Annotated in this window: 53 protein-coding genes (1 of these 53 only partly in view); 15 read left to right on the top strand and 38 right to left on the bottom strand. The window is 35.9% G+C overall.

Annotated elements, in window-relative coordinates; translation table 11 throughout:
- Positions 1-414, bottom strand: partial view of a D-alanyl-D-alanine carboxypeptidase/D-alanyl-D-alanine endopeptidase gene (gene dacB / locus KQI49_RS11810; RefSeq protein ID WP_216489330.1) — the start only. 1,089 nt of this gene lie to the left of the window's left edge; 414 of the gene's 1,503 nt are visible here — the first part of the coding sequence; the start codon lies at positions 412-414; its stop codon lies off the left edge, out of view.
- A 304-nt stretch (positions 415-718) separates the two neighbouring features.
- Here dacB and KQI49_RS11805 point away from each other — a divergent pair, with 304 nt between their 5' ends.
- Together KQI49_RS11805 and KQI49_RS11800 are read left to right on the top strand one after the other, a co-directional pair.
- Positions 719-1,273, top strand: coding sequence for a GNAT family N-acetyltransferase (locus tag KQI49_RS11805; RefSeq protein ID WP_216489283.1), 555 nt, complete (start codon positions 719-721; stop codon positions 1,271-1,273).
- 39 nt (positions 1,274-1,312) lie between these two features.
- Positions 1,313-1,918 (top strand): YdcF family protein, encoded by a 606-nt coding sequence (locus KQI49_RS11800; RefSeq protein WP_216489281.1) that lies wholly within the window; start codon positions 1,313-1,315, stop codon positions 1,916-1,918.
- A gap of 48 nt (positions 1,919-1,966) precedes the next feature.
- On the opposite strand, the gene KQI49_RS11795 is transcribed toward KQI49_RS11800, so the two are convergent.
- From KQI49_RS11795 to KQI49_RS11710, 18 genes are all read right to left on the bottom strand, one after another.
- Entirely contained in the window at positions 1,967-2,419 is a 453-nt protein-coding gene (locus KQI49_RS11795) for a hypothetical protein (RefSeq protein WP_216489279.1), read from the bottom strand.
- A gap of 262 nt (positions 2,420-2,681) precedes the next feature.
- Positions 2,682-2,849: a hypothetical protein gene (locus KQI49_RS11790; RefSeq protein WP_216489277.1), complete on the bottom strand. Its 168-nt coding sequence runs from the start codon at positions 2,847-2,849 to the stop codon at positions 2,682-2,684.
- On the bottom strand, positions 2,846-3,025 hold the full coding sequence (locus KQI49_RS11785) for a hypothetical protein (RefSeq protein ID WP_216489275.1): 180 nt from the start codon (positions 3,023-3,025) through the stop codon (positions 2,846-2,848). The genes KQI49_RS11790 and KQI49_RS11785 overlap by 4 nt, the downstream gene beginning before the upstream one ends.
- Before the next feature lie 133 nt (positions 3,026-3,158).
- A complete protein-coding gene (locus KQI49_RS11780; RefSeq protein ID WP_216489273.1) occupies positions 3,159-3,833 on the bottom strand; it encodes a PadR family transcriptional regulator in 675 nt (224 codons plus the stop codon).
- 15 nt (positions 3,834-3,848) lie between these two features.
- The gene (locus KQI49_RS11775) at positions 3,849-5,075 is read right to left on the bottom strand and encodes an MFS transporter (RefSeq protein ID WP_216489271.1); all 1,227 of its coding nucleotides are present in this window, start codon (positions 5,073-5,075) and stop codon (positions 3,849-3,851) included.
- 310 nt (positions 5,076-5,385) lie between these two features.
- Positions 5,386-6,468 carry an NAD(P)H-dependent flavin oxidoreductase gene (locus KQI49_RS11770; RefSeq protein WP_216489269.1) on the bottom strand — a complete coding sequence of 361 codons (1,083 nt, stop codon included), beginning with the start codon at positions 6,466-6,468 and terminating at the stop codon, positions 5,386-5,388.
- Between the two features lie 867 nt (positions 6,469-7,335).
- On the bottom strand, positions 7,336-9,051 hold the full coding sequence (locus KQI49_RS11765) for an ABC transporter ATP-binding protein (protein ID WP_216489267.1): 1,716 nt from the start codon (positions 9,049-9,051) through the stop codon (positions 7,336-7,338).
- 586 nt (positions 9,052-9,637) lie between these two features.
- The gene (locus KQI49_RS11760) at positions 9,638-10,858 is read right to left on the bottom strand and encodes a S1C family serine protease (protein WP_216489266.1); all 1,221 of its coding nucleotides are present in this window, start codon (positions 10,856-10,858) and stop codon (positions 9,638-9,640) included.
- A 218-nt stretch (positions 10,859-11,076) separates the two neighbouring features.
- Positions 11,077-11,862 carry an MBL fold metallo-hydrolase gene (locus KQI49_RS11755; RefSeq protein WP_216489264.1) on the bottom strand — a complete coding sequence of 262 codons (786 nt, stop codon included), beginning with the start codon at positions 11,860-11,862 and terminating at the stop codon, positions 11,077-11,079.
- 1 nt (position 11,863) lies between these two features.
- Positions 11,864-12,787: a two-component system regulatory protein YycI gene (locus tag KQI49_RS11750; RefSeq protein ID WP_216489262.1), complete on the bottom strand. Its 924-nt coding sequence runs from the start codon at positions 12,785-12,787 to the stop codon at positions 11,864-11,866.
- A 2-nt stretch (positions 12,788-12,789) separates the two neighbouring features.
- Entirely contained in the window at positions 12,790-14,088 is a 1,299-nt protein-coding gene (locus tag KQI49_RS11745) for a YycH family regulatory protein (protein ID WP_216489260.1), read from the bottom strand.
- Positions 14,085-15,926: a cell wall metabolism sensor histidine kinase WalK gene (gene walK, locus KQI49_RS11740; protein WP_216489258.1), complete on the bottom strand. Its 1,842-nt coding sequence runs from the start codon at positions 15,924-15,926 to the stop codon at positions 14,085-14,087. The genes KQI49_RS11745 and walK overlap by 4 nt, the downstream gene beginning before the upstream one ends.
- A 5-nt stretch (positions 15,927-15,931) precedes the next feature.
- The gene (gene yycF, locus KQI49_RS11735) at positions 15,932-16,636 is read right to left on the bottom strand and encodes a response regulator YycF (RefSeq protein ID WP_216489248.1); all 705 of its coding nucleotides are present in this window, start codon (positions 16,634-16,636) and stop codon (positions 15,932-15,934) included.
- 760 nt (positions 16,637-17,396) lie between these two features.
- Positions 17,397-18,686, bottom strand: coding sequence for an adenylosuccinate synthase (locus KQI49_RS11730; RefSeq protein ID WP_216489247.1), 1,290 nt, complete (start codon positions 18,684-18,686; stop codon positions 17,397-17,399).
- 422 nt (positions 18,687-19,108) lie between these two features.
- A complete protein-coding gene (gene dnaB / locus KQI49_RS11725) occupies positions 19,109-20,482 on the bottom strand; it encodes a replicative DNA helicase (protein WP_216489329.1) in 1,374 nt (457 codons plus the stop codon).
- A 53-nt stretch (positions 20,483-20,535) separates the two neighbouring features.
- Positions 20,536-20,982, bottom strand: coding sequence for a 50S ribosomal protein L9 (rplI, locus tag KQI49_RS11720; protein WP_216489245.1), 447 nt, complete (start codon positions 20,980-20,982; stop codon positions 20,536-20,538).
- A 2-nt stretch (positions 20,983-20,984) separates the two neighbouring features.
- Positions 20,985-22,952: a DHH family phosphoesterase gene (locus tag KQI49_RS11715; protein ID WP_216489243.1), complete on the bottom strand. Its 1,968-nt coding sequence runs from the start codon at positions 22,950-22,952 to the stop codon at positions 20,985-20,987.
- Positions 22,953-23,058: 106 nt separating this feature from the next.
- On the bottom strand, positions 23,059-24,006 hold the full coding sequence (locus tag KQI49_RS11710) for a YybS family protein (RefSeq protein ID WP_216489241.1): 948 nt from the start codon (positions 24,004-24,006) through the stop codon (positions 23,059-23,061).
- 429 nt (positions 24,007-24,435) lie between these two features.
- On the opposite strand from KQI49_RS11710, the gene KQI49_RS11705 reads away from it, so the two are divergent.
- Positions 24,436-24,930 (top strand): DUF1189 family protein, encoded by a 495-nt coding sequence (locus KQI49_RS11705; protein WP_216489239.1) that lies wholly within the window; start codon positions 24,436-24,438, stop codon positions 24,928-24,930.
- 62 nt (positions 24,931-24,992) lie between these two features.
- Here KQI49_RS11705 and rpsR read toward each other — a convergent pair whose 3' ends face one another.
- The 7 genes from rpsR to KQI49_RS11670 all read right to left on the bottom strand — a co-directional run bounded on the left by rpsR (position 24,993) and on the right by KQI49_RS11670 (position 30,022).
- On the bottom strand, positions 24,993-25,223 hold the full coding sequence (gene rpsR, locus KQI49_RS11700; RefSeq protein WP_216489237.1) for a 30S ribosomal protein S18: 231 nt from the start codon (positions 25,221-25,223) through the stop codon (positions 24,993-24,995).
- Between the two features lie 71 nt (positions 25,224-25,294).
- Entirely contained in the window at positions 25,295-25,792 is a 498-nt protein-coding gene (ssb, locus tag KQI49_RS11695) for a single-stranded DNA-binding protein (RefSeq protein ID WP_216489230.1), read from the bottom strand.
- 15 nt (positions 25,793-25,807) lie between these two features.
- Entirely contained in the window at positions 25,808-26,098 is a 291-nt protein-coding gene (rpsF, locus tag KQI49_RS11690; protein ID WP_216489228.1) for a 30S ribosomal protein S6, read from the bottom strand.
- Between the two features lie 404 nt (positions 26,099-26,502).
- Positions 26,503-27,606 carry a redox-regulated ATPase YchF gene (ychF, locus tag KQI49_RS11685; protein WP_216489226.1) on the bottom strand — a complete coding sequence of 368 codons (1,104 nt, stop codon included), beginning with the start codon at positions 27,604-27,606 and terminating at the stop codon, positions 26,503-26,505.
- Between the two features lie 208 nt (positions 27,607-27,814).
- Positions 27,815-28,012 (bottom strand): DUF951 domain-containing protein, encoded by a 198-nt coding sequence (locus tag KQI49_RS11680; protein WP_216489219.1) that lies wholly within the window; start codon positions 28,010-28,012, stop codon positions 27,815-27,817.
- An 18-nt stretch (positions 28,013-28,030) separates the two neighbouring features.
- Positions 28,031-28,942 carry a mechanosensitive ion channel family protein gene (locus KQI49_RS11675; protein WP_253286809.1) on the bottom strand — a complete coding sequence of 304 codons (912 nt, stop codon included), beginning with the start codon at positions 28,940-28,942 and terminating at the stop codon, positions 28,031-28,033.
- Positions 28,943-28,996: 54 nt separating this feature from the next.
- The gene (locus KQI49_RS11670; protein WP_216489215.1) at positions 28,997-30,022 is read right to left on the bottom strand and encodes a YkvI family membrane protein; all 1,026 of its coding nucleotides are present in this window, start codon (positions 30,020-30,022) and stop codon (positions 28,997-28,999) included.
- A 106-nt stretch (positions 30,023-30,128) separates the two neighbouring features.
- Here KQI49_RS11670 and yyaC point away from each other — a divergent pair, with 106 nt between their 5' ends.
- A complete protein-coding gene (gene yyaC / locus KQI49_RS11665) occupies positions 30,129-30,749 on the top strand; it encodes a spore protease YyaC (RefSeq protein ID WP_216489213.1) in 621 nt (206 codons plus the stop codon).
- 64 nt (positions 30,750-30,813) lie between these two features.
- Here yyaC and KQI49_RS11660 read toward each other — a convergent pair whose 3' ends face one another.
- The 8 genes from KQI49_RS11660 to mnmE form a co-directional block, all read right to left on the bottom strand.
- Positions 30,814-31,518 (bottom strand): DUF554 domain-containing protein, encoded by a 705-nt coding sequence (locus KQI49_RS11660; RefSeq protein ID WP_216489211.1) that lies wholly within the window; start codon positions 31,516-31,518, stop codon positions 30,814-30,816.
- Between the two features lie 21 nt (positions 31,519-31,539).
- The gene (locus KQI49_RS11655; protein WP_216489209.1) at positions 31,540-32,694 is read right to left on the bottom strand and encodes an aminotransferase class V-fold PLP-dependent enzyme; all 1,155 of its coding nucleotides are present in this window, start codon (positions 32,692-32,694) and stop codon (positions 31,540-31,542) included.
- 149 nt (positions 32,695-32,843) lie between these two features.
- The gene (locus KQI49_RS11650) at positions 32,844-33,680 is read right to left on the bottom strand and encodes a ParB/RepB/Spo0J family partition protein (RefSeq protein ID WP_216489207.1); all 837 of its coding nucleotides are present in this window, start codon (positions 33,678-33,680) and stop codon (positions 32,844-32,846) included.
- Positions 33,661-34,434: a ParA family protein gene (locus tag KQI49_RS11645; RefSeq protein ID WP_216489205.1), complete on the bottom strand. Its 774-nt coding sequence runs from the start codon at positions 34,432-34,434 to the stop codon at positions 33,661-33,663. The genes KQI49_RS11650 and KQI49_RS11645 overlap by 20 nt, the downstream gene beginning before the upstream one ends.
- A gap of 242 nt (positions 34,435-34,676) precedes the next feature.
- Positions 34,677-35,528, bottom strand: coding sequence for a nucleoid occlusion protein (gene noc / locus KQI49_RS11640; protein ID WP_216489203.1), 852 nt, complete (start codon positions 35,526-35,528; stop codon positions 34,677-34,679).
- Positions 35,529-36,038: 510 nt separating this feature from the next.
- Positions 36,039-36,755 (bottom strand): 16S rRNA (guanine(527)-N(7))-methyltransferase RsmG, encoded by a 717-nt coding sequence (rsmG, locus tag KQI49_RS11635; RefSeq protein WP_216489201.1) that lies wholly within the window; start codon positions 36,753-36,755, stop codon positions 36,039-36,041.
- A 104-nt stretch (positions 36,756-36,859) separates the two neighbouring features.
- The gene (gene mnmG, locus KQI49_RS11630) at positions 36,860-38,746 is read right to left on the bottom strand and encodes a tRNA uridine-5-carboxymethylaminomethyl(34) synthesis enzyme MnmG (RefSeq protein ID WP_216489199.1); all 1,887 of its coding nucleotides are present in this window, start codon (positions 38,744-38,746) and stop codon (positions 36,860-36,862) included.
- A 48-nt stretch (positions 38,747-38,794) separates the two neighbouring features.
- Entirely contained in the window at positions 38,795-40,171 is a 1,377-nt protein-coding gene (gene mnmE / locus KQI49_RS11625) for a tRNA uridine-5-carboxymethylaminomethyl(34) synthesis GTPase MnmE (protein WP_216489198.1), read from the bottom strand.
- 369 nt (positions 40,172-40,540) lie between these two features.
- Here mnmE and KQI49_RS11620 point away from each other — a divergent pair, with 369 nt between their 5' ends.
- The 3 genes from KQI49_RS11620 to KQI49_RS11610 all read left to right on the top strand — a co-directional run bounded on the left by KQI49_RS11620 (position 40,541) and on the right by KQI49_RS11610 (position 43,809).
- Entirely contained in the window at positions 40,541-41,152 is a 612-nt protein-coding gene (locus KQI49_RS11620; RefSeq protein ID WP_216489196.1) for an NADPH-dependent FMN reductase, read from the top strand.
- A gap of 12 nt (positions 41,153-41,164) precedes the next feature.
- The gene (locus tag KQI49_RS11615; protein WP_216489194.1) at positions 41,165-42,361 is read left to right on the top strand and encodes an NAD(P)H-dependent oxidoreductase; all 1,197 of its coding nucleotides are present in this window, start codon (positions 41,165-41,167) and stop codon (positions 42,359-42,361) included.
- Between the two features lie 506 nt (positions 42,362-42,867).
- Positions 42,868-43,809, top strand: coding sequence for an FAD:protein FMN transferase (locus tag KQI49_RS11610; RefSeq protein WP_216489192.1), 942 nt, complete (start codon positions 42,868-42,870; stop codon positions 43,807-43,809).
- A 59-nt stretch (positions 43,810-43,868) separates the two neighbouring features.
- Here KQI49_RS11610 and jag read toward each other — a convergent pair whose 3' ends face one another.
- The 4 genes from jag to rpmH form a co-directional block, all read right to left on the bottom strand.
- Entirely contained in the window at positions 43,869-44,498 is a 630-nt protein-coding gene (gene jag, locus KQI49_RS11605; protein WP_216489190.1) for an RNA-binding cell elongation regulator Jag/EloR, read from the bottom strand.
- Positions 44,495-45,274, bottom strand: a complete 780-nt coding sequence (gene spoIIIJ / locus KQI49_RS11600; protein ID WP_216489188.1) for a YidC family membrane integrase SpoIIIJ — start codon at positions 45,272-45,274, stop codon at positions 44,495-44,497. The genes jag and spoIIIJ overlap by 4 nt, the downstream gene beginning before the upstream one ends.
- A 189-nt stretch (positions 45,275-45,463) precedes the next feature.
- The gene (rnpA, locus tag KQI49_RS11595) at positions 45,464-45,826 is read right to left on the bottom strand and encodes a ribonuclease P protein component (RefSeq protein ID WP_216489186.1); all 363 of its coding nucleotides are present in this window, start codon (positions 45,824-45,826) and stop codon (positions 45,464-45,466) included.
- Between the two features lie 121 nt (positions 45,827-45,947).
- Complete coding sequence (gene rpmH, locus KQI49_RS11590) at positions 45,948-46,082, bottom strand: 50S ribosomal protein L34 (protein ID WP_069717992.1); 135 nt, start codon at positions 46,080-46,082, stop codon at positions 45,948-45,950.
- Positions 46,083-46,775: 693 nt separating this feature from the next.
- On the opposite strand from rpmH, the gene dnaA reads away from it, so the two are divergent.
- From dnaA to KQI49_RS11550, 8 genes are all read left to right on the top strand, one after another.
- On the top strand, positions 46,776-48,119 hold the full coding sequence (dnaA, locus tag KQI49_RS11585) for a chromosomal replication initiator protein DnaA (RefSeq protein WP_216489184.1): 1,344 nt from the start codon (positions 46,776-46,778) through the stop codon (positions 48,117-48,119).
- Positions 48,120-48,306: 187 nt separating this feature from the next.
- On the top strand, positions 48,307-49,443 hold the full coding sequence (gene dnaN / locus KQI49_RS11580; RefSeq protein WP_216489182.1) for a DNA polymerase III subunit beta: 1,137 nt from the start codon (positions 48,307-48,309) through the stop codon (positions 49,441-49,443).
- Positions 49,444-49,863: 420 nt separating this feature from the next.
- A complete protein-coding gene (gene yaaA, locus KQI49_RS11575; protein WP_216489328.1) occupies positions 49,864-50,088 on the top strand; it encodes a S4 domain-containing protein YaaA in 225 nt (74 codons plus the stop codon).
- Between the two features lie 29 nt (positions 50,089-50,117).
- Positions 50,118-51,236, top strand: coding sequence for a DNA replication/repair protein RecF (gene recF, locus KQI49_RS11570; RefSeq protein WP_216489180.1), 1,119 nt, complete (start codon positions 50,118-50,120; stop codon positions 51,234-51,236).
- 32 nt (positions 51,237-51,268) lie between these two features.
- Positions 51,269-51,544: an extracellular matrix regulator RemB gene (gene remB / locus KQI49_RS11565; protein ID WP_216489178.1), complete on the top strand. Its 276-nt coding sequence runs from the start codon at positions 51,269-51,271 to the stop codon at positions 51,542-51,544.
- A gap of 40 nt (positions 51,545-51,584) precedes the next feature.
- On the top strand, positions 51,585-53,489 hold the full coding sequence (gyrB, locus tag KQI49_RS11560) for a DNA topoisomerase (ATP-hydrolyzing) subunit B (RefSeq protein ID WP_371817565.1): 1,905 nt from the start codon (positions 51,585-51,587) through the stop codon (positions 53,487-53,489).
- Between the two features lie 293 nt (positions 53,490-53,782).
- On the top strand, positions 53,783-56,362 hold the full coding sequence (gyrA, locus tag KQI49_RS11555) for a DNA gyrase subunit A (RefSeq protein WP_216489174.1): 2,580 nt from the start codon (positions 53,783-53,785) through the stop codon (positions 56,360-56,362).
- A gap of 123 nt (positions 56,363-56,485) precedes the next feature.
- Positions 56,486-57,583: an HD-GYP domain-containing protein gene (locus tag KQI49_RS11550; RefSeq protein WP_216489172.1), complete on the top strand. Its 1,098-nt coding sequence runs from the start codon at positions 56,486-56,488 to the stop codon at positions 57,581-57,583.
- Positions 57,584-57,671: the final 88 nt, after the last annotated feature.

Genomic DNA, 57,671 nt, shown 5'->3' with positions numbered 1-57,671 from the left:
TTCTTTTAAAAGGGTAGGGTCACCTTTGCCCCGCAGATAAAGGTTGCCATGTAAAACAATACCTCTTAATGACCCATCAGTTAAGACCTCTGTTTCAAATTGGTAATCTGGACCGAGTACATCAAGTGCAGCTGCCGCTGTCAACAGTTTCATATTCGACGCTGGACGGAGGCGTTTATCACCAAATTGTGAATATAAAACCTCTGCTGTATCTGCGTGGCGCACCGTCACACCTGTAACTGTTCCACGTAATTTCTCATCTTGGAGTACTTTATCAATTTTTTCGGCTAGCGGAAGATCTTGCCGAACCGTTTCTTCCGTCTTTTCTTTGGATGCTGATACAAAAGTTGTCTGTTTCATCTCTGGTTGTGGCATAAATAAGACCATTACAATGGCTAAACTTAAGAAGTACATCTTCAACTGCCTAAACTGAAACACAACAATCACATCCCTATATAAATTATAGTTTATTCACAATTAATTATACGTTAAATATTATTTTGAAGTTATGGTTTCCGGGCAAAATAAGGCTAATTGACTGGTTGGGAAAGTTTTATGGGGACAAGTGTTGAATTCATTTCTCCTAGTATGGATGTAAGAATTAGAAAGGGCGGTCGTGATAAAAAGCCTTTTAGAAGCAGTTACATATGATATAATAATCGGAAGGATAGGATTCTGACCGTTTAGTTACTTTATTATATGATTAGGGGCGCGAACTATGTTTTTTTATGAGGTGGACAAAGACATTTCGTTAAGATTATTATCCGGACTAGATGCTGATGAATTATTTATACTAACCGATGAATCAAGAAATCATTTACGGGAATGGTTACCGTGGCTTGATGATACGCAAACTGTTAATGATTCTAGAAAATTTATCGAGCATTCAATGACTTTGTTTAACAATCGGCAAGGGTTGACTGTTGGTATTTTTTATAAAGGTGAACTTGCCGGTGTGGGGGGCTTCAACGAATATGACTGGAAAAATCGCATCGGCTATATCGGTTACTGGCTAGGTGACCGTTATGTTGGAAAGGGGATTATGACCAAAGTTGTTTATGCTTTAACAGGTTATGGTTTTCGTGATTTGAAATTAAACCGGATTGACATTCGTGCAGCCACTGGAAATTTGAAAAGCCGAGCTATACCTGAGCGACTCGGTTATACATTTGAAGGGCAACTTCGAGAGGCCGAGTGGTTGTATGATCGTTATGTCGACCACGCTATTTATGGAATGCTTACGCGTGAGTGGAACGTCTTACGTAAAACTTAATACAGTGTGTCTATCATGATCAAAAAAGGGTGTAATTCTATGTATATATCCAATATAGAAGTTGAAAAACTCTCAGATACGCAGCTGACAAAGTTGCTGTTTTCGGATATCGAGGATGATAAAAAACAAGGGGATTGCATTTTTGTTGTCGGGAGCAGTAAGGCAACACAGTATCGCCTGCCAAAAGCCGTGGAATTATATAAAAAAGGGCGAGCTAGTAAAATATTATTTTCTGGTGGTGTGACGTGGAATAATAATGATGCCCCGGAAGCCATCAATTTAAAAAATCAAGCAATGATTCTCGGTATCCCTGAAAAAGATATCCTAGTTGAGGACCAATCATTGCATACGTTAGAAAATGTATTAGCATCCCTCCTTATTTTAAATAGGGCATTTCAACTATGTAAAATAAAACGAATTCTGGCGGTAACCAATTCTTTTCATATGAGAAGGTTACATTTAACCTTACTGACTTATATGCCGGGTTGGATCAATTACACATTATGCCCCGCTGAAGATAACAATACGACAAAAGATAACTGGTTTTTGAGTGACATAGGTAGACAACGAGTTTATAATGAAGCATCAAAGCTAATCAAGTATGTTAAAAAGGGCGCTTTAACTGATATAAAAGTGGATATTTAATTTAAAAGGAAAAAGGAGCTTCTCAAAATGGAAGCTCCTTTTATATGTTTAGTCTATAACCTCATCATAAATTTCACCATGACCAAACTCGATAATTTTAAGTCTGTTTTTATCTTTAATATAAATACTCTTATAATCTTTTTCATTGTGGTCGTCTTTATAAAGGATAACTCGTTTATGAGGGTTGTCTTCTTCGATATCCATTTCATATTTGTCCAAATCAATATGTTCTTCAACAACACTATACTCTTCTAAATCAGATTGATCACTTTCTTGATCTTCTTTTTCGGCATCTTCATCACTTTCATCTTCAGATTTCTCGATATCCTCATCTACATCTTCATCCATATCATCTGCTTGTTCATCTGTTTCATTTTCAGTGGTTTGCTCTTCATTGGACGATGATGTTTGATCATCTGTTTGTTGATCTTGATCACCATTACCACAGGCAACAAGAACCATAAGTAATATACTTGCAAAAATTAATAGAACTTTCTTCATTTGTGACACTCCCAATACTAGATTATTTTCTTGATGATGGTATAAATAATAAACCTTTTTAATGAAAAAATCCTGTGAGAAGTCTTAGAATTTGATGAGAAATGTAGAAATTTCCCCTTGCTTTTCATGACTCTTATTTTATATATACCCAATCAACAGAAAATTATTGCCCAGGAAATATCGACAAGAAGAAACTATTTTGTCGTTTTTTATGTTTTAAGACGGACCGATTCTTGGCTGATCTCTTTTAATTCAAATAGAGTTATTCTTCTGAGTTCCTCCACCATTTCACCTGAAATTTTCCATGGTTGCCATTTATGGCTCGAACAACAATGTGTTTCGTCGTTGTCTTTTCAAATTCTACGCTTGATACGTTATCATTTATTTCATTCATCTCTTCATGATTGCCATTCTCATCATAAAAAGTCATACCATGACTATTACCATGGTCAAGATGATGTCTATCTCAAAGAATATCTGTTCACCTTGCTCTCCATGGATAGGTATCAAGTGCTCACCGTTAAAATAATCATATTCAACCTCTACATATCTTTCTGTTTCCACTTCATTCCATTCCACTTTGCTTGTGAAATCTATAGGGATCATCATAACACACACTAGCGGAATTACGACTGTAATCCAGCTAGTTCAACTCCAATAAAGGCTCTTCACACACCTTACTTCAAATAAGGTGCGGATTTATTCTAATTCCCTCGTATCCTATCAAGTTTTTCATCAATTAATCCTTAAATAAATAATCTTCAAAAACTGTTTCTAAATCTTGATAAGAAGCACTTGCTGTATATTCAACTAATTCATCGTCCTTTGTATAATATTGCTGTTTCTCCTCATTTTTTTCCCAGAGAAAGGCACAGTCCTCTAATAATTGAACAGTTTCTTCGCACCACTTAATGTAATTCATTTCCGATTCCAGTCCACGTTTAAGAACGGCAAAACTCAAAACAATTCTAGGTTTCATCACGTCACGTTGCTTAATATCTTTCCATCTGCTTTCGAGAAGATATTTTATTTTATCGAGCCTTTCTTCACGTTGTTTCATGTGTGCCTGAAGGTGAAAAATTGCCTCATTAACCGGCACATTATCTTTGAAAAATGTTTGCATCAAGAATGGATCTTTTACCTTCGGAGCCTCGGGTGGCTTCATCAACCACCTTACAAGAGCCTCTTTTCCATTTTCAGTAATAGAATAAACTTTTTTGTCAGGTTTATCTGTCTGTTTCACAATTCTACTTTTTACCCATTCTTTTTCTTCCAATTTATTAAGTTCAGGGTATATTTGTGATAAATGCGAATGCCAAAATACACTCATGACTTCATCAAATTCTTTTTTTATGTCATATCCCGTTGCTTCCCACTTACTCAGCATGCCAAGTATGCCATAACGCAGTGACAAAGGTAATCTCTCCTTTTAGATGGATTTAGAATCACTTGATATCTTAATAGATTTCTTACCTAGTGCAGGAATGAATATAGTTCCTGCGATTCCTAAAATAGCAAGGATACTTGCCATCACAATAATGGTCTGTCTAATACCAATATTACTTAATAATCCGCCCATTAACAAGACACCAGGAAGCGCCATTGATCCCGTCAGCATATAATACAAACTGAAAGTCCTTGTGTAGTGTGAACTTGATACAATCTCCTGCAAATAGGTAACAAATGAAATATTAAAACAGCCAAGCGCAATGCCTTGCAACATGAAAAATGGAAGAATGTAATACCAGCTTGTAATAAAATAAAGGCTACCAATACTCAAGGACAGCATGAAAAACAAGGGTAAAATCAACCATTTCTTTTCATCCGTTTGTTTATACCATCTCGGTGTTAACATGGCGCCAATAGTTATACCTATCAATGAGGCTGTTCCGATGAAACTTAAATTCTCCACACCCGTAGATAGATAGTCTGTCAAAAAGTGAATTAAAAGTAAATCTACAGAACTGACAATAAACATCCCTAATGTTAAAAAGAGAAAAAGTGCTCGTAAAATGGGCTGACCTGTAATATACAAAACTCCCTCTTTAATTAACTTCCATTGCCCCTTTTCTTCATTAGAAGTATCCCTGACAGCGGGTTTGATTAACCTAATAAACAAAACTGATATTACCATTAATACTGCGGAGAAAATTAATAATAAGTTAGGAGGAATTGCAATCTTTATTGCAACAGCCGTGAAGATCTGTCCCAATATTTTCACCATGGTAAAACCTAACTGAAGCAAACTATTGGCTTTGGGGCGGTCTTCTTCCTCGACAATATAAGGAAGAAGTGACTGGTTGGCTGGAACGAAAAATATACCAATAATGCTCAAAGCAATAAGAAAGACATAAATCCATTCATAAGCGACAAATGGCATAAAAATTATGAATAAAACTATTGTCGTCGCTTGAATCATGTTTGAATATACCATAACCTTTTGTAAAACTTTTTTACTTATCCATGCCCCAACAGGTAGTGTCAAAAAAGCAACCGGTATATAAAAAGCTATATAAAAGAAGGTAAACGAATCACTATCACCAGTTTGAAGTTCCACCCATTTCAACAATGAAAAAAACATAATTGCATCAGCAAACACACTTGATATACGTCCAAAAAACAAATTCCTAAATGCTTCATTCTTTCGAAGTAACATATCTTCCTCCTCCAGTCCAATTAATATTAAGAAAACTTTATCACAAAACCTTTTATAAGTAAATGATTATATATAAATATTTATATATAGTACGCGTTAGCTGTGCACAAAATAACTTAAGTGCTTCGATTTCCTAGGATTTAAACAAGTTTAATAAACGACTTAACTCGTCTATTCATGATGTTATCTTGTGATTGAACTTTAATAATAATATTTAAAAAATCCTTCCAAATAAAAAACCTCATCCAATATAGGACAAGGTTGCGGTAGTAGCTTATATGAAGCTAGTAAAGAATAATGTTGATAGCACTTACCATTCTTTAATTTTTCCAATAACAATGCTATCAATTTCAGAAAGTATCTCTGACATCATTTCACTAACAGACTGCTGTTTGCTTGATCTTGGATTTTGACCACACCATAAAGACATCCATTCGGGGCGATTTTGCTTGGCAGCTTCTTTACGTATAGATTGTGTTAATGTATTTTGAATCGGATATTTCGGCACTTCTTTCTCATGACTTTCCATTTTAGTAATGAATTTATTTCGGATGCCTCTTGCTGGTTTACCGCTAAACGTCGATGTTACAACTGTTTGATCTTCAAAACTTCTCAAAACCGCTTCTTTGTGTTGTTCCTTTGCTCCACTTTCCAAACTCGTGACAAAAGCGGTTCCCATCTGGACGGCTTCCGCTCCCAAAATCATAGCTGATAAAACACCCCTGCCATCCATAATTCCACCTGCTGCAATGACTGGAATATTAACATGATCTACGGTTTGCGGAACGAACGCCATTGTTCCAATCATAGCGTCTTCAAAAGAGCCCATAAATGTTCCCCGATGTCCTCCAGCTTCACTCCCTTGCACAACCACCATATCCATACCAATTTCTTCATTGGCAACCGCTTCTTTCACTGTTGTTGCCGTTCCAATTATAACTATATTTTTCTTTTTTAATCGTTCAACTATTTCTTTCGAAGGGAGTCCAAATGTGAAACTACAAACGGGAACTTCTTCTTCAATAATAACTTTTATCTGTGCTTCAAAAATTAAAGCGTTAGCCTTTTTCACCTCCGACACTTCCGATAAGTTCAATTCCTCCCGAAAAGGTTGAAGCCATTCGTTCGCTTTATTAATTTCTTTTTCGGATATCTCTGGACTCTCTGGGATAAACAAATTCACTCCAAATGGCTTGTCCGTGAGTTGTTTAACCTTCTCAATGTTTACCTTGAGTTGTTCAGCACTCATATAGCCAGCACCTATATTTCCAAGAGAACCACTATTAGAGACACTAGCTACCAATTCAGGTGTTGTAACCCCTCCAGCCATGCCTGCCTGTATAATAGGATACTTAATATTCAGAGTCCGTGTTACTTTAGTTTCATACCACATATTGACTTCCCCCTAATTGTCCATAATTAGTGATTTTAATATTTTCTATAGTATTTATGTAAAATTAACTAACTTAAGGTCCAGGTTTTATTATGCTATTGGGATTATGGAATGTTAAATACTTAGCTCGCACCCTCTGAAGGTATGTACCGTGTGCAGTAAGCGGCTAAAATTAATAGTATCAAGCTAATAGACGAACTCAATAATCCCATAAAGTCAAACCAATATGACAAGATATTTATTAAGACCATCAATAATAAACAGATTGAAGTTAACGCACTTTTAATTCCTGTAACACCTTTGTTTCTCTTTCTAATTATAATTGGAATGGATAAAATAAAGGCAATTACCAGGATTATATACAAACTATCTAGCACCATTATCATCTCCCCCAGAATGACATAGTCATCTTCAACTAGATGCTCTTGAACCTAGATTCAAATTCCGCCCCTTTTTAACCGGACATTAATTTATAACTTATTTTATAATATAAATAGACTACTCCATAAGCAAACAAATAGCTAAGAAAAGTCCAAGCAATATTCCATCCATTCTTGTAAATTATCTCTTCTATGAACACCATAAAGAATTCGGCAATCTTCCTTTTTTTTCACCTTTATTATTATAAAACTTAATCAAGCTACAGAGAACATAGTGGGTCGAATTTGTTCACTACATCAAAGGAACAATTTCCATAGACTCAAAAAGAATGGCATAAGTAACTCATAGATTAAAAACCCGAACGATATTTCGATATTCTTAAATAGGATTCGAAATTTCGTTCGGGGATGGTATTTTACGTTGAGCTTAAATGTTTATTGTTTCGTCGGCCACAGGGGTTAAGAACCCTTTCAAGTACACAGTCTTTTACCTCATCTGAACTGAATGCAATTTTGCAAATATGCCATTTTGCTCAAGCAATTCTTCATGTGTGCCTGATTCTTCGATACCACTTTTTGTGACGACCATGATTCGATCGGCATTTTTAATAGTGGCTAACCGATGCGCAATGACAATCGTTGTCCGGTCTTTTGACAGTTCCGATAAAGCTTGTTGTATAATCATTTCCGTTTCCGTATCAAGTGCTGACGTTGCTTCGTCAAGTATTAAGATTGGAGGATTCTTCAAGAACATACGCGCAATTGCAATTCGTTGTTTTTGTCCCCCGGAAAGTTTTAAACCACGCTCACCGACTTGTGTTTCATATCCATCTGGTAATTCTTTAATGAAATCTGTCATATGGGCTCGTTTTGCTGCTAGTTCAATTTCTTCATCTGTGGCATCGAGTTTCCCGTAAGCAATATTTTCACGTAAGGTTCCGGTAAACAAGAATACATCTTGTTGCACAATACCAATTTGATTGCGTAACGATTCTTTGGTCATGTCTCGAACATCAATACCATCTATAGTGATTTGGCCGCTCTCAACATCATAAAAACGTGGAATGAGAGATGATATTGTCGTTTTTCCTGCACCAGATGGACCAACAAGTGCGACTGTTTCACCAGCATTGATCATGAATGACATCGTCTTTAAAACAGGCTCTTGAGTTTTTTCATAGCCAAAGGTGACTTTATCAAACGCAATGAAACCTTTGAGCGATGTGACGTTTTTTGCGTTCTTTTTGTTCACTACGTCCGGTGAGATATCCAGCATGTCCGTAAAACGTTTAAAGCCGGCCATGCCTTTAGGGTAAAGTTCTAGCAAGGTACTAATTTTTTCAACTGGTTTAAATAACACGTTAACGTATAAAATAAATGCAACTAACTCACCGTATGTGAGCAAGCCATTATAGGACAAATACGCACCGACGACAAGAACAATTAACACCATCAAACGCATCATCATATAAATGCTTGACTGAACAAACGCCATGACTTTATAAGCACCAAGTTTCGCTGTTCGGAATTTGTAGTTATCTTTGGTGAAACGATTCATTTCAAACTTTTCATTAGTGAAAGATTGTACAACTCGGACACCTGAGACCGCATCCTCTACGCGACCATTAACATCAGCAATTTCTTCATACATCGATTTCCATGCTTTATTCATTCGAATATTACTATAAGCAATTAACCAAATTAAAATCGGGACAATAATTAAAATAATCAACGAGAGCTGGAAATTGATATTAAACATGAGCCAGAACGCACCAATAAACGTCATAATGGCAATAAAAAAGTCCTCTGGCCCGTGGTGAGCGAGTTCGCCAATTTCAAAAAGATCATTGGTAATCCGACTCATTATATGCCCTGTCTTTGTGTTATCAAAAAAACGAAAAGACTGTTTTTGCACATGGTGAAACAAATCTTGGCGCATATCTGTTTCTATATTTACACCGAGCTTATGCCCCCAATAAGTAACAACATATTGTAACGCAGTACTTAATAAGTAAATAAATAAAAGCAGCACACCAACTGTAATAATTGCATCCCAGTTATTCCCTGGTAAAAGATCATCAATAAACCATTGTACTGCTACTGGAAAAGCTAATTCTAATAACGCCACAATAACAGCACTTGTAAAGTCTACAATAAATAGGCGTTTATGTGGTTTATAGTAAGAGAAAAAACGTTTAATCAATAGTCACACTTCCTTCTATCTGTATATCTTTAATATAATAATCCAAGTGAAATAAAAATTGTTTGGTGCAAAACAATCTTCCACATTTTTCTCATTTGAATATAGAAATTATATGGATAATCTACATAAATAGCAACAAGAAGGTTCTATTTTAATCTTTCCACAATATATATGACACTTAAATTCAACACCTCATACAGAAATCGACAACTATTTTAGGTTAAATTTATTATATAATAATTAATATAGATAACTTCTTTTTTTAGCCAAGCATCCCAACCTTATTATCCACAAAGTTATCCACATATGCACAAGTGTTCGCAACTATCTTGTGTTCCTATTTTATTTTTACTCAAAATATAGAGTTATTAAGATAGTTATCCACTGTTTGTGGATGAAAATTGATTTGTGTGGACTACTTTCCTAACTTTGTGAACAACATTATGTATAACTCGTTAATAATAATATTGTCGAAAGTCACCCTTTAATTGAGAAAACACCATTTTATTTTAAATAAAAAAGATGATTTCTGTCTTGTTCAGAAATCATCTTTTAATTTGCTTCTCTCTTTTAATCTCAAGTTTTGTTAATCTTGAACGCCTAATTCAACAGTTGTTTTGTGACTCTCTCCATCTCGATAATAAACGACATCGACTTTGTCACCAACTTCTTTTTCCTCGTAAAGGATTTTTCGAAGATCGATCATATCCATTACTTCTTTACCATCAAGTTCCGTGATGACATCTAGCCTTTTAAGCCCTGCTTTATCAGCTGGTGACATTGGCTCAACGCTCCAAACATAGACCCCACCTTCAACTTTATTAGGTAGTTTTAATGTTTTTTCCCATTCGGCTTGTGGTACTTCTTCTAAGGAATAAATTTCAACGCCTAAATAAGCCCGTGTCACTTCTCCTTCTGTCTCCAATTCATTGATAATCGGCCCGGCTGTATCAATAGGAATGGAAAAGCCAATACCTTCAACCGCTGCTTCATTAATCTTCATGGAATTGATTCCAATCAATAAGCCATCCATGTTAATGAGTGCTCCTCCACTGTTACCTGGGTTAATCGCTGCGTCTGTTTGAATGACTTCAGCTTGCCAGTCTGCTCTGCCATCTTGGTTGAAATCCATTGGAATTGTACGCTGCGTTCCACTGATAATGCCTTGTGTCACAGAGCCCGCAAACATATGACCAAGAGGATTCCCAATAGCGATTGCTGGTTCACCGACTTTTACTTTATCTGACGAACCCATCTCAATCACTTTATCGGCTTCTTTCGCATCAATTCTCAATACCGCTAAGTCAGAAAATAAATCACTACCAAGCAGCTCAGCGTCGACATACTCATCATCATATAATACGATTTCTACTTCATCGGCGCCTTCGACAACATGATGGTTAGTTACAACATAGGCATAGTCCTTATCCTTCTTATAAATAACACCGGATCCAGTACCCACTTCACTGCCACCATCTTGTTCCCAGAAATCTGATTCCAATTGAATATTTGTCACACCAACAACCGCTGGAGAAACCTTTTCAACGATTTCTGTCAGTTGTGTATTAATATCCACATTAATAACACCTTCTGGTACATCGTTCTGATTGGAATTCTTATTTGATTGAATTGGCGTCTCTTGTCCTTCTTTAGATTCTTCCATAAAGCCCGTGTCTAATAGTGCAGGCATAGCTACTACGACAAGAAGTATTCCAATAATAACTCCGAGTAGAATAGGTAGAAGCCAGTTACCTCTTTTTCTCCGTTCAGGTTCTGGTGGATACTGATTGCCATCTCCATAATCCATCTCATCAACCCCTTTAACTTTCATTAAGATATTAAGCGTTAATACCCCTTTTTACTGTCAAAGTCAGGTGACATCCGTTCACTTTATAGTTTATGAGCGACAGTTATTAATTAATCATCTATGTTAGCAGTCACCTTAATCTTATGTGTAAAGTTATATCTTGCTTATATATCTATTGTTACCCAAACTAAATGAAGTATTAAAAATTTGTCAGGATTTTAGCCTACCTCATAAATTGGTGTTGGTGAATTGGGGTCGGTATCATGAAGCTCTAATGAAATCCCACGTTCTTTTAAGACGTTGTCTACTGACATCCGGGCTAAATCCTTCATGTTATTGTCTTGGCTTAAATGAGCCAAATAAACTCGCTTTGTCTTATTACTTATAATATCTGAAAGAGCAAGACCAGAGTCTTCGTTGGACACATGCCCAGAATCACCTAGAATACGCCGTTTTACACTCCAAGGATAACGTCCCATTCGAAGCATTTCAACATCATGATTAGCCTCGAATATATAGGCATCCGCACCTTCAACTGTCTTTTTAATGCGTTCGGATACATAGCCTAGATCGGTGACGAGAGCTACCTTTTGATCACCTTTATTAAATGAGAAAAACATCGGCTCAACTGCGTCATGTGAGACACCGAATGACTCAATATCAAGATCGCCAAACGTTTTAACTTCACCTGTTTCAAAATGGAATTTCTGATCAAGTGTCAGTTTTCCAATTGAACCTTCCATTGCTTTCCATGTACGGGCATTAGCGTAAATCGGCAAATTATATTTTCTGGCGATAATGCCTAGCCCTTTTATATGGTCACTATGCTCATGAGTGACCAAAATACCTGTTAAGCGAGAAGGATCAATGTTAATCTCGCTAAATAATCTGTCCATCTGCTTGCCACTCAATCCTGCATCAACGAGAATACGCTGCTCGTTTGATTCAATATAAAAAGCATTACCTGTACTCCCGGATGCTAAGACACTAAAACGTAATGTCATCTTACTCCTCACTCCCATTATCATCAATCCTATTAGAGAGTTGCTCTAATATTTCTTTCTTAAACTCTTTATCTTTTATTGAGGCAGAATGAATGGATCCACTGAATGTCTCAAATGTTTCTTTCAGGAATTCAGCATCATTACCAGAAAATATAAAACCCTCAATCGCGTTAATAAAGTAATTACGCTCTTGATCCACATTCATTCTCCAAGTAGGTACAAAAACTTGTATTCCATCAGCCAACGGAACTCTCGTATGATAACCCATTTCCGTATCCGTAACTTTTTCACCTGAATTAAGTTGATTCGTCAAGTATAACGTTTCAATTGCTTTAATGGGTTGGATAAGGGTTTTCTTGTCTTCCGCTTCTTCCGTATCTCCAAGCATTGTCTGTATATAGGAAACGGCCTCATTGTCTTCATTTAAAAAGACTAGGACAATGCCATTCTGATTAAAGTAGATCGGCCGGTCATTTTTTTCTTGGAAAAAGACTAGGACATTAAAGTCCTTATTCCATGTCCAGAGTTTATACTCATCTGCATATAACATATCGCCTTTAACAAGACCTGATAATGTGCTTGATGTCGCGTCTTTTGGTATTTTAATTGGCTCTTTAAATTCACTGATAATAAAGTTTTCATCGAGGATAACAGATTCCTGATTACTGAAGTCATCTAACTTATCTTTATCATCACTATCAAATTTCTTCTGTTTAACAGATAAGAAAGCCTCTTTGCCTTCAGCTTCTGGTAAATCTTCATAAGTGATGTCCTCAGATTCCAGTTGTTCTTCTAAGGTTGCGTCTTCACGCTCAATAACACCTATATCTGCCTCTTTTTGTTTATCAAGCAGTAGGTATAGTAAATAAATATTTAGAATTAGGAAGCAGAGGATAAAAAGCGTTTTTATTTGATTCCATTGCATCCTCAGCTCACCTCTTCATTAAATATTTTATCTTCATCCATATTAAGCTCTTGCCATCTATCTTTATATTTTATATACCAACTTGGCTCTAGATTAAGTGTAGGAAAACTGGAATCCTGAAAAGATAGACGATAACCTACTTTGACATTCTCAATATCTTCTATATTATAGTTGGATTCTTTTTTTAAGAAACTTTTCACAGTGGTACCTGGTGGTAATTCAACTTCATCGCCACCAAGTGGATCATTAATGCTGAACAATGGACGTTTATACCTGATACGATCCTGGTCATGCCATTCTTGCTGAATAGTAGCTAAGTCATTATTATTAAAAACCGGATAGTCTTTGTAATACATTTGATAAACAATTCGGTTTTGAATGGGATCAATTTCTTGTAAATTATAAGAATCAGTCCATCCGTTATAATCATTGATGTCATCTATACTCTGTTCAAGTAAATCATTCGGTGACATGCGTTCATAACCTTGATAAGGATTAACATATTCCATCAGCTTACGATTATGGTAAATATGCATTTGCCTTTGGCCATCTGTATAAAATGTTTCATCTTCAACAACATTTCTTTTTACAGCAGACGGATCAGTAAATAGGATATTCACTAGTGAAACTGGATCTATAGTGTTAATTGTAGCTGAATGTCTAGGCATTACCGAAGAACCTTTTTGTATATAAACAGGTGTATCGCTTTGAGTAAGTGGTATGTATTCCATCATACCTTCAAGATTATCAAGATGATTTTTTACCCATGCTTCTTTTGCTGCATTATTCACTTCTGCTTGTGCTTTATAACGACCATCTATAGAAAGAAAATGGATTTTCAAAGTCGATTCATCTTGGTTCAATGTAATATACATACGTTTAAAGGACCATTCCGGCAAATCACCTGCCTCTTTATCCATATCAAATAAACTCGGTAAAATATCTAAAGAAATGGCGTCTGGAAAAATAATTTCAACTTGATAATTATGTTGGGGAGGGTTATTCGCTTCACCATCCCTAAAATCATACATCACCCATGATTGCATTTCTTCATAAAAGTCGTTTTTATCAGCTGGATTATCAAAGCTAAAGTAATTATCGTTTTTCTTAAATATAATCGATTCTGGTTTAACCACGTCAGTCCTCTTTTTAACTGTACCACCAAGGTTGACTTCATCGACATAATTGGTATCAAACACACGCTCATAATTTGGTTTATAATTCCATAAGCTGAATGTTAACAAGAGGCTTATTAAAATTAAAACAGTTAAAATGTAGGATTTTATCAGCTCAAAATTCATTTAGATCTCCTCCGCATCCGACTCATCAGCGGAAGTGTAAAGAAAATTGTTGTCCCTTTACCTTCTCTACTTCTTGCCCATATAGTCCCATGGTGAGCCTCTACTAATTCTTTAGTGATAGCTAATCCAAGCCCTGTTCCGCCAAGCTTTCTCGTTCGTGCCTTATCTGCCCGATAAAAGCGTTCAAAAATTTTATCCAACCGATCATATGGAATACCCATTCCTTCATCCGCAATACTGACAAGCATTTGGTGGTTCCGTCTAGTCACTTTAAAAGTAATCTTTCCACCTTCAGGGGAATATTTAATGGCATTGGAAATAATATTATCCAATACTTGGGTCATTTTATCTTTATCTATCCAAACAGAGAAGGACTCATTAGGGATCTCCCGTAAAAGGGTAATTTGCTCAGGCACGTTCATTTCAAATCGATCGATAATCCCGTTTAAGAATTGAACAAATTCAACACGCTCTCTTTGCAATGAATAGTCTTTTTGATCCATTCTTGAAAGTTGCAATAAATCATTAACCATGCGAATCATGCGATCTGTTTCATTTTGCGTCACTTCTAAAAACTTGGGTGCTAATTCTTTATCCTGCCAAGCCCCTTCCGTTAATGTTTCAACATAACTACGCATCGTAGTTAGAGGCGTTCTTAATTCATGTGATACATTGGATACAAATTCACGACGCTCTCTTTCCAATTGTTCTTGTTCAGTTACATCACTAATCACAGTTATAAATCCTGTAATTTGTTCATCTTCGTTCATAACAGTTGAAAAGTTAGCCCGCAATAGATAAACATAATCATCTTCACTAAAGTCAATAATCATCGAGCCGCTATCTTTCAACTCAGTGACATCGACGACTTTTTCATCTAAATGAAGAACATCTAAAATAAGCTCTCCCATCACGTCATCAGGATTTTGGCCAACTAAATGTCCGGCTGCATCATTCATCAACGTGACCGTACCCTTAGAATCGGTTGCAATGACACCATCAGACATATTTTTAAGGACTGAACTCAATCTTCTCTGTTCTCTTTCATTTCTCGCGTATGACAGTCTGAGACGGTCATTCATATCATTGAACGTGACAGCAAGTTGTCCAATTTCATCTGTGCTATATACGTTTACTTTCTGTGAGAAGTCGCCTCTCGCCATCGTTTTTGCTTGCCTACGCATTTCTTTAATCGGCTTAGTGATAGTTCTAGCAACAAGAATACCTAAAATAGCCGAAACAACCATGGCCAGGATAGATCCTCTAAAAAAGATTTCGTTTATATTTTGTACTTGGCCGTAAACACCTTCTAAAGAGGCTTCATAATAAATAACACCAATAATATTATTTTCATCGTTTTTATCATAAAGAGACACTGTTTTAACAAAAACTCGATTATCTCCTTCTGGATCATAAAGTGTTTTATCCGGTGATATATCCAGTAAAAGAGCTTTTAAAATTGCATCTTCTGTTGTCTTTTTTCCTATTATTTCTGTGTTAGAATAATCGTTGGTACCAAGGACACGCCCCTGGCTATTGACAACTTGTAAGCGAACAATATCATCCGTATCAACACCCTCAACAATCTGTTGGACTTCTTCCTGTAGAGTGAGTTCCTCCTCCCCATCTTCGGACCTATCTCGATTAAATGCTTGTTCTAAGTTATATCCTAATAAATCAATTCGATCCTCGACCGACTCTAAAAAATTATCGAGCAATTCACCTTCAAGTTTCGAAACAAAATAAGAACCAATCACTTGAACAGCAACAAGTATTAGAAGGATATAAATAACAATAAACTTTAATTGTATCGAACGGAAAAAGCCAACTTTATGCATAAAACCTACTCCTGCTCTGGATTACGTAAATAATATCCAACACCACGACGGGTAACAATCCACATCGGGTTACTTGGATTCTCCTCAATTTTTTCCCTTAAGCGACGAACAGTGACATCAACTGTACGAACATCCCCAAAATAATCATAGCCCCAGACTGTTTCTAATAAATGTTCACGTGTCATCACTTGTCCGATATGACGGGCTAAATAATGTAGTAATTCAAATTCACGGTGGGTCAACTCAATTTCCGCTCCGTCTCTTGAAACAGTGTAAGCATCTGGATGGATAACAAGTGAGCCAATGACGATGTCTTTTGTAGCTTTGACCGTGTCATCTGGAACTTGCTGTTGACGACGTAAATTAGCCTTTACGCGCGCGACAACTTCTCGATTACTAAACGGCTTTGTCACATAATCATCCGCTCCAAGTTCAAGTCCAAGTACTTTATCAATCTCATCGTCTTTCGCCGTTAACATAATAATCGGCATCGTTTGCGTCTTTCTAATCTCACGGCAAACTTCATTCCCGTCTTTATTAGGTAACATAATGTCGAGCAGTATTAAATCCGGTTCCTCATCTTGCGCCAACTCAACTGCCTCATCACCATCATAAGCGCATACGACCTCATAGCCTTCTTTTTCTAAGTTGAATTTTAATATATCTGCAATCGGTTGTTCATCATCTACAACTAATATTTTTTGTGCCATTTATTTAACACCCCTTATATATTCTAAAACCTTTTAAATGTATAGTTTAAGTATGAAACGTCTTTAAATTTCAATTCTAGTTTCAATATATTTTATCATGTTTACAATTTTATTCTTAATTACCTATTATACCATTGTTTGATTGTTTATTTTGTTTTAACGATATTTATATACAAAAGCAGGTCACTAATTTAGTGCCCTTTATCCATTTTATCGTATTTTAACGTAAAAGTCTTTTAATGCAGGTTAGTTTTTGACTTGAAGTAATGTTAATAAAAACCAGTTGTTTTTGAAACAAAAGTGCAAACGCCCGATTAGCAACGTACGGACTGGACGGGGGCGAAGGAGATAAAGGAAACAAGCCCCTGCAAAAGGGGTATGCCCGTTAGCCGCAAAGGCTGAAATTAGTCGGCCCTCCTTATTGTCTTGAGCCGATGTTGGCTTATCGTATCATGAGGTGAAGAAAGTCTCGCAAGTTTTTTAATGCGAAAACTTGCCTGCTAGTTGCTGGGTGTTGAAGCTAGACGTAACAAAAGCTGGAGAAAACCTGACGAGATAAAGGAGAACCGAAGAGCGGAGCGATTCGAGTTCGACTTATCGTAGGAAGGTATTCGAAGCTTGGTAGTTGCTAGGTGCTTGAGCTGGACGTGGTCAAATTTTAGTGTATAGTTATCCACAGAAGTTTTAATGTTATAGTACGCTAAACTACAAAAAAAGGCTACCACTAGATGATTTCTGGTGATAGCCTTTTTAAGTTATTTTAATTTCGATAAACATTCCTTACGATAATAGTCTGGGTTCTATCTGGACCAACAGAAAATATGGATAGAGGAACTTCTGTCAATTGGGAAACACGTTCTAAATAATGACGTGCATTTTCAGGAAGTTCGTGTAAACTTTTAACTTGGGTGATATCTTCTGTCCATCCAGGCATTTCCTCATAAATTGGCTCACACTCAGCCAGCACATCTAGACTTGCTGGGAATTCTTCTAGAATCTCCCCTCTATATTTATAAGCCGTACATATTTTTAATGTTTCAATGCCTGTTAAGACATCTAAGCAGTTAAGCGAAAGGTCTGTAATACCACTAACCCTTCTAGCATGTCTCACAACGACACTATCAAACCAACCAACACGACGCGGTCTGCCTGTTGTTGTACCGTATTCACGACCAACTTCACGAATTTGGTTACCAACCTCATCGTCTAGTTCTGTTGGAAACGGACCGTCTCCAACTCGTGTGGTATATGCCTTTGTGACACCAACAACATGTTTAATCTTTGATGGACCAACACCTGAACCAATCGTTACGCCTCCAACCACTGGGTTAGACGAGGTAACGAATGGATAAGTTCCTTGGTCAATATCAAGCATAACACCTTGTGCCCCTTCAAATAACACTCTGCGTCCAGCATCAAGCGCATCATTTAAAACAACAGATGTATCACAAACATATTGTTTCATTTGCTGACCATATTCATAATACTCATCAAGAATATCTTCAACCTTGGTAGGTTCAACTTCATATACTTTTTCAAATAAACGATTTTTTTCAATTAAATTTTGTTCCAATTTTGCCTTAAATGTATCTCGATCGAGGAGATCTGCCACACGAATTCCCATGCGAGCTGCCTTATCCATATAAGCAGGACCGATGCCTTTTTTCGTAGTTCCGATTTTATTAATACCTTTTTCTTCTTCTTGGAGAATATCTAATTTTAAATGATACGGTAAAATAATATGAGCACGGTTGCTAACACGTAAATTATCGGTATTGATGTTATGTTCTTTAAGATAGGCCAATTCTTCCATAAACGCTTTCGGATCGATTACCATACCATTTCCGAGCACGGACGTTTTTTCTTTAAAAAAGATTCCAGACGGGATTAAGTGAAGTTTATACGTTGTATCATCAAAAACAATTGTATGACCGGCATTATTACCACCTTGATAACGAGCAACGACTTCTGCATCCTGTGATAAAAAATCTGTAATCTTTCCTTTTCCTTCATCGCCCCACTGTGTTCCAACTACTACTACTGAGGACATAGTGCACCTCCACGTTTTATATAACAATTTTTGTGTTTTAATCAATTACATGAGTATTTTATCAATAATAATGTTATCAGTCAAGATTATTACGAATGATTTAATTATATTATTCGTTATTGTTCGTGTTTTATACTTTGTAAAGGGAGTGCTAGAGGACCGAAGACTGTCTAGCTTTAGATGAGTCTCACTAAATGTCTGTATGCCCTCTAATCTTCTTTTTCTACTTTAGGAGATACGGGAAGAGTGAATGCGTTACCCCTAAGCTCACTTTTCCTACCTTAGGGGGCACGAGAAAAGAGAATGCGTTACCCCTAAGCTATTTTTTCTGCCTTAGGGGGGACGACTTAAACTATAAAGTCTAAAAAACCGAATAACCAGGATATATATAATCCTAATTATTCGGTAATTGGTCAAATCTATTATACTTGCATCGGTTCTGGCGGGACATCACTTGTGTCGTACCTATGATCTAAGTCGACGAACTTGTTGTATTCTTTTACAAAAGCGAGTTCGACTGTTCCAACCGGACCGTTACGTTGCTTGGAGATGATAATTTCTATGATATTCTGTTTCTCAGATTCTTGGTCATAATAGTCATCACGGTATAAGAAACCTACAATATCAGCATCTTGCTCGATACTTCCGGATTCACGTAAATCGGACATCATCGGACGTTTATCTTGTCTTTGCTCAACACCACGAGATAACTGGGAAAGTGCAATTAACGGCACATTCAATTCACGAGCTAAACCTTTTAAGGATCTAGAAATCTCGGATACTTCTTGTTGTCTGTTTTCCTTAGAGTTGACACTTCCTTGAATGAGCTGTAAATAATCAATTAAAATCATGCCAAGACCGTTTTCCTGTTTCAGTCGTCGACATTTCGAGCGGATTTCACTAACGCGAATACCAGGCGTATCGTCAATATATATTCCGGCATTTGACAAGGATCCCATAGCCATTGTCAACTTACTCCAGTCTTCATCAATCAATGTTCCTGTCCGAAGACGCTGGGAGTCAATATTTCCTTCAGCACAGAGCATACGTTGGACGAGCTGTTCTGCCCCCATCTCTAAGCTGAATATCGCCACGTTTTCATCGGTATTGACTGCAACATTTTGCGCTACGTTTAGAGCGAAAGCTGTTTTACCAACGGAAGGACGAGCCGCTACGATGATTAAATCATTGCGCTGGAATCCAGATGTGATTCGATCTAAATCTCTAAAACCAGTTGGAATTCCTGTGACGTCTTCTTTATTTTGATGTAGCTGTTCAATATTGTCATAAACTTCAATAAGAACATCTTTAATTGATTTAAATGCCCCACTGTTTTTACGACCGGACACTTCTAGGATGCCTTTTTCTGCTTCATTGAGCACGTCTTCTACTGCATCTTCTCTAGAAAAAGTGTCAGTGACAATATCGGTAGCTGTCCGAATAAGACGGCGGAGTAAGGCTTTTTCTTCAACAATCTTACTATAATAGCCTATATTAGCAGCCGTAGGAACACTTCCTGCGACTTCTGTCAGATAACTGACACCCCCAACTTCTTCAAGGAGTTTACTGTCTTGCAGTGCAGAGGTTACAGTTACCACATCAATAGCTTCACCACGATCAGCCAACTTCAACATGGCTTCGAATATGCGTTGGTGACCTGCTCTGTAAAAGTCTTCGGGCATCAATAACTCAGATGCTGTCGAAAAGGCCTCTGGCTCTAGAAAGATTGCACCAATGATGGCTTGCTCTGCTTCTATATTATGTGGTGGTGTGCGATCATTCCATCCTTCATTCATTGCCATGCTGACCTCCTTTTTTTAAAGGTGCTTTTCTACTAACCTTTTTGAATTTATTTTTCAGATACATGGACTTTCACACTACCAGAAACCTCTGGATGAAGTTTAACAGGTACTGTCGTATAGCCTAATGCTCTAATAGGTTGATCAAGTTCAATTTTCCGACGGTCAATTTTGTATCCATATTCTTTTTTTAATTCCTCTGCGATTTGTTTATTTGTAATTGAACCGAAAAGTCGACCACCTTCACCTGCTTTAGCTTTCAACTCAACAGTAAGATCTGCTAATTTATTTTTTAAATCAATAGCTTCTTCTTTTTCTTGTTGTTCTTCCTGTTCATTTTTTTTCTTTTTCACTTCTAATGCTTTTAAATTACCTGCTGTTGCTTCGATAGCTAGGTTATTTTTCAATAAGTAATTTCGTGCATAACCTACTGAAACATCCTTAACTTCACCTTTTTTACCTTGGCCTTTAACATCTTTTAGAAAAATAACTTTCATGATTAGTCGCTCCCCTCGTAATAATTATCAATAACTTCTTTTAACCAATCCTTTGCCTCCGCGATAGACATTTCATTAATTTGTGTAGCTGCATTTGTCAGATGCCCACCACCATGCATTTGCTCCATAATTACTTGAACATTCAATGCGCCAAGAGACCTAGCACTTATACGAATACCTCCATCTTCTCGTTCAGAGATAACGAAAGATGCTTCAACTCGGTCCATCATCAACAACGTATCAGCCGTCTGGGCAATTAATACCGTGCCAAATACATCGCCTGGTTCAGCTGCTGCAATGGCAATATGGTCACGATATAATTCTACACCTTCTATCAGCTTACTCTTTCTTATATACAGGTCGATATCTTCTTTTAAAAATTCTTGTACTTTTACTGTATCAGCTCCACGACTTCTTAGGAAAGAAGCTGCATCAAAGGTTCGCGATCCGGTCCGAAGAGTGAAGTTCTTAGTATCAACAGTAATCCCAGCTAAAAGAGCTGTAGCTTCTAATGTACTTAACTTTTCTACTTTAGGTTGATATTCGATTAACTCTGTCACAAGTTCAGCTGTTGAAGAAGCGTAAGGTTCCATATAAACGAGTGTAGGATTCTGAATAAAGTCCTCTCCACGTCTGTGATGGTCGATGACGACTTTGTACTCTGCTTTGTTTAACAACTCTTCATCTGCAACCATTGATGGTTTATTGGTATCGACTATAACGACGAGGCTACGTTTTGTGATTTTATCTTCCGCTTCTTCAGGATCAATAAAGTGTGCCCATAAATTTTCGTCTTTTTTAATCGCATCAACTAATCGAAAAACCCCAGTATCAATATCGTCAGGATCAAAAACAATATATCCATCAACATCGTTGGCTTGCGCAATCTTTAAAATTCCTATTGCAGAACCAAATGCATCCATATCAGGCGCCTTATGTCCCATGATAATAACATTATCACTTGTTTTAATAAGTTCTTTCAACGCATGTGATATAACCCGTGCCCTTACTCGAGTCCGTTTTTCCATTGGATTTGTTTTACCTCCATAAAAACGGACACGGCCTTCTTCATCTTTTATAGTTACTTGGTCACCACCACGGCCAAGAGCAAGATCAAGACTAGATTGTGCTAATTCACCAAGCATAGGTAAATCAACTTCGCCGTAACCTACACCGATGCTAAGTGTCACTGGATTGTTCTTTTCGCCGTGCAGTTGACGAACATAGTCAAGGATGGCGAACTTTGCTTTTTCCAATTCATTGAGTATTTCATTATTTCCTATTGCCAAAAACCGATCCTGAGATGTACGTTTCAAATAAATCCCACATTCTTGTGCCCAGTTATTTAGTACAGAAGTCACCTCGGAATTTAAATGACTCTTCGCTGTATCATCCATGTTTTGCGTAATTTCTTCATAGTTATCTAGATATATAATGAATAATACCGTGCGATCATTTTGATACAGCGTTTCGATTTTCTTTTGCTCAGTACGATCAAATAAATATAATAATCGTTCCTCATTTTTATGTGTTACTTGGAAATTATAACCATCTAGTTCAATCCAGGCATCTGTCTTGTCTTCATTGACAATCGGAATAAGATCATCGGAAATATGATCAAGCGGTTTACCTATCAATGATTCACCTTCAGAGAATTTCCCCATATAAGTATTAGTCCATTCTATATGGTAATCCTCACTGAATAATATGATTCCAATAGGCATCTCTAATAAAGCTTCTTCACCGACTTTTTTCAGTCGATGAGACAGCGTAGTAATATATCTTTCCGTCTCATCAATGATTGTTTTTTCAGTTCGGATACTATAATAAAAGGACACGGCCATAAATAAGGTCATCAATATCCCTAGTATCCATTGGTAGTACCATATAACACCTAACAGGATGATAGATAATAAATAAATTATCCATAAATGCCTGCTCAGTGTTGGTTTTTTTTGCAGATTTGGCATTTTATTTCAGCTCCTACTCAAATCAAACTTGAACGTTCAAGCGATATGAAGGTAGAACCCTTTATCCCCCATTTTTCAATAAAATATTTAATTGAATTACTATACCCTATTTTTGATTGTTGTTTGACATTCTTTCTCTCATTTTAAAACCAATATCAATTATACCCAAAATACGTACTAAAGGAAAAACAATCGGTGCAAAAAAGAGCAGAAGAACAACACCAATTATTGAGAACGCTGGAGATAATTTCTTAATATATAAGAAATAAAATATAAACGAAACCCCTTGTATTAAAATTAATATACTAGCTAGCAACATGATATTTTGAACAACAATGAAGAACGCACCTTCTGGATCAGGCTGGGTTAATGTTATTAGCATAGTAATTAAATATACCCAAAGAATGGCTGTTGGAAAAGTCAATTTACGAAATGGTGGAAAATGAAATTCCTTTTGCTCAATACGATTGATGACTTTATAAGAAAGCCATTGACTAATAAATGCATGAATAAGTGATGACATGACTATAGCTAATGGGAGCAGATTCATCACTAATCCCATCTGCTCTTTCACTAAAGCAAGCTGATCCGTCATTTCTTCACCCATATCAAATTGCTCAATAACTTTTTCGAATTGCTGAACAGCATTTCCCGTTTGTTCATTAATCAGAGCAGAAAAATTAATATCAAAAACTGATTGGATGATTAGAAGTATTAACACTAAAGCTACCGCTATGGCAGCAGTACCTTGCGCCCATGTTTCATAGGCAGAGCGTTTGTTATGAATGGCATTACCAATCACAATCCCACCTAAAGCAGCAAGTAAAGTAAATGGAATAGCCGCTAAGTTGGTAAAAATAAAGGCTATTAAGAAAGATGCCAGGGTCATCAATAATGCTGGCTTCCACCCATGTCTAGACGTAAATACAATAAATGGCAATGGCATTAGAAATATCGCAATCGCATTTATAACTGGAATAAATGAAAGTAACAGAATTGCAATATATACAGCTGTATAAACAGCCCCTTCAGAAACTAACTTCGACCTATTCATTCAAACGTAACACCTCTTTCATTCATAGATGACTGTATGTTATATATCAGTTAATACTCCTAGTTTATATTTTTAAGGTCTATTACAATATGATAACACGATAATAGGTCAATTTGGTATAGGAAGCCAGTGAAAAAATACTAGAACCTTTGTGTTTGATACATTTGAAGCAGGAATGGAACGTGCTATCATGTTTATGTTACCTACGCGGACAGGAACCAACCAAAGTGGGAAGATTTAATAATTCCCCTTTTGCTTTTTATTTTTCAATTTTAGCTTACTACACTTAAAGACTGCTATTTCTGATCTCGTTTGCACACAAAATTTATTGCCCCATTTCATGTGACTGTCATTCCAATATATGTTTTAATCTTTTTCCGTTATAATAGATGTAAACATTACATCATTACTACTTTAAGGATGAAAACTATGATATTTTGGAGAACATTTCTGCAAAGTTTAAAACTTCCAAGCAAACAAGCTATGTTTAAATTAAATCGTACAGGTATGGATATAACCGTTATCTATATGTTCATTTTATTATTTTTCATATCTTTACCGACATTAATTCATCAAATCATGAGTACGACTGGACCAACAGCAAACTTAAATATCGTTTTTCTCTTGATTTATTTCTTTATTTTTTCGTATTTACCTTTAACGATGATTGTTTTTCTATTGTTGAGTATAGTCGCTTATATAGGGACTTGGATTGCAAAGTTTTTACACCGCAAGTTACGTTTTTCACTTCTTTGGAAAATGTCTGCCTACCTAACAACAATACCTTTTCTCATTTATATGATTCTATCCTTTTTTAAAACTGTCAATGACCAATTTTTATGGTTTATTTTTATCTATGCCTTGGCTTTTCTAGTGAAAGTAATTACTATTTATCCAAAACGACGTAGACGTAATAAACAGTAAAATAAAGGGCCTTCTCATAGGTTAAATAACTATGTGAAGGCCCTTTTATTATTTAAGTTTTATTACTCTGCAACAAATGGAAGTAATGCCATTTGACGAGCACGTTTGATAGCTTTAGTTAATTTACGTTGATATTTTGCAGAAGTTCCAGTTACACGACGAGGGAGAATTTTCCCACGCTCTGAAACAAAACGTCTTAACAAATCAACATCTTTATAGTCAATATGTGTAATTCCATTTGCTGTGAAATAGCACACTTTACGACGTCTTCCACGTCCGCGACGACCTGCCATTTTTATTCCTCCTTACTTAAGATCTTACCTATCTGAATTACTGCTATCTGCTAATCAGCGGATAACATGGTCTAAAACGGTAAATCATCATCTGATATATCAATTGGCTCTCCATCATTTTCAAATGGATTGGAGCTGCCTTGGTTTTTGTTTTGGTTTTGGCTTTGATTTTGTTGTTGGTATTGATTCTGATTTTGCTGGAATCCTGGTGAATATGAGTCTTGTCCTCCACCACGACTTTGTGATGTACCTTTTGACTCTAAAAATTGAACACTGTCTGCCACTACTTCTGTAACGAAGACAGTTTTTCCATCTTGACCTTCAAAGGTTCGAGTTTGAAGTCTTCCATCGACGCCAACCTGGCTTCCCTTTTTCATAAAGTTAGCTAGGTTTTCTGCCTGTCTGCGCCAAACAACGCAGTTAATAAAATCTGCATCTCGATTGCCTTGTTGATTGGAAAATGGTCGATTGACAGCAAGAGTAAAGTTAGCTACTGCCACTCCATTTGGTGTATAGCGTAAATCAGGATCCCTCGTTAATCTGCCAACAAGTACGACACGATTTAACATCAGAACCACCCCTTTTTATTGATCATCTTCTCGAACAACGATATGACGAACAATGTCATCAGAGAATTTAGCTTGACGGTCAAATTCATCTACTGCATTTGCGTCTCCACTGAACTTAATGACAATATAAAATCCATCACGGTAATTATTGATTTCATAAGCAAAACGACGTTTGCCCATTTCATCAACTTTGTCAATCTCCGCCCCATTATCAGTCAAAATCTTGTTGAAACGCTCAATCAAACTTGTCTGAGCTTCTTCTTCAATGTCTGGGCGGATGATATACATGATTTCGTATTTTCTCATCCGTTACACCTCCTTTTGGTCTTAGCGGCTCCATTTATAAACTGGATTATCCGAGTTACGATTAAACTGGACACATTCGCTTTTTGTGTGTCTAGCTCAAGTGACCAACGACTAGCGTAACTTCCTTCACCTCCGTGCGATAAGTCAACATCAGTTCGCTTACACTCACTGTGTTTCCTTTATCTAGTCAGAAGGTATGGTCAATTAAAACCGATGCTTTGCGCATCAACATTGACCCACCCCGCTTGGCGGGGCGCAGTTCGTACGTCGTTAAACGGTCTCTTTCGCTTTTCTATGGAGCAAGGAGTAATATTTTTTAATTACTCACAACGACGATTAATTATACCAAATCTTTTATTAAATAACAAGTATTCGAGTGATCCTTTTTCTACGCTTATTAACGATTAAACGTTAAAACGGAAGTGAATAACGTCGCCATCTTTGACGATATATTCTTTTCCTTCGAGTCGGACTCTTCCATTTTCTCTTGCTCCGGCCATTGAACCTGCTGATAGGAGGTCGTCATACGATACTGTTTCTGCACGAATAAAGCCTTTTTCAAAATCGGTATGAATAATTCCCGCTGCTTGTGGAGCCTTCATACCTTTTTTAAACGTCCATGCCCTTACCTCTTGCTCACCAGCTGTAAAGTAAGTTCCTAGGCCTAATAGATGATAGGATGCTTTAATTAATTTATCTAGACCAGATTCCGATATGCCTAGTTCTTCTAGGAACATATCCTTTTCGTCAGCATCAAGTTCAGAAATTTCTTCTTCGATTTTTGCACAGACTACGATGACTTCTGCCTCTTCCTTGCTCGCATAATCTTCTACTTTTTTTACATGCTCATTTGATTCAGGGCTCGCCACGTCATCTTCACTTACATTCGCAACATAAAGAATAGGTTTACTCGTTAGCAAGTGTAATCCTTTTACCACTTTCTCCTCTTCTTCATTGAATTCAATGGCACGTGCCGGCTTGTCCTCTTCTTCAAGTCCTTGTTTAAGCTTAACTAATGCATCATACTCAATTATTGCTTCTTTATCTTTTTGCTTAGCTAATTTTTCAACCCGATCAAACCTTTTGTTAATTGTTTCCAAGTCTGCCAAAATAAGTTCCAAATTAATAATTTCAATATCATCAATCGGATCTACTTTTCCAGACACATGAGTAATATTTTCATCTTCAAAACAACGCACAACTTGGCAAATAGCATCAACCTGACGAATATGGGATAAGAATTGATTTCCCAAACCTTCTCCCTTACTCGCCCCTTTGACAATTCCTGCAATATCTGTAAATTCAAATGCAGTAGGTACTGTTTTTTTCGGTTTCACCAATTCTGTTAGTTTATTTAAGCGATCATCAGGTACTTCAACAATCCCAACGTTCGGATCAATTGTAGCAAAGGGATAATTTGCTGCTTCAGCACCAGCTTGAGTAATCGCATTAAATAATGTCGATTTTCCCACATTAGGAAGACCAACGATTCCTGCTGTCAGCGACATTTATACTTTCAACTCCTTAAGGATTCATTCATATGAACTAGTCATTTCAATTATAGATACTAGTTAAAAATAAGACAAGTCAATAAAAAGCAAAAATAGGCATCAAAATGATACCTATTTCTTGCCTTTCACCCTATTATTCTTACTTTTTTCTCTCTATATTAGTCTATATTACCAGTTTTCACTCGTATAGTCCATTATAACTATTCTACTCTTCAGCTGTTTCCAGTACTTTTTTCATCTTTTTAGTAAATTCACGTCTTGGCAACATCACACTATGGTCACAGCCTAAACATTTAATCCTAATATCCATACCCATTCGGATAATTTTCCAGCGATTTTCACCACATGGATGTGGCTTTTTCATTTCAACAACATCATTTAAACTAAATTCTTTGTCAGCCATAGTCCTTTTCCTCTCAATTTATTCTTGTTCTCTTTGCTTTTTAAGTACATTTGCCCTCTCATCTCTAGAATACATGACAAGACGTGGGGATGGAATTTCAATGCCTTGTTTAAATAAGCCTTCCTTCATTTCTTTTCTAATCATCCGCTCTCCAAACCATTGTAAACTAGGTTCTGTTTCAGCGACAACTCGAATAACAAAATGAGACAATTCAAGTGATTGAACACCAAGAATTTCAGGAACACTTAGAATCTCATCATATTTATCAGGCAAGGTTTTGGCAATCTCCTCAATGATTTCCTCCGCCGCTTCAATATCACTTTCATATGGAATGTTTACATCGACGACAGACAAACCATTAGTCATTGAATAGTTAGTGACATGAGTGATATCGCCATTTGGTAGGATATTCATCTCGCCAGTCCAGCTTAAAATCTTAGTTGTTCGAAGTCCAATCTCTTCTACTGTCCCTTCTACACCAGACACAAGAACATAATCACCTACAGAAAATTGGTCCTCAAAGATTATGAAAAACCCTGAAATGACGTCACGTACTAAATTTTGTGCCCCAAACCCAATAGCTAGCCCAGCCACTCCAGCACCAGCAAGCAATGCTCCCACATTAAAGCCGAGTACATTATCTAAAATCATTAGTGTTGCAATAAAATAGACAACATAAGAAATGACATTTGCTATTAATTTTTTCAATGTATTTTCCCTACGCACTGAAATTCGAATTGGAGCTGCACGATCTCCATTCGGTCTTTTAAAAACCTTATATATAATTTTTTTACTCATTTTGACAACGATGATTGCCAAAATCAAAATAAGTATAATTCTAAAAGCAGCTGAGCCAATACCTAACCATAATTCTGGTCCTGAAATATATTCCCAAAAATTTTCTATTTGATTATTAAGTCTAGACAACATGTTTGCCCCCATTCTCTGCGTTGTTATAGTTTAATTTGAATTGCTTTTGATGGTTTAAGTCTTTTTAGACTCTAAATAGTTCCAAAGTGGAAACAGAAGAAGTCGTGTCAAAACATATAAGTTTAAAATACCATATAAGGGATATAAAAACCCAATTAACGTTGAAAAGCCGAAAGTCGTTAATGGAATCATTGTTAATAAGATAATCAATACTAGAAACCATAAGGGACTTTTAAAGTAATTTTGAATACGTGTGACAATTCCAAGTATCCCGGCTGCTGCTGTAGTAAAAATAGCAAACCATAATAATATTGACATGAATATCAACATTATAAAAGGATAGTCTTTTAATATAGCAAATAGTGGAATCTCATATAATAACAACTCGTCCGCAATTTGAATAAGACTATTATTATAAATATAGGACACTACGCCTAAAATAGCACCACTACCAACACATCCAATCCATATCTCTTTTCTAGACTCTACCTTATTTCCGATGGCCCCTAAAACAGCAATTAAAGGCAATATATTTAAAGCTGTAAACGGAAATGCAGCCACCCAATTCCTCTGCTCATGCCAATGTGAAAAGAGAGCCAACTTTTGATCAAATGTAAACTGCAGTAAAACAAATAAGAGACCCACAATGAGGATTGGTAAGATATATTGGTTTATAATTAACACCCCATTAATGTCACGGATAAACAAAATAAACAATGTAAGTACAATAAACCCTATTCCCCACCAATAAGAAAAGTTAAACGCCTGTCCTGTAGCACCACTACCAGATATCATCACAACAGTTGTCGTATATAAATAGAATAAAATCATAACATCATAAAATCGCGTCAATTTGCGCCCTACTATTATTTCTAAAACTGGGGTGTATTCAGATGACTTTTTTCGATAGCTAATTTCCATTATAACGATGCAACATATTGTGAAGAAAATGATGAATAGGAGAATAGCTAGTCCGCTTTCATGACCAAAAAACTCCCATAATTCTCTTCCTGATGCATATCCTGCCCCAATGGTCGTTCCAATTATTAAAAACATCCATTTTAAACCCGCACTCCACATAGTAGCTTTCCCCCATTTAATTATTGAAAAACTTCTACCTACTCTAATGTATAAAGTTAACGTTTTATCCGTATACTTATAACAATATGAGTACGGAGGATAAGCTATGAATCTAAAACAACACTTTGAATCTAAAAACAAACCTTTACGTGTCTTACATACAGAAAAGAATGTAGATAAGATTATTAGTGATAAGCTTATATCTTGGCTACCCAAGTTCCCTAAAGAGTATGTGGTTGTTTGTGTGGGTACAGATCGATCAACAGGAGATGCTTTAGGACCGTTAACTGGATCTTTGTTTTCTGAAACGAAACCTAAGCATATGACAGTTTATGGGACTTTGCACGAACCCGTCCATGCAACAAATTTAAACGAGCGCTTAAAAGTGATCAATGATAAACATCATAACCCTTTCATCATCGCTGTTGATGCTTGTTTAGGAAAGTCTTCTTCTGTGGGATGCATTATTGCCAATAATGGACCACTCAAGCCAGGGGCAGCTTTAAATAAATCACTGCCCGAGCTCGGTGATGTGCATATTACTGGTGTAGTTAATGTAAGTGGTTTTATGGAATACTCCGTTTTACAAAATACGAGACTATCGATTGTTAAGGATATGGCAAAAACACTCGCCGCTGTGCTCACTGTTATTGACAACAGACTCACATACCACCGTTCCATTCCGGCTGTCATCACACCACCACAATATAATCAAGAAACAATTTAGTTTATCTTTTAAAAAAACGAAGCTTCCTAATGGTTGCTTCGTTAACTTAATTGATAGATTGCTGTTAAAATAAATTATATATATAATAGACTCCCCCTACTATTATAATGGATGGTAGAAGGTTTCCTATTCTAATTTTGACGACATTCAATAGATTTAAACCGATAGCAACAATGAGTATACCACCTACTGACGTTAACTCCAAGATGAGACCATTTAAAACATCTTCTGAAAGCCATCTTTCAATTTGGGTGGCAAACAAGGCAATAGTTCCTTGATAAAGAACAACAGGTATAACTGAAAAAAGAACCCCTATCCCTAAAGTAGTCGTCAATACAAGTGCTGAAAAACCATCTATAACGCCCTTCGTTATTAAGATTTCATGATTACCTCTTAAGCCGGAATCAAGAGCTCCTATGATAGCCAAAGCACCTACAACAAACATTAAGGTTGCCGTCACAAAGCCTTGAGCTAGGGTGAATTCACTATTTTTCGACGGAAATTTACTAGCCATCCAACCTCCAAAACGATTCAACATGTCTTCTATTCTAAAAAGTTCTCCTAGCACTGCGCCAAATAATAAACTAATTAAAACAACAATAATTGCATCAGTTTTCATAGCCATTTGAAAACCAATTAAAATAACGGTTAAAGCTATTCCATGCATCACCGTTTCTTTATAGCGTTCTGGAATTTTAGAAAATAACATTCCTAAAAGACTTCCAATAATTATTAGTATCCCGTCAACAATTGTTCCGTATAGCGCCATCCGTGTATCCCCTATTCTAGATTAAAATTCATCATATGCTGTAACAATTTCCTCAATGGCTTGTAAAAAGGACTGAACTTCTTCTTTTGTATTATACCGGCTTAAACTCACTCTAATAATCCCCTGATCCATGGTTTGAAGAGTCTCATGTGTTAGTGGACTACAGTGTAATCCCGCTCGTACAGCAATGTTATAATGAGAATCAAGTATCATTGCCACTTCTTGTGATGGTATATTTTTGATATTAAATGCTACAATAGGCAATCTATTATCGGATGATGAAGGACCAAAACAAGTAATGCCATTTATACTTTGTAATCCTTTTAAAAGTTCATTTGTTAAAATTGTTTCACGTGGAACATTATTTTTTTCACTTTGTTCAAGCACACTTATAGCAGCTGATAATCCAGCAATACCAGGGGTGTTCAATGTTCCACTTTCATACCGATCTGGCCACTGCTGAGGCTGATCAATCAATTCTGATCCCCCCCCAGTTCCTCCATGATGTAACGGGACTAAGTCTATTTGTTGGCGTACTGCTAAAACCCCTGTCCCTTGAGGCCCTAATATACCCTTATGACCTGGAAAAACAATCATATCCATTTCTTGTTCTCCCATATTAATAGGTAAGTGGCCAGCTGTTTGAGAAGCGTCAACAAGTGTAATGATACCGTAACGTTTAGCTATGTTTATCATTTTCCTTAGTGGGAGGATATCTCCTGTTATATTTGATGCATGAGTCATAACCATGAGTTTTGTCTTATCTGTTATAGAATTATTAACTTCACTGATAAACATCTCTTCACTAGCCTTACCATCTATATATGATATATGAATATCATATGTCCTCTTTATAAATTCTAATGGACGCCTTACTGAATTGTGTTCAAAAGACGTTGTAAGGACATGATCTCCTTCTTTCCAATCTAATCCTTTGATTGCCTGATTTAATGCTTGTGTTGCATTCGAAAAGAATACAATTTGTTTCGGATTATTACACCCTATCCATTTTGCGATTTTTTCACGCGCCGTATTAATAATATAATTAGCTTGTCTAGCTAATTGATGCCCACCCCTTCCTGGGTTAGCTCCAACTTCATTAACGGCCTTAACCATAGCATCTGCTACTTCGGGAGGTTTAGGAAAAGAACTGGCAGCTTGATCAAAATAAATCATTAGGTGAACCCCCTATCGATATATTTTCATTATTTTAATTTAAAGTTTGAAAGAAACTAAGCACTAGTGATTTTCCCGATTTAATATCAAGAAATTCAACTTACATATAAGGAAAAAAACTGACTGGCTATTTAAGCCAGTCAGCAATATTAATTTTCTAATACATCAATAATGCGATTAAGGTCTTCGTCTGTATAAAATTCAATCTCTATTTTACCCTTTCGCTTACCACGATTAATTTTAACTGATGTCCCAAGCTTATTTCGCAAAACTGACTCTCTTTCTTGAAGAAATATATCTTTTTTGGGTTTATCCGGTTTTTGTTCAGGCTTCTTATTTAATTCTTGAATTAATTGCTCGACTTGTCTTACGTTTAGATGTTCTTTACGGATTCTATTAACAAAGTATGACAATTTATCCTCGTCTTTAACAGCTAATAAGGCTCGACCATGTCCCATGGAAAGTTCACCATTATTAATATAGGCTATCACTTGGTTTGGTAGTGATAATAATCTAGTAATATTGGCAATATGTGACCGACTTTTGCCTAATCGTTTTGAAAGTTCTTCTTGTGTAATCCCTAACTCATTCATTAAGTTAGAATAAGCATGAGCTTCTTCAATCGGGGATAAATCTTCACGTTGTAAGTTTTCGAGTAGAGCCAGTTCCATCATTCGTTCGTCTGTTAAATCTTTGACAATAGCTGGAATAGATGACAACTTTGCTTCTTTTGCTGCTCGAAAACGTCTTTCTCCTACAACAATTTGATAGCCTTTGATGCTTTTTCGTACAATTAATGGTTGAATGATTCCATATTCGAGTATTGAATCCTTTAATTCCTCAATAGCATCTGCATGGAAGGTTTTCCTTGGTTGATAAGGATTTGGCCTACACTCATCAATAGGTATTTCTTGAACATTGTCATCGGATGTTTCCTTTATTTCAGGAAAAAATGCATCAAGTCCTCTACCCAACCCTCTCGCCATTCATCATCACTTCTTTCGCTAATTCAAGATAAACTTGGGCTCCGCGTGATTTAGGATCATATGTGGAAATTGGTTTACCATGACTTGGAGCCTCTCCTAATCGAACATTTCTTGGGATGATCGACTTATATACTTTATCTTGAAAGTATTTTTTTACTTCCTCTATCACCTGTAAGCCCAGATTGGTTCTAGCATCAAGCATTGTCAACAATACTCCTTCTATCATTAGTTCTTTATTAAGATGCTTTTGAACCAAACGAATCGTATTTAACAACTGGCTTAATCCTTCAAGAGCATAATATTCACATTGAACGGGAATTAAAACAGTATCTGAAGATGTTAATGCATTGATTGTTAGTAACCCTAAGGATGGTGGACAATCGATGATAATATAGTCATAGGATTCTTTGAGTTTCTCTAGAGATTTTTTTAGACGTATCTCACGTGAGATTGTTGGTACCAATTCAATTTCCGCTCCTGCGAGCTGAATTGTAGCAGGTATGATATCTAAGTTGACTGTTTCAGTAGGAATAATAACTTCTTCAGCCGGTAAATCCTCAACTAACACATTGTAAACACATTGATTTACATCTGCTTTGTTGACACCTACTCCACTTGTAGCATTGCCCTGCGGATCTATATCTACGAGTAAAACCTTGTTATTCAATTCAGCAAGACTAGCACTTAAATTCACTGATGAAGTTGTCTTTCCTACGCCACCTTTTTGATTTGCGATGGACATTATTTTTCCCATGTTTTCACCTACCTAAATATATACTTTCTATTCTATCACCATTTACAACAACTGACTATTAAAAATCTATTATGTTAGGATAATGTAATTTAATGGTACTTTAAATGATTTCATTGTTACATTTTACTAGATATGGCTTCTCATTGCTAGATTTAATCGACATTTAACCAAAGTTATGAATATAAATAACCCTCACCTTAACTTTTAGTGAGGGATAAAATGTTAATATATATACATATTTATTATTTCTTTTTAGGAATTTTTATTGTGATTTGGTAATAATCTTCAAGATCTTCTTCATCCGACTCTACGTCTATACCTGTATCTGAGACCATGTTAAGTGATTGGCGAATGGTATTCATAGCGATACGAATATCTTTGTTAACACCTTTAAGTTTTGGTTTTTTCTTCTTTTGCTTTGGTTTATTTAAAGAAGCTATTTTTTCTTCTGTCTGTTTAACATTGAGATGCTGTTCTATTATTTCCTTAAGTAATTGAACCTGTTTTTCAGGATCCTCTACCTTTATTAACGCTCTAGCATGTCGTTCTGTTATTTCCTTATTTAGCAGCGCTTCTTGTACAGCATCTGGAAGTTTCAATAACCTCAGCTTATTCGCAATCGTTGATTGATTTTTACCCAATCTCTGAGCCAGTGCTTCCTGAGTTAAACTATGCATTTCAATCAGCTTTGAATACGCTGTGGCCTCCTCTATAACTGTCAATTCTTCACGTTGTAAATTTTCTATAAGTGCAACGGAGGCTGTTTCAGTTTCAGTCATTTCTCTTATAATACCAGGGATATGATCCCAATCCAACGATTGAACTGCACGCCATCTTCTTTCCCCAGCAATGATTTCATAGCGTTCATTTTCAGCTTTTCTAACAATGATAGGTTGGATCATACCGTGAGTATGAATAGTCTGAGCAAGCTCGCTTATTTTTTCCTCATTAAAGATAGACCGAGGTTGATACCGATTTGGTTCTATATCTGCAACCGGTATTTGAACGACTTCATCTGGGTGATAGGTTTCCTCACCTGTCTCAGATTCCGGTTTATCACCTAAACCAAAAATCCTATTAAAAGGTTGCAACACTATCTGACACCACCTTCGATATTAAATAGATTAGTTTTCTTATATATTTCAAGATTTTGATATGATAAAAGGACATAATATCCACTTTTAAAGCTAAACAAATAGACCTAAACTAATAATATGATTAAAAGTATATATTGCAATTACTTATCTGATTAAATAAATTACCATACCTTTCATGTGAAAATGTTTCACGTGAAACATTTGTTAAAAAGTAAAATCATATCGCAAACTATGTAGTAGTTATTGTACAATTAAGTTGGCCTTTGTATTATATCATTTATGTAACTATCAAATAAGTCGTTAGCTCATTAGATTAGGTAACCTTTTATAGTAATCAATTATAAACGTATCCACAGCTATTTTACCATATTTGTTAAGATAAAGGTATGATATCATATCTATTTGTTTATGAACTTATCTCTTAGTAATAATCCAATTCATATATTATTTTTCATTTAGTGAAAACAAACTCATCATATTTAACCCGAATATTTAAGCAGATACAGCTTATTCGATGGGTTCTTTTCCAGGAGTACCTGCTTTTCTTGGGTATTTTTTTGGTGTCTTTCTATTTTTGTCAATTAGTATGATTGAGCGTTCACTATCTTCCTGAGGTAATGTGAATGTTTTCATTTCTTTTATATCACCACCAAGCAACCGGATAGCTTTGTCAGCAATATTCACTTCTTCATCTGCTTTTGATCCTTTCATAGCAATAAAAACACCCATTTTTTTAACAAGAGGAAGACATAATTCACTTAATACAGACATCCTAGCTACCGCTCTAGCTGTAACAATATCAAATGATTCCCGCATTTGCTTATTTTTACCGAAGTTTTCTGCGCGATCATGATGAAAAACCACACCAGTTAGATCTAAACTTGAAGCTAAATGGTTTAAAAAACCGATTCTCTTCTTTAGTGAGTCGACAATTGTTACTTTTAAATTTGGAAAGCAAATTTTAAGAGGAATACTCGGGAATCCCGCTCCTGCCCCGATATCGCAAATATGTAGATTGTCATTAAAATCATAGTAAAACGCTGGCGTAATCGAGTCATAAAAATGTTTTAAGTAAACGTCTTCTTTAGCAGTTAAGGCTGTCAAATTAATTTTATTATTCCATTCAACAAGAGTATCAAAGTAAATTTCAAATTGTTTTACTTGTTCTGGACTGAGTGAGATTCCCTTTTCTTTTAAAGTTTGTAAGAATTGCTCTTCATTCATTTTATTATCCCCTCTTTTTAGTTTATATGTTAAAAAAGGTGGCAAATATAACGAGGAATATGATTACTCCCCCATTACTATAGCCACCTAAAACAATCTTTTACTTAATTTGCTACTTTGGCAATTTTTCCTTGTTCGATATATACAAGTAAAATGGATACATCACTTGGGTTAACACCTGATATTCTGGAGGCTTGCCCTACAGATAATGGTCTTACTTCTTTTAGTTTCTCTTTTGCTTCGGAAGCTATACCACTAATCGCATCATAATCAATATTTTCAGGGATTTTTTTGTCTTCCATTTTTAACATACGTTCAACTTGTTCACTAGCCTTTTTAATATAACCTTCATATTTAATTTGAATTTCAACTTGTTCTTTCATTTCATCATTTAATTTCTCATTAGGTTCAATCATTTTTTCAATTAATTCATAGTTAACTTCTGGTCGTTTTAATAGGTCATAAGCTTTCATAGCGTCTTTCAAGCGTGATGATCCTGCCTCTTCAAGTAAATTTTGCACATTTTCTTCTGCTTTAATAACTGTTTTATCCAAACGTTTTCTTTCTTCTTTGATAAGACGTTTTTTCTCTTCAAAGTTTTGATAACGTTCTTCAGAAATTAAACCGAGATTATATCCTAATTCTGTCAGTCTCATGTCAGCATTGTCGTGACGTAGTAAAAGACGATACTCTGCTCGAGAAGTTAGGAGACGATACGGTTCTTTTGTGCCTTTTGTAACTAAATCATCAATTAATACCCCGATATAAGCTTGTGAACGGTCAAGAATGACGGGATCTTTACCAAGTACTTTAGCCGCAGCATTGATTCCAGCCATAATTCCTTGGGCAGCCGCTTCTTCATAGCCTGATGTTCCATTAATTTGACCAGCTGTAAATAATCCTTGGATTTTTTTCGTTTCAAGGGTCGGCCATAATTGTGTTGGAACAACTGCATCATATTCAATTGCATAGCCCGGTCGCATAATTTGTGCGTTTTCAAGCCCTTTAACCGAATGAACCATTTGTTGCTGAACCTCTTCAGGCATTGAAGTTGATAATCCTTGAACATATACTTCTTCTGTATCTCTACCTTCAGGTTCTAAAAATATTTGATGGCGAGGTTTATCATTAAATCGGACAATTTTATCCTCAATAGATGGACAATAGCGTGGACCGGTCCCTCTTTTCATACCAGAATACATTGCTGAAAGATTTAAATTGTCGTTTATCACCTGATGGGTGAACTCATTCGTATAAGTTAACCAGCAAGGAATCTGATCGGTTATATATTCCGTTGTTTCATATGAGAAACTTTGCGGTTTATCATCACCCGGTTGCATTTCTGTTTTTGTATAATCGATAGAATTACTATTGACACGTGGTGGTGTTCCTGTCTTAAAGCGTGTTAGTTCTATACCGAGTTCTTCTAGGTTTTCAGATAATTTAATGGACACACGTTGGTTATTTGGACCACTTTCATACTCTAAATCGCCCATTAAAACCTTTCCGCGCATAAACGTACCTGTAGTAACAATTACTGTATCAGCATAGTAAGCCGCATGAGTTTCTGTGATAACACCCTTACAAACGCCATCTTCAACAATTAATTCGTTTACCATACCTTGCATAAGCGTGATATTTTTTTCATTTTCAATAAGATGTTTCATTTCTTGTATATAAACTGGCTTATCAGCTTGTGCCCTTAAGGCTCTAACAGCTGGACCTTTTCTTGTATTCAACATACGCATTTGGATATAGGCTTTATCAATAACTTTACCCATAACACCTCCAAGTGCATCGACTTCCCGAATGACAATTCCTTTTGCTGGTCCACCTAGAGATGGGTTACACGGCATAAAAGCAATCATATCTAAATTGAGAGTTAGCATTAACGTTTTTGCACCCATTCGGGCAGACGCTAACGCAGCTTCAGCACCCGCGTGACCTGCACCGACAACAATAACGTCATAGTTACCTGCATTGTATACCATTTTCTTTTCATTCCCTTCTAAAAACTTTTATATAAATTCATTTTCGATCTATTTACCAAGACAAAATTGAGAGAATAACTGATCAATGAGAGCATCGCTCGCTGTATCTCCAATAATCTCACCTAATAATTCCCACGTTCTTGTCACATCAATTTGTATAATATCTAAAGGCATTTGCATTTCTAAACCTTCCATAGCATCCTTTAATGCGTCTTTGGCTTGATTTAACAACTGGATATGTCGAACATTGGACACGTAAGTTAAATCTCCTGAATCAAGTTCACCATCAAAAAAAGTTTCTGAAATTTTAACTTCTAATTGATCAATGCCCTCTTCTTTTAACAATGATGTCGTCACAATTGAATGCTCTCCAGCAAGTTCTTTTACCTTATTTAAATCTAATCTTTGTTCCAAATCTGTTTTATTAATAATAATGATGCATTCAAAATCTTTAACAGCTTCAAAAAGAGCAAAGTCGTCATCTGTTAATGGCTCATTATTATTTAAAACAAGCAAAATAAGATCAGCTTCTTGTAAAACTTGTCTAGAACGTTCTACACCAATTTTTTCTACTATATCTTCAGTTTCTCTAATTCCAGCCGTATCAACTAATCTCAGTGGGACACCTCGAACATTCACATATTCCTCAATAACGTCACGAGTCGTGCCAGGAACTTCGGTAACAATTGCCTTATTTTCTTGAACAAGAGTGTTCATAAGTGAGGATTTTCCGACATTTGGTCGTCCAATAATTGCTGTCGCTAAACCTTCTCTCATTATTTTTCCTTGCTTGGCAACACTCAAAAGTTCTTCAATATCCTGATAGACTTTTCTCGTTTTTTCACGCATCAAATCATGAGACATTTCTTCAACATCATCATATTCAGGATAATCAATATTAACTTCAACATGGGCAACTGTTTCAAGTAGTTCCTGTCTATAGCGTTTAATAAGCTTTGAAAGCCTTCCGTCCATCTGTTTTAAGGCGACAGACATGGCTTTATCTGTTTTAGCACGGATTAAATCCATAACGGCCTCTGCTTGTGACAGATCGATCCGTCCATTTAAGAATGCTCGCTTGGTAAACTCCCCTGGTTCAGCGATTCTAGCCCCTTCTGATAAAATAATCTCTAAAACTCGATTCACCGCCACCATTCCACCATGACAGTTTATTTCAACAATATCTTCTCTTGTAAAAGTCTTAGGTGCCCGCATTACTGACACCATCACTTCTTCCACTATCTCATTTGTATTTGGATCAATAACTTTACCGTAATTAATCGTATGCGAGTCAACTTTAGTCAGGTCTTTTCCTTTATAGACCCTACTTGTGATTCTAATGGCTTCGGGGCCACTCAATCTAACAATTGAAATAGCTCCCTCCCCCATTGGAGTCGATATTGCGGTAATCGTATCTGTTTCCATATCTGTCACCTCCAAACATTTTATATCTATATTTTAACTCACTATTTTGTGGATATATTTTTTGTTAGCACTTTTTCAGTCACTAACATAATAGAATATCACAAAATCAATCAAAAATAAACTTATCCACAAATTTTTTACGTCTCTTTTTATACTGAATTATACACATGTGAATAATTATCTTTTTTCATCTTTGATTTTATCAACATTGGGATAACTTTTTTAAAACTACTCGGTGCTTGTTGATAGGACTACTTTTCTTAACGTAAAAATGTTTATATTCTTCCATAATCGGTTATATGTTACTTAGTTTAGGAATTACTTAAAAGCTTGAGTGAACAATACATAGATTTGGAAAGGGGCTATAAAATGAAAAAGTTTATAGGTATGGTTGGGACAAACTCTGACCAGTCAACTAACCGCAGATTGCTACAATTTATTCAAAAGCATTTTGCTAATCAAGCTAATATTGACGTTTGTGAAATAAAGAATTTACCTGCTTTTAACAAACCTGAAGACAGCGTAGTTCCTAAAGAGGTTCAAAATCTTGCAGACAAAATTACTGAAGCAGATGGAGTCATCATTAGTACACCTGAATATAATCATTCTATACCAGCTATATTAAAAAGTGCTTTCGAGTGGTTATCTTATACATCCCAACCATTTATAGATAAGCCGGTGATGATAACAGGTGCTTCCTATGGTAAATTGGGTTCCTCTCGCGCCCAATCACATTTAAGACAAATACTAGATGCACCTGAATTAAAAGCGCGGATAATGCCTAGTTCTGAATTCCTGTTGGGCAATTCCCTCCAAGCTTTTGATGAAAATGGCATTCTCAAAGATTATAAAAAAATAGAAATACTTGAGGAATTTTTCAATGATTTTGTCCAATTTGTTGATATAACGAATCACCTGGTTAAAAGTAATCATTCACGTCAAAAAAAGCAAAGTTTTTCTTGGGAGAACAATGATAATTAAGGAGGCCTTTAAATGAAAATAGTTGGGCTAGTTGGATCAAACGCTGATTTTTCTTATAATCGTTTATTATTGGATTTTATTGCAAAACAATTTAACAAACTAATAGAGGTTGACGTCACAGACATTAAAGACATTCCTATGTTTAATCAGAGTGACGATCAAACAAATAGCGAACCAATTCAACATTTAAATAAAAAAATATCTGAAGCGGATGGTGTCATCATAGCAACTCCCGAATATAACCATTCCATTCCTTCAGCATTACAAAGTGTTATAGAATGGTTATCATTCAACCTACACCCTTTAGATGGAAAACCAGTAATGATTGTAGGCGCTTCTTATGATGTTCAAGGGTCTTCCCGAGCTCAGTTACACTTAAGACAAGTACTAGATGCACCTGGTGTAAATGCTGTAGTTATGCCCGGTAATGAGTTTCTATTAGGACAAGTCCATGAAGCCTTTGATGAAGAAAATAATTTAAAAGATATTAAAACAACTGAATTCCTAGAAGGCTGCATTAAAAAATTTATCCGTTTTATTAATGTAGTTAATATTTTACAGTCACCTGAAGGCATGAAAGATGTCTCAACCGAGGAAGATTTATATGCCACAGGTAGCATTGATACGACGATTGAAAATGTTGATAAATCAGCTGATGATTGGGTTGAACAAGCTGCAAAAGAAACAGAAGCCGTTGAAGGAAATACCTACGTCAAGTTAGACCGTGGTGTATTAACAGTCAATCAATTGGACTACTTTTTAAAGTCAATGCCGATGGAATTAACATATGCGGATAGTAACAATCAATTTTTATATTATAACCGTACACTTGACGCAGAAGACATGTTTGCCTCTCGTTGGCCCGGGCAAGTAGGCAGTCCTCTTGCCCAATGTCATCCAGAGCGGACGTACAGCAGTGTATCTTGGGTTATTCAACAATTACGTAAAGGGAATGAAGATGTTGTAAGAGTTCATGTGCCAACACATGGACCAGATAAATATGTGGTTCATAGCTATCAGTCCATGCATGATGAAGATGGAAAATTTGTTGGTATTAATGAATATGTGCAAGATATTAAACCAATTATTGATTGGTATTTAGAAAAGACAGGACAACAGTTAACCGGTGGTAGTGTTGATGCTGTATCTGGAGCTACGACTCAAGTCGACACCGTTTCAGGTGCCACTGTAAATGAAGATACTAATTAACCATTAAACAATTAAAGAATAATATAACCAAAGGAGGCTGGGACAAAACTAAGTATTAGTAATTAAAAGACGAACAATTTTAAGCGAGCGTTATTCGCTTCGGAAAAATACTTCGCTTTCCGCAGGGGAGAAGAATTGCAGTTCATTCTTCTTTGCTGATGAGCCTCGAGCCAACAGGATGTTGGTCATGAAGGCGCCCCCACAGGACGTCGCGAATTTAGCCTTCCATCATTCATGGCACTCTGCGGGGTCTCATCTAAGCCTTTCATCTTGCTGGACAAGGAATACTTCGACAGCGATTCATCGCGATTTTTTCAAGGAGTCTACGTATTTTTCCTACGCTGATTTTAAAAGTGTATATTAAAAGAAATACACTTTAATACGTTCGCTTTTACATTAACTAAAATACTTATGTCCCATCCTCTTTGGCTTTTTAAATTCTTCTTCCTCCCCGTATAGAGATAATAAAAATAATACATATTTTCCCAAATGAATAGGTGATAGAGATGGCAATACAAACTTGTGAAATACATATGATGGGGACGAACATCCAATTATCAGTTGAACATAATAAACCACGGATCATCTTGGATGAGATTATCATGCGATTGCATGAATTTGATAAACGTTTTAGTATCCATGACCCCGGTTCAGAATTAATGGAAGTGAACAATAACGCTGGTGTCAAACCAGTGAAAGTCCATCCAGATTTATATAAATTAATTAAAATCGGGAAAGAACATAGCTCCGCTGATAATAGTTACTTGAATATTGCCATTGGACCGCTCGTTCAAGCCTGGCAAATTGGTTCAAATGAAGCCCATCGCCCTACACCTGAAACCATTCAAAAGTTGCTTGGTAAAATTAACGCTCGTGGTATCATTCTTAATGACCAAGCTCAAACGGTATTTTTAAAACAGCGTGAAATGTTTATTGATTTAGGTGCCATAGCAAAAGGATTTATTGCTGATCTTATTATTGGAGATTTGGACGCGATGAATGTGTCAGCAGGGTTAATTAACTTAGGCGGAAACGTCATGACCTATGGAAATGCACCCAAACACGAGGATAACTTCTGGAGAATAGGAATTCAACACCCTTTTCAAGTCCGAGGAACTTATATTGCGGTTGTTAAAGCATTAAACCAATCCGTTGTCACTTCCGGTATTTATGAAAGAAAGTCGATTATCGATAATCAAACATACCATCATATTTTAGACCCAAATACTGGTTATCCTATTACGACTGATATTGCTAGCTTAACAGTGGTATCAAAGAAGTCAATTGACGGAGAAATATGGACTAGCCGCCTATTTGGACAACCTTCCGAACAAATCATCAACAGCTTAGAGCAAATAAAACATGTGGAGGGTATTGTCATCACCAAAAATGGTGACCTTCTTTATTCAACAGGTATCAAACCATATTTGAACCAATTAGTTACTTGAATCTATAAAAAAACAAACACTTACACTGAAAAATCAGTTAGTAAGTGTTTTTTAATGTCTTATTTTTCAACTAGTTTAATAACAATATGACGATGGGGTTCGACACCATCCGAGTAAGTTGAAACCTTGTTATTTTTTTGTAGAGCGCTATGAATGATTTTTCGCTCATAGGCAGGCATTGGTTCGAGAGCAACTTTGCGCTTAATCTGGATTGCTTTTTGAGCCATTCTATCAGCTAGGGTTTCAAGGGTTTTCTGTCGTCGTGCACGATACCCCTCAGCATCCACTGTAACTGTATAATATTGCTTACCTTCTTTATTTATTGCTAGATGTACAAGATATTGCAAGGCATTTAGTGTTTGACCACGTTTTCCTATTAAAATTGCTATCTTTTCACCACTCATATCAAATGTAACGTGATTATCGTTCTCATTCTCAGTGACAGTCAAATCTATTTCAATGTTCATTTGATTGATAATTTCACGAAGATAGGTTTCAGCTTCTTCAACTTGGTTTTTGACTCTTACAACTTTAACAATGGCTGGTTTAGATCCAAACACACCAAGTATTCCTTTTTTACCTTCATCGATAATTGTTACGTCAACTTGGTCCTTCGTTGTGTCTAACTGCTCTAATGCTGATTGGACCGCTTCATCTACTGTTTGTCCACTAGCAGTTATTTCCCTCACTTTTTCTCTCCTCCTGTACTAGCATCTTTCATCATTGGATTACGAATAAATAAGGTTTGAGCAACCATAAATACGTTACCGACAACCCAGTAAAGGGCAAGTGCTGCTGGGAACATAAAGGCAAAGACGGTAATCATAATTGGCATAACATATAACATAACTTTCATTTGTGGATTTTGTGACACAGCAGCGTTATCGGCCATCATAAGTTTTTGTTGGAAAAAGGTAGCTCCACCTGCAATAATCGGTAAAATATGAAGCGGATCTGCTGCTCCCAACTCAAACCATAAGAAGCTTCCTTCTTTAATAGCTTCAGTACGCATAATCGCATGATACATCGCAATCAAAATCGGCATCTGAATAAATATCGGCAAACAACCAGCAAGCGGATTAACACCATGTTTTTGGAATAATGCCATTGTTTCTTGCTGTAGCTTTTGCTGTGTGTTCGCGTCTTTTGAACTATATTTCTTTTGTAGTGCCTGAATCTCAGGCTGGACCTCTTGCATTGCCTTTGTACTTTTAATTTGTTTAACGTTTAACGGTACGAGAACTAAACGAATAATAAGAGTAACAACAACAATAGCTAATCCATAACTACTATTGAATAAATCAGCAAAAAATGTAATGACTTGCGATAATGGATAAACAAAATACTTATTCCAAATACCTGTACTCTCGGGCGTGATCGGTTGGTCAATTTGAGTACACCCAGACAGAAATACAATCAAACCAATTAAGGCCACAAGCAATAAGACCTTTTTATTACGCAACATACTTCCTCCTAACGCAGATAAACCTTGAATAATTGAATTTTTTAATAAAACTTCATTGTAAAAATAAATATAACATTTCTTATAACTAGTAACTATGTGTATTTTATCTTAAATGGCCCCTATTTTCTATCAATACGCCATCAATTATAAACTCATAAAAATATCTAAATTAGAAGAAAAAAATGACTATTAATTTTTTCTTTTCTTATTGGAACGTTTTAATAATCCTTCTCTAGATAAAAGATGAATTAAGCTACTTTTCACTTCTTTAAACTCCATGTTGTTAGTTGGCTGGCGAGCTATAATGATCATGTCATATTCAGACCGTATGTCCTTTTCCAATTCATGAAAAGATTGGCGTAAATATCGCTTTATGCGATTACGTACGACTGCATTACCAATTTTCTTACCAACAGATAAACCAACGCGAAAGTGAGCTTGTCCAGACTTCTTCCTGTAATAGAGAACTAACTGTCGATTGGCAAAGGATTTTCCTTTTTTAAAAATTGCTTGAAACTCTTTATTGTCTTTCACTCGGAATGCTTTTTTCATCATATCACCTTTTATTACAAGAACCATTACTTCATTACATACTCTCATATTTTGCTTTAAAATGAGATTTTATCAAAAACAATGCCCATAGTGAAAAAGACCACTGATCTTTTTCAGTGGCCTATGCAGACAATACTTTTCTTCCTTTACGACGGCGGCGAGCTAGAACTTTACGTCCATTTTTTGTGCTCATTCTCGAACGAAAACCGTGTACTTTCTTTCTCTTACGATTATTTGGTTGAAATGTTCTTTTCATTTATCTTGCACCTCCCCGAGGGATTAACATCCAAATTAACATCTATCCATTAGACAGTCTTTGTAATTATACTTAAAAAAACAATCATTTGTCAACTAGACCCTAAAGTTTTTTCTATTCGACATGATCATTCATTGTCACAAAAAAGTGAATTACCTCTACTATAAGGTTATCCACATCCCTTGTTTATTATAATTCGACAAGATTTTTTCATCCACAACAATTATCGACAACTTAACCACAAATTATAGTGCTGTGGATTACCTTTATCTACAACATATGTAAAATGTGGATAAGCATTTAAAATCCATTGCACACTAGCATTTATTTTGGTATTATTATTATGCTTATACATGTGTAAAACTATTTTTAGTAATATACTTATGCACATAATGTGGATAAGTTGTGGATAGATAATCACAACTCTGTTATTAAACTATCCACAAGATGTTATTTTTGAGTATAACTATTAAAATGGCTTACCCTATTAGATGCAAACAGATCGGAAATTATTCATAAGACAGTAATAAATTTTTATGGACTCAAAACATTATAGTTTTTATTATGAAATTAACGCATACAAACTAACTTAAAATTAATTTATTGCCTTTCCGTCTTTGTAGTAATCATGCAAATGACATTGTGAGAGGCTTTTTATTCTTATCACAGTACTTTTGAAAGGGGTGAAAGTTATTGGAAAATATTGATGATCTTTGGACATCTGCACTAAAACACATTGAAGAGAAAATAAGTAAGCCTAGTTTTGATACATGGTTAAAAAACACCAAAGCCAAATCCCTTCAGGAGAACACCTTAACAATCACGGCACCTAATGAATTTGCTAAGGACTGGTTGCAAGAAAGATATACGCAATTAATTCGTGACATCTTAATCGAAGTTACTGGAGCTAATTTAGATATTAAATTTGTGATCCCTGAAGAAGAAAAGACGACTAAAACCAATCCTGTAAAAGAACAAAGTAAAACTATTAATCAAGAACCTGATTTACAAAAAACAATGTTAAATCCTAAGTATACTTTTGATACATTTGTTATCGGATCAGGAAACCGTTTCGCACATGCTGCTTCTCTTGCAGTGGCAGAAGCGCCGGCCAAAGCATACAATCCTTTATTTATTTATGGTGGTGTAGGATTAGGGAAAACACATTTAATGCATGCGATTGGTCATTACGTTCGGGAGCATAATAAAGACGCTCGGGTTGTTTACATATCATCTGAGAAATTTACAAATGAGTTTATTAACGCCATTATGGATAATAAAACAATCTCTTTCCGAAATAAATATCGTAATGTAGATGTCTTATTGATTGATGATATCCAATTTATTGCAGGTAAAGAATCAACCCAAGAAGAATTCTTCCATACGTTCAATGCACTTCATGAAGAGAATAAACAAATTATTATTTCAAGTGATCGTCCACCTAAGGAAATTCCAACTTTGGAAGATCGTTTGCGTTCGCGTTTTGAATGGGGACTTATTACAGATATTACCCCTCCTGATCTTGAAACAAGAATTGCTATTCTTAATAAAAAGGCCAAAGCTGAAGGCCTTGATATCCCAAATGAAGTCATGCTTTATATTGCTAATCAAATCGATACAAATATTCGCGAACTCGAAGGCGCGTTAATTAGAGTTGTTGCCTACTCTTCTCTCGTCAATCAAGATATCGACGCTGCTTTAGCAGCTGATGCATTAAAAGATATTATTCCGAGCAATAAACCGAAAGAAATCACCATTAAAGCCATACAGGAATTCGTCGGAGAAAAGTACGACGTGAAAGTAGATGAGATTTTAGCTAAAAAGAGAACAAAAGCAATTGTACTGCCTCGTCAAATTGCTATGTATCTTTCAAGAGAGTTAACAGACTCGTCCTTACCTAATATAGGCAAGGAATTTGGTGGCCGTGATCATACAACTGTACTACACGCCCACGACAAAATATCTAAAATGATTAAAGAGGATACCTTATTAAATAAAGAAATTGAAGAATTAACAGAACAGCTGAAGTCAATATGAATCTATTAACATGTGAATAGGTTGAATAACAGTTCTAACTTGTGCACACTTTTTCCACATGGGGATAACTTCGTATATAAAAGCTTAAAGTGAGTTATCCACATAGTCACAGGGCTTATTACTACTGTTACTATATTTTATTAATAATAAATATATATATGTATCATTTATGAGGAGGATCCAAAATATGAAATTCGTCATCAATCGCGATAGATTAATGGCTAGTATACAAGACGTCATGAAAGCCATCTCAGCTAGAGTTGCCATTCCAATTTTAACGGGGATGAAATTAGAAGTAAGACAACATGGAATAACACTTACAGGTAGTGACTCTGATATTTCAATTGAATCGTTTATTCCTACTGAAGAAGATGAACAAATCAATATAGAAAATATAGAAGAAGGAAGTATTATTCTTCAAGCTAAGTATTTTCCGGATATTATTCGTAAGCTACCAGAGAATACCGTGGAGATAGAAACAGATGAAAATATGAAAGTCACCATTAGATCTGGAAATGCTGAATTTAATTTGAATGGACAAGATGCAGAAGAATACCCACAAATTATGCAAGTTCAAGCAGACGAGAGTTTTGAATTACCTATCGATTTATTAAAAGGATTAATTAAACAAACCGTATTTGCTGTTTCAACTATGGAAACACGCCCTATTTTAACGGGGGTTAATCTCACACTAAAAGATGGAAAGCTTAACTTCACTGCGACTGACAGTCACCGTTTAGCATCCAGAGATATTCCAATTGAAACAAGTAATATAGAATTTTCAAATGTTGTTATTCCTGGTAAAAGTTTAAATGAACTAAATAAAATACTAGATGATACTGAAGAAAAAGTGGAAATAAGCATGTCGAATAATCAAATCTTATTTCGAACAAAACACTTAAAATTCATGTCTCGTTTACTTGATGGAAATTATCCAGAAACTTCACGATTAATTCCAGATGAAAGTCTGACGAAAATAAGTGTAAATACAAGAAATTTACTTCAAACAATTGATCGTGCATCCCTACTTGCAAAAGAGGAACATAATAATGTTGTTCGATTAGTGACAAAGGGTGACAATACGATTGAAATCACTGGTAGTTCATCGGAAATTGGTCAAGCTGTTGAAGATATTTCGGTACAATCAATTGAAGGTGAAGAGTTAAAAATCTCATTTAGTTCAAAATATATGATGGATGCACTTAGAGCCATTGAAGTAGACGAAATTAATATAGAATTTACGGGTGCGATGCGGCCATTTATTATCCGTCCTCAAAATGATGATCCAATTATTCAGCTTATTTTACCAGTACGAACTTATTAAAAACTATTCACTCAAAAAATAGATAAAGACTTAGTATGTTTATAGAATCTCATATGTCGTCCTAGTAGGTGCTAAGTCAATTATTATTTCATCCGAACAGATGTGAAACTCTTATCTAAGGTTTTGCATTATTGTTCGGATTTTATTTTTAATCTCTCTTTGTCTTATCCACATGTGAATATCTAAAAATGTATTTTAAGATAAAGAAATACCCTATTTTCATACTATCCAGTCTAATTAAAAGTTCATTAATACAAAATTTTAACCTTTAATTAATGTTTTACTGCGTCTAAAAATCAAATAGAAGGACTTTTGAGGGGTTTTTGGGTAATTTAAGGGGATATCCTTTCATTAAGTCAAAAACTTTAGTAAAATAGTTATAAATGCCTTTGAGATTAAGTAAGGAGATTGGTGGAGAAAATGAAGGAAGAAATAACTATTAACACAGAGTTTATTACATTAGGTCAATTAATAAAATTGGCAAATGTATTAGAAACTGGTGGTATGATTAAGACTTATTTACAAGACGTAGGTGTGATTGTAAACGGAGAAAAAGAACATCGTCGTGGACGAAAATTATATCCAGGTGATGAAATTCAGATTGAAGAAGCCGGTACAATAATAGTTGGTCGAGAAAAAGATTAAACTGAGATCCCTGATAAAGAGGAATTAATATGCATATCGAGCAATTAAAATTAAAAAATTATCGAAATTATGATGAGCTGGAGCTCTCTTTTGATAATAAAGTAAATGTGATTATCGGAGAAAATGCTCAAGGTAAAACAAACCTAATGGAGGCTATTTATTTACTAGCTTTCACTAAATCTCATCGGACTTCTCGTGAAAAAGAACTTATCCAATGGGATGAAAAGTATGCTAAAATAGAGGGTAGACTTTCGAAGAGAAATCGTCAATTTCCACTTGAAGTTATCTTCTCAGCAAAAGGTAAGAAAGCTAAATTAAATCATATTGAGCAACAACGTTTAAGTGGTTATATTGGTATGTTAAATGTTGTTATGTTTGCTCCAGAAGATTTAACTTTAGTCAAAGGTCCTCCACAAATCAGACGGCGCTTTATTGATATGGAGTTAGGACAAATCCAACCTAGATACATTTATCATCTTACACATTATCAAAAGATATTAAAGCAACGAAATCATTTATTAAAACAATTACAGCGGAAGGTAACTAAAGATGACGTGATGCTAGATGTGCTGACAGAACAGTTAATTGAACATGCCACCTCAATATTAGAACGTCGTTTTACTTTCTTAAAACTGCTAAAAAAATGGGCGAGTCCTATTCATTATGGAATAAGTCGTAAGATAGAACGACTAGACATAAGGTACTCTCCGTCAATTGAAGTATTAGAAGATGAAAACAAGGAGAAAATAGAGAGTATCTATCAAAAGGAATTTAGTAAAATTAAAGACAAAGAGATTGAACGAGGAACCACTTTAATAGGGCCTCATCGTGATGACTTGGTATTTTATGTAAATGACCGCAATGTCCAAGTTTATGGATCACAAGGCCAACAAAGGACAACCGCCCTTTCTTTAAAATTGGCAGAAATTGAATTGATATATAACGAGATTGGTGAGTATCCAGTTTTACTCCTTGATGATGTACTGAGTGAATTGGATGACTTCAGACAATCTCACTTGTTAAATACAATACAAGGAAAAGTTCAAACTTTTGTTTCTACAACGAGTGTCGAAGGGATTCATCATGATACGTTGAAAGAAGCAGATTTATTTACAGTACATGCAGGCACTGTAAATAAAAACGCATAATAAGATGATAGGTTGATGAGGTGAAGCGTATTATGTTTATTCATATAGGAAATGGCAACGTGATTCAAACCGATGACATTATTACTATAATCGATCAAGATATCATTTCATCTTCCGTAGTTATGGAAGAAATGATGAACAATGTGAAAATAATTGGTCCAAATGAAGAGACAAAGTCACTCGTTATTACAGAAGATGTAACTTACTTCAGTACGTTATCAGTCGCAACGTTAAAAAAGCGAGCTAGTATGATTTCAACCATTAGCAAACTTGATGATTATACGGATGAATTGGAGCTAGACAACTGAAAAGGAATGTGGTGAAGACATGACATTAGAAGATGAATTTATGAAAAAAGATGATTATAATGCTGACCAAATACAAGTATTAGAAGGTCTAGAAGCCGTTCGTAAACGACCAGGTATGTATATTGGATCGACCAGTGAAAGAGGTCTACATCATCTAGTATGGGAGATTGTTGATAACAGTATTGATGAAGCACTAGCTGGTTACTGTGATCATATTGAAATTATTATCGAAAAAGATAATAGTATTACAGTCCAAGATAATGGAAGAGGTATTCCAGTAGATATTCAACATAAAACAGGAAAACCAGCTGTTGAAGTCATTATGACGGTACTCCATGCTGGTGGAAAATTTGGTGGTGGAAGTTATAAGGTTTCTGGTGGATTACATGGAGTTGGAGCATCAGTCGTTAACGCATTATCAAGTAATTTAGACGTTTACGTCCATCGCGATGGAAAGATTCATCATATTCGTTTTGAACGAGGTGTTAAAGTTAAAGGTGTTGAAGTAATTGGTGAAACTGACCACACTGGTACTGTTATTCACTTTACACCAGATAAAGAAATTTTTACCGAAAGTACAACATTCGATTATGAAGTATTGACAAAGCGTGTACGTGAATTAGCTTTTTTAAATAAAGGTCTTAAAATTTCAATTCAAGATAAGCGTACTGATGAAGAACCTGTTACTTTTCATTACGAAGGTGGTATTAGCTCTTACGTTGAATATATTAACCGAACAAAAGAAGTTCTCCATGAACCGTTTTTTGCAGAGGGCGAAGATCAAGAAATTACCGTTGACGTAGCATTCCAGTATAATGATGGTTTTGCAAGCAATTTATACTCTTTTGCAAATAACATTAATACCCATGAAGGTGGTACACATGAAGTTGGATTCAGAACTGCCCTGACACGAGTTATTAATGATTATGCAAGAAGGAGTAATTTATTTAAAGAAAACGATTCAAATCTAACGGGTGATGATGTAAGAGAAGGACTTACCGCAATTGTATCTATTAAGCACCCTGATCCTCAGTTTGAAGGACAAACCAAAACCAAACTTGGTAACAGTGAAGTCAGGACTGTCACAGACTCTGTTTTCAGTAATGCTTTTTCTAAATTTTTATTTGAAAACCCAACCGTTGGTAAAATCATTGTTGAAAAAGGACTTATGGCGTCGCGTGCTCGTGCTGCAGCTAAAAAGGCACGGGATTTAACACGTCGAAAAGGTGCCTTAGAAATTTCAAATTTACCTGGAAAGTTATCTGATTGTTCCTCACGTAATGCGGAAATTAGCGAATTGTATATTGTTGAGGGTGATTCAGCAGGTGGTTCGGCAAAGCAAGGCCGTGATCGACATTTTCAAGCCATTTTACCTTTACGTGGTAAAATACTAAACGTTGAAAAAGCCCGTTTAGATCGTATTCTTTCCAATGAAGAAATTCGCACAATCATTACCGCATTGGGGACAGGCATAGCAGAAGAATTTGATATATCAAAAGCACGTTATCATAAGATTATTATCATGACGGATGCTGATGTGGATGGTGCTCATATTCGTACCTTACTCTTAACCTTTTTCTATCGTTTTATGCGACCATTAATTGAAAATGGCTATGTATATATTGCACAACCACCACTTTATAAAGTACAACAAGGAAAGAAAGCCCACTATGCTTATGATGATCGAGATTTAGATAGAATCTTAGCAGAAATTCCAAAGTCGCCAAAACCAGGGCTACAACGTTATAAAGGTTTAGGGGAGATGGATGCTACACAACTATGGGAAACAACAATGTCTCCAGAGACAAGAACTTTACTGAGAGTTGAACTTGTTGATGCTATAGAAGCTGACCAGATTTTTGACGTTCTAATGGGAGATAAAGTCCAACCACGACGAGCCTTCATCGAAGAAAATGCCCAATACGTCCAAAACTTAGATGTGTAAATAAGAAAAGTGATAATGACTGTTTACCAATGTACAAACTGAAGGTTTCCTGACGAGATAAAGGAGACAAGAAGAGCGAAGCGATTCAAAGTCGACTTATCGTAGGAAGGAATCCGAAGTTTGCTAGTTGCTGGTCGTAAAATCTAGACAACAGAAAAGTGAAAACATTCGGTACGACTGGAGAGTTTAAACTATCTTAAATAGTTAAATATTTATTCGGATTTATAGTTGAAAGTACTTATGAAGTTAACTCAGACGTAAGCATTTTCTTCTTTAAACTGGGAGGTCATTGAATGGCGGATCAAGAACGTCAACCAATTCAAGATGTTAATATAAGTGAAGAAATAAGAACTTCTTTTCTTGACTATGCAATGAGTGTTATTGTCTCAAGAGCTTTACCCGATGTTAGAGATGGGTTAAAACCTGTTCATCGAAGAATATTGTATGCTATGAATGACTTAGGGATGCACGCTGATAAATCATATAAGAAATCAGCCCGTATTGTCGGTGAAGTCATCGGTAAGTATCACCCACACGGTGATTCTGCTGTTTATGAAGCGATGGTGCGAATGGCACAAGATTTCAGTTACCGATATATGCTTGTTGATGGACACGGGAACTTCGGATCTGTGGATGGTGATTCAGCTGCAGCCATGCGTTATACAGAAGCTAGAATGTCTAAAATATCCATGGAACTTTTAAGAGATATTAATAAAGATACGATTGATTATCAAGATAACTATGATGGTGCAGAGCGGGAACCAATTGTTTTTCCAGCACGTTTTCCGAACCTACTGGTCAATGGTACATCTGGAATTGCTGTTGGTATGGCAACGAATATTCCGCCGCATAATCTTGGTGAAACAATTGATGCTGTTTTAGCTTTAAGTAAAAATCCCGATATTACCATTGATGAAATTATGGAAAACCACTTGCCGGGACCTGACTTCCCGACAGCTGGACAAATACTTGGCAGAAGTGGGATTCGTAAAGCGTATGAAACAGGACGCGGTTCAATTACTGTACGAGCGAAAGTGGATATCGAAGAGCATTCAAATGGAAAGTCAACAATCATCGTTTCAGAGTTACCTTATCAAGTGAATAAGGCAAAATTAATTGAACGCATTGCAGACCATGTGCGTGAAAAACGTATAGAAGGAATTACAGATTTACGTGATGAATCAGATCGTAATGGAATGCGAGTCGTTATAGAACTTCGTCGTGATTTTAATGCAAATGTTGTCTTAAATAACTTATATAAATATACTGCATTGCAAACGACGTTTGGCATCAATACACTAGCTTTAGTTGATGGCCAACCTAAGGTGTTGACGATTAAGCAATGCTTAGAGCATTATTTAAATCACCAAGTTGAAGTTATTGAACGTCGTACAGCATTTGAATTAAGAAAAGCTGAAGCAAGAGCCCATATTTTAGAAGGACTCCGAATTGCTCTCGACCATTTAGATGCAGTTATTGAATTAATTCGAAACTCGAAGACAGCAGATATTGCTAGAGACGGATTAATGGAGCAATTCAGTTTATCTGAAAAACAAGCTCAAGCTATATTAGATATGCGTTTGCAACGTTTAACAGGACTTGAAAGAGAAAAAATTGAAGATGAATATAATGATTTAATTAAACTTATTGCTGAATTGAAAGCAATTTTAGCTGATGAAGAGAAAGTACTCGAAATCATTCGTGAAGAATTGACTGAACTTAAAGAGCGTTTCAACGATCCACGTCGAACAGAAATCATGATTGGTGGCGCTGACTTTTTTGAAGATGAGGATTTAATTCCAGTGGAGGATATTGTGTTAACCCTTACTCATCAAGGCTATATTAAACGTCTCCCTGCTTCTACTTACAGAACTCAACGTCGTGGCGGTAGAGGTATTCAAGGCATGGGAACTAATGAAGACGACTTTGTGGAACATCTTTTGTATACGACAACCCATGATACAATCCTGTTCTTTACAAACAAGGGTAAGGTTTATCGAACAAGAGGGTTTGAAATACCAGAATTTAGTCGAACAGCGAAAGGTTTACCAATTATCAATTTACTTCAAATTGAAAAAGATGAATCCATTACGGCAGCAATTGCTGTAAATGACGTTGATGATGATTCGTATCTTTTCTTTACGACAAAACAAGGTATTTCTAAGCGCACTCAAATTTCACAATACAGAAATATACGTAAGGGTGGCCTCATTGCAGTTGGCTTAAGAGAAAATGATGAGTTGATCTCAGTTCGCCTAACGGATGGTCATAAAGATATTATGATTGCGACTCAGCAAGGGTATCTCATCAGGTTCCCAGAAGATGAAGTAAGATCCATGGGAAGAACAGCAGCTGGTGTACGCGGAATATCTCTTCGGGAGGACGATGAAGTTGTTTCAATGGAAATACTGGATGAAGGCGATCAAGTACTCCATGTGACCAATAAGGGTGTCGGTAAACGAACTCCTGAGGAACAATATAGAGTAACTCGCCGTGGTGGTAAAGGCATTTTCACATGCAAAATTAGTAAAGAAACAGGCCATGTCGTTGCTGTGAAATCTGTAAATGGTGAAGAAGATATTATGCTTATTACGGTAGCAGGTGTCTTAATACGTATTCCAGTTGAGGAGATAGCTCAAACAGGACGTAATACTCAAGGTGTTCGTCTCATTCGTATCCAAGACGATGAAGAAGTCGCAACTGTAGCTAAGATTGATGCAGAGGAAGAAGAACTGGATGAAGAAGATAATGATGTACAAAATGAAAGTATTGATGAAGAAAGTGACAATGATTCAGGACAAGAAAAGTCCGATGCAGCAAATGAATTAAATGAAATGAACGAACAACAAAAGGATGAAACAGACGAAGAATAGAATAAGTAGTTAATTTAACATAGGTGACTCCATAATATAATTTAGAGTCACCTTCTTTTTAAACTTATAGTAAAAAATATGGCGTCAACTTAATATTGCCATTTAATAAAAGGAGAAAGTTCAATGAGAGTAACTCCAGACCAGTTAAGACCGGGCTGCTTATTATTAAATCATGTAAAAGGGAAAACAGCCCATCCTATAATTTCTAAAGATACCGTTCTTACTGCTGAACATATTCATGTACTTAAAAGATTCCTCATTGAAGAAGTAAATGTTTCACCTAAATTAGCCTCTGGAGAACGGTTTATCCCTAAACCATCGTTTTCTCAAAAAAAGAAGATAGTTGAATCAGTTAAAGAATCGGCACTAGCAAAAGAGTCATTTGATGAACATTATTTAAAAACTGTAGATTACTTCAAAACAGTGTTCAAAGAATGGCAATTGAATGTTCCAATTGATATGGTGAATATTAGAAAGCAACTTATCCCTTTACTCAACCGAATTAATGAATTAAAAGATCGTATATTTACCTTGCATCAATATGCTAATACGGATAACTATATATATCATCATTGTGTATCTGTCGGATTGCTCTCAGCCTTTTTGGCTAAGCAGATGGACTATCCTGAAAGTGAATGGCTCCAAGTTGGCTTAGCAGGGGCATTGAGTGATAGTGGCATGTCAAAAGTTAATGAGAATATTCTACATAAAAGCAATTCATTAACAGAAAAAGAGAGTGAAAAAATTAAGAGCCACCCTGTCTATTCATATCGTTTGATTGAAAACAGCCCGTTGATGACCCAAGCTGCTAAAACTGCTGTACTACAACATCATGAACGAAGAGATGGTAGTGGCTATCCAATTGGTTTAAAGGGACATAAAATTCAACCATATGCACAAATAATAGCTGTATGTGATAGTTATCATGCCATGACTTGTGATCGTTATTTTCAAAGTAAAACTTCACCATTTTTAGTTGTTGAAGAGCTAGAAACAGAACAGTTTACAAGACTTGATCCTTTTGTTGTTCAGTCATTTAAACAAAGTATCGCTCACTTTTCAATTGGAACAAAAGTAAAACTATCCAATGCTGAACAAGCTGAAATTATTTTCACCGACTCTAATCAACCAACCCGCCCGATGGTAAAGTTATTATCAAGCGGAGAAATACTGCCCTTAAAAGACATGCCAGATGTTCATATTTTAGAAGTCTTATCTTAAATTAATTATTCAACTTTCACATAAATAGAATAAGGTCAAATAGTGGACAGGGTTAAGCATCTTCTTGACAATCCGTTTAAATGGGGCT

Origin of the sequence: Virgibacillus sp. MSJ-26 (genome assembly GCF_018918075.1) — a bacterium.
Classification (GTDB): Bacteria; Bacillota; Bacilli; order Bacillales; family Amphibacillaceae; genus MSJ-26.
The sequence above is the reverse complement of the archived record's forward strand: the minus strand, read 5'-3'. Positions and strand labels throughout refer to the sequence as shown.

Bases quoted from the DNA above. Each gene is read 5' to 3' on its own strand.
- KQI49_RS11805 (WP_216489283.1), top strand. From the start codon at position 719: ATGTTTTTTTATGAGGTGGACAAAGACATTTCGTTAAGATTATTATCC.
- KQI49_RS11800 (WP_216489281.1), top strand. From the start codon at position 1,313: ATGTATATATCCAATATAGAAGTTGAAAAACTCTCAGATACGCAGCTG.
- KQI49_RS11795 (WP_216489279.1), bottom strand. From the start codon at position 2,419: ATGAAGAAAGTTCTATTAATTTTTGCAAGTATATTACTTATGGTTCTT.
- KQI49_RS11790 (WP_216489277.1), bottom strand. From the start codon at position 2,849: ATGACTTTTTATGATGAGAATGGCAATCATGAAGAGATGAATGAAATA.
- KQI49_RS11785 (WP_216489275.1), bottom strand. From the start codon at position 3,025: ATGATCCCTATAGATTTCACAAGCAAAGTGGAATGGAATGAAGTGGAA.
- KQI49_RS11775 (WP_216489271.1), bottom strand. From the start codon at position 5,075: ATGTTACTTCGAAAGAATGAAGCATTTAGGAATTTGTTTTTTGGACGT.
- KQI49_RS11770 (WP_216489269.1), bottom strand. From the start codon at position 6,468: ATGTGGTATGAAACTAAAGTAACACGGACTCTGAATATTAAGTATCCT.
- KQI49_RS11760 (WP_216489266.1), bottom strand. From the start codon at position 10,858: ATGGATTATGGAGATGGCAATCAGTATCCACCAGAACCTGAACGGAGA.
- KQI49_RS11755 (WP_216489264.1), bottom strand. From the start codon at position 11,862: ATGACATTACGTTTTAGTGTCTTAGCATCCGGGAGTACAGGTAATGCT.
- KQI49_RS11750 (WP_216489262.1), bottom strand. From the start codon at position 12,787: ATGCAATGGAATCAAATAAAAACGCTTTTTATCCTCTGCTTCCTAATT.
- KQI49_RS11745 (WP_216489260.1), bottom strand. From the start codon at position 14,088: ATGAATTTTGAGCTGATAAAATCCTACATTTTAACTGTTTTAATTTTA.
- walK (WP_216489258.1), bottom strand. From the start codon at position 15,926: ATGCATAAAGTTGGCTTTTTCCGTTCGATACAATTAAAGTTTATTGTT.
- yycF (WP_216489248.1), bottom strand. From the start codon at position 16,636: ATGGCACAAAAAATATTAGTTGTAGATGATGAACAACCGATTGCAGAT.
- KQI49_RS11730 (WP_216489247.1), bottom strand. From the start codon at position 18,686: ATGTCCTCAGTAGTAGTAGTTGGAACACAGTGGGGCGATGAAGGAAAA.
- dnaB (WP_216489329.1), bottom strand. From the start codon at position 20,482: ATGAATGAAGGATGGAATGATCGCACACCACCACATAATATAGAAGCA.
- rplI (WP_216489245.1), bottom strand. From the start codon at position 20,982: ATGAAAGTTATTTTTCTAAAAGATGTTAAAGGCCAAGGTAAAAAAGGT.
- KQI49_RS11715 (WP_216489243.1), bottom strand. From the start codon at position 22,952: ATGCCAAATCTGCAAAAAAAACCAACACTGAGCAGGCATTTATGGATA.
- KQI49_RS11710 (WP_216489241.1), bottom strand. From the start codon at position 24,006: ATGAATAGGTCGAAGTTAGTTTCTGAAGGGGCTGTTTATACAGCTGTA.
- KQI49_RS11705 (WP_216489239.1), top strand. From the start codon at position 24,436: ATGATATTTTGGAGAACATTTCTGCAAAGTTTAAAACTTCCAAGCAAA.
- rpsR (WP_216489237.1), bottom strand. From the start codon at position 25,223: ATGGCAGGTCGTCGCGGACGTGGAAGACGTCGTAAAGTGTGCTATTTC.
- ssb (WP_216489230.1), bottom strand. From the start codon at position 25,792: ATGTTAAATCGTGTCGTACTTGTTGGCAGATTAACGAGGGATCCTGAT.
- rpsF (WP_216489228.1), bottom strand. From the start codon at position 26,098: ATGAGAAAATACGAAATCATGTATATCATCCGCCCAGACATTGAAGAA.
- ychF (WP_216489226.1), bottom strand. From the start codon at position 27,606: ATGTCGCTGACAGCAGGAATCGTTGGTCTTCCTAATGTGGGAAAATCG.
- KQI49_RS11680 (WP_216489219.1), bottom strand. From the start codon at position 28,012: ATGGCTGACAAAGAATTTAGTTTAAATGATGTTGTTGAAATGAAAAAG.
- KQI49_RS11675 (WP_253286809.1), bottom strand. From the start codon at position 28,942: ATGTTGTCTAGACTTAATAATCAAATAGAAAATTTTTGGGAATATATT.
- KQI49_RS11670 (WP_216489215.1), bottom strand. From the start codon at position 30,022: ATGTGGAGTGCGGGTTTAAAATGGATGTTTTTAATAATTGGAACGACC.
- yyaC (WP_216489213.1), top strand. From the start codon at position 30,129: ATGAATCTAAAACAACACTTTGAATCTAAAAACAAACCTTTACGTGTC.
- KQI49_RS11660 (WP_216489211.1), bottom strand. From the start codon at position 31,518: ATGGCGCTATACGGAACAATTGTTGACGGGATACTAATAATTATTGGA.
- KQI49_RS11655 (WP_216489209.1), bottom strand. From the start codon at position 32,694: ATGATTTATTTTGATCAAGCTGCCAGTTCTTTTCCTAAACCTCCCGAA.
- KQI49_RS11650 (WP_216489207.1), bottom strand. From the start codon at position 33,680: ATGGCGAGAGGGTTGGGTAGAGGACTTGATGCATTTTTTCCTGAAATA.
- KQI49_RS11645 (WP_216489205.1), bottom strand. From the start codon at position 34,434: ATGGGAAAAATAATGTCCATCGCAAATCAAAAAGGTGGCGTAGGAAAG.
- rsmG (WP_216489201.1), bottom strand. From the start codon at position 36,755: ATGAATGAAGAGCAATTCTTACAAACTTTAAAAGAAAAGGGAATCTCA.
- mnmG (WP_216489199.1), bottom strand. From the start codon at position 38,746: ATGGTATACAATGCAGGTAACTATGACGTTATTGTTGTCGGTGCAGGT.
- mnmE (WP_216489198.1), bottom strand. From the start codon at position 40,171: ATGGAAACAGATACGATTACCGCAATATCGACTCCAATGGGGGAGGGA.
- KQI49_RS11620 (WP_216489196.1), top strand. From the start codon at position 40,541: ATGAAAAAGTTTATAGGTATGGTTGGGACAAACTCTGACCAGTCAACT.
- KQI49_RS11615 (WP_216489194.1), top strand. From the start codon at position 41,165: ATGAAAATAGTTGGGCTAGTTGGATCAAACGCTGATTTTTCTTATAAT.
- KQI49_RS11610 (WP_216489192.1), top strand. From the start codon at position 42,868: ATGGCAATACAAACTTGTGAAATACATATGATGGGGACGAACATCCAA.
- spoIIIJ (WP_216489188.1), bottom strand. From the start codon at position 45,274: ATGTTGCGTAATAAAAAGGTCTTATTGCTTGTGGCCTTAATTGGTTTG.
- rnpA (WP_216489186.1), bottom strand. From the start codon at position 45,826: ATGAAAAAAGCATTCCGAGTGAAAGACAATAAAGAGTTTCAAGCAATT.
- rpmH (WP_069717992.1), bottom strand. From the start codon at position 46,082: ATGAAAAGAACATTTCAACCAAATAATCGTAAGAGAAAGAAAGTACAC.
- dnaN (WP_216489182.1), top strand. From the start codon at position 48,307: ATGAAATTCGTCATCAATCGCGATAGATTAATGGCTAGTATACAAGAC.
- yaaA (WP_216489328.1), top strand. From the start codon at position 49,864: ATGAAGGAAGAAATAACTATTAACACAGAGTTTATTACATTAGGTCAA.
- recF (WP_216489180.1), top strand. From the start codon at position 50,118: ATGCATATCGAGCAATTAAAATTAAAAAATTATCGAAATTATGATGAG.
- remB (WP_216489178.1), top strand. From the start codon at position 51,269: ATGTTTATTCATATAGGAAATGGCAACGTGATTCAAACCGATGACATT.
- gyrB (WP_371817565.1), top strand. From the start codon at position 51,585: ATGAAAAAAGATGATTATAATGCTGACCAAATACAAGTATTAGAAGGT.
- gyrA (WP_216489174.1), top strand. From the start codon at position 53,783: ATGGCGGATCAAGAACGTCAACCAATTCAAGATGTTAATATAAGTGAA.
- KQI49_RS11550 (WP_216489172.1), top strand. From the start codon at position 56,486: ATGAGAGTAACTCCAGACCAGTTAAGACCGGGCTGCTTATTATTAAAT.